General features: G+C 69.6%; 60 protein-coding genes, 1 tRNA gene and 1 riboswitch (2 of these 62 cut by a window edge). Of the genes, 43 read left to right on the top strand and 18 right to left on the bottom strand.

From position 1 onward, the window contains the following. From AC27IY_RS28765 to AC27IY_RS28755, 3 genes are all read left to right on the top strand, one after another. Positions 1 to 287: the 3' portion of a GNAT family N-acetyltransferase gene (locus AC27IY_RS28765; RefSeq protein ID WP_449946663.1), read on the top strand. It extends 127 nt beyond the left edge of the window; the window shows 287 of its 414 coding nt (coding positions 128–414); its start codon lies off the left edge, out of view; the stop codon is at positions 285 to 287. A gap of 312 nt (positions 288 to 599) precedes the next feature. After that, positions 600 to 1,115 (top strand): hypothetical protein, encoded by a 516-nt coding sequence (locus tag AC27IY_RS28760; RefSeq protein ID WP_487179803.1) that lies wholly within the window; start codon positions 600 to 602, stop codon positions 1,113 to 1,115. A gap of 497 nt (positions 1,116 to 1,612) precedes the next feature. Continuing rightward, positions 1,613 to 2,386 (top strand): transposase family protein, encoded by a 774-nt coding sequence (locus tag AC27IY_RS28755; RefSeq protein WP_487179802.1) that lies wholly within the window; start codon positions 1,613 to 1,615, stop codon positions 2,384 to 2,386. A 12-nt stretch (positions 2,387 to 2,398) separates the two neighbouring features. On the opposite strand, the gene AC27IY_RS28750 is transcribed toward AC27IY_RS28755, so the two are convergent. Continuing rightward, positions 2,399 to 2,764, bottom strand: a complete 366-nt coding sequence (locus tag AC27IY_RS28750) for a hypothetical protein (RefSeq protein ID WP_344217414.1) — start codon at positions 2,762 to 2,764, stop codon at positions 2,399 to 2,401. 462 nt (positions 2,765 to 3,226) lie between these two features. Here AC27IY_RS28750 and AC27IY_RS28745 point away from each other — a divergent pair, with 462 nt between their 5' ends. Next, the gene (locus tag AC27IY_RS28745; protein WP_487179801.1) at positions 3,227 to 3,571 is read left to right on the top strand and encodes a hypothetical protein; all 345 of its coding nucleotides are present in this window, start codon (positions 3,227 to 3,229) and stop codon (positions 3,569 to 3,571) included. Between the two features lie 1,217 nt (positions 3,572 to 4,788). On the opposite strand, the gene AC27IY_RS28740 is transcribed toward AC27IY_RS28745, so the two are convergent. From AC27IY_RS28740 to AC27IY_RS28730, 3 genes are all read right to left on the bottom strand, one after another. Further along, positions 4,789 to 5,793, bottom strand: a complete 1,005-nt coding sequence (locus AC27IY_RS28740; protein WP_487179800.1) for a DUF4365 domain-containing protein — start codon at positions 5,791 to 5,793, stop codon at positions 4,789 to 4,791. 97 nt (positions 5,794 to 5,890) lie between these two features. Continuing rightward, on the bottom strand, positions 5,891 to 6,700 hold the full coding sequence (locus AC27IY_RS28735) for an inositol monophosphatase family protein (protein ID WP_487179799.1): 810 nt from the start codon (positions 6,698 to 6,700) through the stop codon (positions 5,891 to 5,893). After that, on the bottom strand, positions 6,697 to 7,569 hold the full coding sequence (locus AC27IY_RS28730; RefSeq protein WP_487179798.1) for a DUF5919 domain-containing protein: 873 nt from the start codon (positions 7,567 to 7,569) through the stop codon (positions 6,697 to 6,699). The genes AC27IY_RS28735 and AC27IY_RS28730 overlap by 4 nt, the downstream gene beginning before the upstream one ends. A 423-nt stretch (positions 7,570 to 7,992) precedes the next feature. Between AC27IY_RS28730 and AC27IY_RS28725 the strand changes: the two genes are divergently transcribed. From AC27IY_RS28725 to AC27IY_RS28680, 10 genes are all read left to right on the top strand, one after another. Then, positions 7,993 to 8,178, top strand: coding sequence for a hypothetical protein (locus tag AC27IY_RS28725; protein WP_091080276.1), 186 nt, complete (start codon positions 7,993 to 7,995; stop codon positions 8,176 to 8,178). A gap of 185 nt (positions 8,179 to 8,363) precedes the next feature. After that, positions 8,364 to 9,095, top strand: a complete 732-nt coding sequence (locus tag AC27IY_RS28720) for a GntR family transcriptional regulator (protein WP_329586020.1) — start codon at positions 8,364 to 8,366, stop codon at positions 9,093 to 9,095. Between the two features lie 512 nt (positions 9,096 to 9,607). Then, entirely contained in the window at positions 9,608 to 10,021 is a 414-nt protein-coding gene (locus AC27IY_RS28715; protein ID WP_350773189.1) for a plasmid replication, integration and excision activator, read from the top strand. After that, on the top strand, positions 10,021 to 10,296 hold the full coding sequence (locus tag AC27IY_RS28710; protein WP_329586014.1) for a hypothetical protein: 276 nt from the start codon (positions 10,021 to 10,023) through the stop codon (positions 10,294 to 10,296). The genes AC27IY_RS28715 and AC27IY_RS28710 overlap by 1 nt, the downstream gene beginning before the upstream one ends. Beyond that, entirely contained in the window at positions 10,293 to 10,595 is a 303-nt protein-coding gene (locus tag AC27IY_RS28705; RefSeq protein WP_487179797.1) for a hypothetical protein, read from the top strand. The genes AC27IY_RS28710 and AC27IY_RS28705 overlap by 4 nt, the downstream gene beginning before the upstream one ends. A gap of 88 nt (positions 10,596 to 10,683) precedes the next feature. Next, positions 10,684 to 12,093 (top strand): FtsK/SpoIIIE domain-containing protein, encoded by a 1,410-nt coding sequence (locus tag AC27IY_RS28700; RefSeq protein WP_487179796.1) that lies wholly within the window; start codon positions 10,684 to 10,686, stop codon positions 12,091 to 12,093. Continuing rightward, the gene (locus AC27IY_RS28695) at positions 12,090 to 12,242 is read left to right on the top strand and encodes a hypothetical protein (RefSeq protein WP_177240617.1); all 153 of its coding nucleotides are present in this window, start codon (positions 12,090 to 12,092) and stop codon (positions 12,240 to 12,242) included. Before AC27IY_RS28700 ends, AC27IY_RS28695 begins: the two co-directional genes overlap by 4 nt. Positions 12,243 to 12,271: 29 nt before the next feature. Beyond that, complete coding sequence (locus tag AC27IY_RS28690; protein ID WP_487180064.1) at positions 12,272 to 13,801, top strand: replication initiator; 1,530 nt, start codon at positions 12,272 to 12,274, stop codon at positions 13,799 to 13,801. Between the two features lie 12 nt (positions 13,802 to 13,813). Beyond that, positions 13,814 to 14,020: a helix-turn-helix domain-containing protein gene (locus AC27IY_RS28685; RefSeq protein ID WP_225271124.1), complete on the top strand. Its 207-nt coding sequence runs from the start codon at positions 13,814 to 13,816 to the stop codon at positions 14,018 to 14,020. Then, a complete protein-coding gene (locus AC27IY_RS28680) occupies positions 14,020 to 15,363 on the top strand; it encodes a tyrosine-type recombinase/integrase (RefSeq protein ID WP_487179795.1) in 1,344 nt (447 codons plus the stop codon). The genes AC27IY_RS28685 and AC27IY_RS28680 overlap by 1 nt, the downstream gene beginning before the upstream one ends. 106 nt (positions 15,364 to 15,469) lie before the next feature. On the opposite strand, the gene AC27IY_RS28675 is transcribed toward AC27IY_RS28680, so the two are convergent. Beyond that, positions 15,470 to 15,540 (bottom strand) — tRNA-Gly (locus AC27IY_RS28675). Between the two features lie 141 nt (positions 15,541 to 15,681). Here AC27IY_RS28675 and dcd point away from each other — a divergent pair. The 3 genes from dcd (at position 15,682) to AC27IY_RS28660 (ending at position 18,140) form a co-directional block, all read left to right on the top strand. Beyond that, positions 15,682 to 16,257 (top strand): dCTP deaminase, encoded by a 576-nt coding sequence (gene dcd, locus AC27IY_RS28670; protein ID WP_026214653.1) that lies wholly within the window; start codon positions 15,682 to 15,684, stop codon positions 16,255 to 16,257. 251 nt (positions 16,258 to 16,508) lie between these two features. Beyond that, on the top strand, positions 16,509 to 17,126 hold the full coding sequence (locus AC27IY_RS28665) for a DUF47 domain-containing protein (protein ID WP_020544729.1): 618 nt from the start codon (positions 16,509 to 16,511) through the stop codon (positions 17,124 to 17,126). Positions 17,127 to 17,135: 9 nt separating this feature from the next. Beyond that, entirely contained in the window at positions 17,136 to 18,140 is a 1,005-nt protein-coding gene (locus AC27IY_RS28660; protein ID WP_487179794.1) for an inorganic phosphate transporter, read from the top strand. A gap of 17 nt (positions 18,141 to 18,157) precedes the next feature. Here AC27IY_RS28660 and mshD read toward each other — a convergent pair whose 3' ends face one another. Next, on the bottom strand, positions 18,158 to 19,072 hold the full coding sequence (gene mshD, locus AC27IY_RS28655) for a mycothiol synthase (protein ID WP_423451096.1): 915 nt from the start codon (positions 19,070 to 19,072) through the stop codon (positions 18,158 to 18,160). 107 nt (positions 19,073 to 19,179) lie between these two features. On the opposite strand from mshD, the gene AC27IY_RS28650 reads away from it, so the two are divergent. Both AC27IY_RS28650 and AC27IY_RS28645 read left to right on the top strand, forming a co-directional pair. Further along, positions 19,180 to 20,979 (top strand): bifunctional metallophosphatase/5'-nucleotidase, encoded by a 1,800-nt coding sequence (locus AC27IY_RS28650; protein WP_487179793.1) that lies wholly within the window; start codon positions 19,180 to 19,182, stop codon positions 20,977 to 20,979. A gap of 97 nt (positions 20,980 to 21,076) precedes the next feature. After that, a complete protein-coding gene (locus AC27IY_RS28645) occupies positions 21,077 to 21,613 on the top strand; it encodes a GNAT family N-acetyltransferase (protein ID WP_487179792.1) in 537 nt (178 codons plus the stop codon). On the opposite strand, the gene AC27IY_RS28640 is transcribed toward AC27IY_RS28645, so the two are convergent. Together AC27IY_RS28640 and AC27IY_RS28635 are read right to left on the bottom strand one after the other, a co-directional pair. Further along, positions 21,606 to 22,133: a GNAT family N-acetyltransferase gene (locus AC27IY_RS28640; protein WP_449946651.1), complete on the bottom strand. Its 528-nt coding sequence runs from the start codon at positions 22,131 to 22,133 to the stop codon at positions 21,606 to 21,608. The genes AC27IY_RS28645 and AC27IY_RS28640 overlap by 8 nt on opposite strands. A 52-nt stretch (positions 22,134 to 22,185) precedes the next feature. Then, positions 22,186 to 22,398 (bottom strand): hypothetical protein, encoded by a 213-nt coding sequence (locus tag AC27IY_RS28635; protein ID WP_487179791.1) that lies wholly within the window; start codon positions 22,396 to 22,398, stop codon positions 22,186 to 22,188. A 219-nt stretch (positions 22,399 to 22,617) separates the two neighbouring features. Here AC27IY_RS28635 and AC27IY_RS28630 point away from each other — a divergent pair, with 219 nt between their 5' ends. Then, on the top strand, positions 22,618 to 22,956 hold the full coding sequence (locus AC27IY_RS28630) for a hypothetical protein (protein WP_487179790.1): 339 nt from the start codon (positions 22,618 to 22,620) through the stop codon (positions 22,954 to 22,956). Positions 22,957 to 22,959: 3 nt separating this feature from the next. Further along, on the top strand, positions 22,960 to 25,086 hold the full coding sequence (locus AC27IY_RS28625) for a carbon starvation CstA family protein (RefSeq protein WP_487179789.1): 2,127 nt from the start codon (positions 22,960 to 22,962) through the stop codon (positions 25,084 to 25,086). On the opposite strand, the gene AC27IY_RS28620 is transcribed toward AC27IY_RS28625, so the two are convergent. Beyond that, positions 25,083 to 25,754, bottom strand: coding sequence for a TenA family protein (locus tag AC27IY_RS28620; protein WP_487179788.1), 672 nt, complete (start codon positions 25,752 to 25,754; stop codon positions 25,083 to 25,085). The two genes, AC27IY_RS28625 and AC27IY_RS28620, sit on opposite strands and share 4 nt — an antisense overlap. Further along, positions 25,742 to 25,837: riboswitch (TPP riboswitch) on the bottom strand. It overlaps the preceding gene by 13 nt. A gap of 22 nt (positions 25,838 to 25,859) precedes the next feature. On the opposite strand from AC27IY_RS28620, the gene AC27IY_RS28615 reads away from it, so the two are divergent. Then, positions 25,860 to 26,822: a DNA polymerase domain-containing protein gene (locus AC27IY_RS28615; RefSeq protein WP_487179787.1), complete on the top strand. Its 963-nt coding sequence runs from the start codon at positions 25,860 to 25,862 to the stop codon at positions 26,820 to 26,822. A gap of 127 nt (positions 26,823 to 26,949) precedes the next feature. Next, positions 26,950 to 28,461 (top strand): M28 family metallopeptidase, encoded by a 1,512-nt coding sequence (locus tag AC27IY_RS28610; RefSeq protein ID WP_487179786.1) that lies wholly within the window; start codon positions 26,950 to 26,952, stop codon positions 28,459 to 28,461. Between the two features lie 44 nt (positions 28,462 to 28,505). On the opposite strand, the gene AC27IY_RS28605 is transcribed toward AC27IY_RS28610, so the two are convergent. Then, a complete protein-coding gene (locus AC27IY_RS28605) occupies positions 28,506 to 29,369 on the bottom strand; it encodes a LysR family transcriptional regulator (RefSeq protein ID WP_487179785.1) in 864 nt (287 codons plus the stop codon). 82 nt (positions 29,370 to 29,451) lie between these two features. Between AC27IY_RS28605 and AC27IY_RS28600 the strand changes: the two genes are divergently transcribed. From AC27IY_RS28600 to AC27IY_RS28575, 6 genes are all read left to right on the top strand, one after another. Beyond that, a complete protein-coding gene (locus AC27IY_RS28600; RefSeq protein WP_487179784.1) occupies positions 29,452 to 30,663 on the top strand; it encodes an MFS transporter in 1,212 nt (403 codons plus the stop codon). 110 nt (positions 30,664 to 30,773) lie between these two features. Continuing rightward, positions 30,774 to 31,445: a hypothetical protein gene (locus AC27IY_RS28595; RefSeq protein WP_423451087.1), complete on the top strand. Its 672-nt coding sequence runs from the start codon at positions 30,774 to 30,776 to the stop codon at positions 31,443 to 31,445. Next, positions 31,445 to 31,669 carry a hypothetical protein gene (locus AC27IY_RS28590; protein ID WP_364462779.1) on the top strand — a complete coding sequence of 75 codons (225 nt, stop codon included), beginning with the start codon at positions 31,445 to 31,447 and terminating at the stop codon, positions 31,667 to 31,669. Before AC27IY_RS28595 ends, AC27IY_RS28590 begins: the two co-directional genes overlap by 1 nt. Positions 31,670 to 31,788: 119 nt before the next feature. Beyond that, positions 31,789 to 32,286, top strand: a complete 498-nt coding sequence (locus AC27IY_RS28585; RefSeq protein WP_344218032.1) for a sigma-70 family RNA polymerase sigma factor — start codon at positions 31,789 to 31,791, stop codon at positions 32,284 to 32,286. Positions 32,287 to 32,328: 42 nt separating this feature from the next. Continuing rightward, positions 32,329 to 33,024, top strand: a complete 696-nt coding sequence (locus AC27IY_RS28580) for a zf-HC2 domain-containing protein (protein WP_364462782.1) — start codon at positions 32,329 to 32,331, stop codon at positions 33,022 to 33,024. Between the two features lie 10 nt (positions 33,025 to 33,034). Further along, positions 33,035 to 33,883, top strand: a complete 849-nt coding sequence (locus AC27IY_RS28575; protein WP_487179783.1) for a PHP domain-containing protein — start codon at positions 33,035 to 33,037, stop codon at positions 33,881 to 33,883. On the opposite strand, the gene AC27IY_RS28570 is transcribed toward AC27IY_RS28575, so the two are convergent. After that, complete coding sequence (locus tag AC27IY_RS28570; protein ID WP_423451085.1) at positions 33,880 to 34,503, bottom strand: dienelactone hydrolase family protein; 624 nt, start codon at positions 34,501 to 34,503, stop codon at positions 33,880 to 33,882. The genes AC27IY_RS28575 and AC27IY_RS28570 overlap by 4 nt on opposite strands. Before the next feature lie 82 nt (positions 34,504 to 34,585). On the opposite strand from AC27IY_RS28570, the gene AC27IY_RS28565 reads away from it, so the two are divergent. Next, positions 34,586 to 35,089 (top strand): SET domain-containing protein, encoded by a 504-nt coding sequence (locus tag AC27IY_RS28565; RefSeq protein WP_487179782.1) that lies wholly within the window; start codon positions 34,586 to 34,588, stop codon positions 35,087 to 35,089. Positions 35,090 to 35,100: 11 nt separating this feature from the next. Here the strand turns inward: AC27IY_RS28565 and AC27IY_RS28560 are convergent, their stop codons facing one another. The 3 genes from AC27IY_RS28560 to AC27IY_RS28550 form a co-directional block, all read right to left on the bottom strand. Continuing rightward, on the bottom strand, positions 35,101 to 35,475 hold the full coding sequence (locus tag AC27IY_RS28560) for a hypothetical protein (RefSeq protein WP_364462794.1): 375 nt from the start codon (positions 35,473 to 35,475) through the stop codon (positions 35,101 to 35,103). Between the two features lie 103 nt (positions 35,476 to 35,578). Continuing rightward, positions 35,579 to 39,019 carry a tetratricopeptide repeat protein gene (locus tag AC27IY_RS28555; protein ID WP_487179781.1) on the bottom strand — a complete coding sequence of 1,147 codons (3,441 nt, stop codon included), beginning with the start codon at positions 39,017 to 39,019 and terminating at the stop codon, positions 35,579 to 35,581. Positions 39,020 to 39,150: 131 nt separating this feature from the next. After that, positions 39,151 to 39,843, bottom strand: a complete 693-nt coding sequence (locus AC27IY_RS28550) for a response regulator transcription factor (RefSeq protein ID WP_344218020.1) — start codon at positions 39,841 to 39,843, stop codon at positions 39,151 to 39,153. A 175-nt stretch (positions 39,844 to 40,018) separates the two neighbouring features. On the opposite strand from AC27IY_RS28550, the gene AC27IY_RS28545 reads away from it, so the two are divergent. The 9 genes from AC27IY_RS28545 to AC27IY_RS28505 all read left to right on the top strand — a co-directional run bounded on the left by AC27IY_RS28545 (position 40,019) and on the right by AC27IY_RS28505 (position 44,334). Then, entirely contained in the window at positions 40,019 to 40,270 is a 252-nt protein-coding gene (locus AC27IY_RS28545) for a MoaD/ThiS family protein (RefSeq protein ID WP_423451081.1), read from the top strand. A 70-nt stretch (positions 40,271 to 40,340) separates the two neighbouring features. Then, complete coding sequence (locus AC27IY_RS28540) at positions 40,341 to 41,006, top strand: LmeA family phospholipid-binding protein (RefSeq protein ID WP_487179780.1); 666 nt, start codon at positions 40,341 to 40,343, stop codon at positions 41,004 to 41,006. 5 nt (positions 41,007 to 41,011) lie between these two features. Beyond that, entirely contained in the window at positions 41,012 to 41,569 is a 558-nt protein-coding gene (locus AC27IY_RS28535; protein ID WP_487179779.1) for a sigma-70 family RNA polymerase sigma factor, read from the top strand. Next, entirely contained in the window at positions 41,569 to 42,411 is an 843-nt protein-coding gene (locus AC27IY_RS28530; protein WP_487180063.1) for an anti-sigma factor family protein, read from the top strand. Before AC27IY_RS28535 ends, AC27IY_RS28530 begins: the two co-directional genes overlap by 1 nt. Before the next feature lie 54 nt (positions 42,412 to 42,465). Then, the gene (locus tag AC27IY_RS28525) at positions 42,466 to 42,798 is read left to right on the top strand and encodes a TlpA family protein disulfide reductase (protein WP_423477609.1); all 333 of its coding nucleotides are present in this window, start codon (positions 42,466 to 42,468) and stop codon (positions 42,796 to 42,798) included. 32 nt (positions 42,799 to 42,830) lie between these two features. Next, positions 42,831 to 42,914, top strand: a complete 84-nt coding sequence (locus AC27IY_RS28520) for a putative leader peptide (RefSeq protein WP_350773254.1) — start codon at positions 42,831 to 42,833, stop codon at positions 42,912 to 42,914. 60 nt (positions 42,915 to 42,974) lie between these two features. Next, positions 42,975 to 43,199 (top strand): hypothetical protein, encoded by a 225-nt coding sequence (locus AC27IY_RS28515; protein ID WP_423477608.1) that lies wholly within the window; start codon positions 42,975 to 42,977, stop codon positions 43,197 to 43,199. Further along, on the top strand, positions 43,196 to 44,035 hold the full coding sequence (locus AC27IY_RS28510; RefSeq protein ID WP_329585917.1) for a sulfurtransferase: 840 nt from the start codon (positions 43,196 to 43,198) through the stop codon (positions 44,033 to 44,035). The genes AC27IY_RS28515 and AC27IY_RS28510 overlap by 4 nt, the downstream gene beginning before the upstream one ends. After that, positions 44,035 to 44,334: a DUF1416 domain-containing protein gene (locus AC27IY_RS28505; RefSeq protein WP_344218009.1), complete on the top strand. Its 300-nt coding sequence runs from the start codon at positions 44,035 to 44,037 to the stop codon at positions 44,332 to 44,334. The genes AC27IY_RS28510 and AC27IY_RS28505 overlap by 1 nt, the downstream gene beginning before the upstream one ends. 51 nt (positions 44,335 to 44,385) lie before the next feature. On the opposite strand, the gene AC27IY_RS28500 is transcribed toward AC27IY_RS28505, so the two are convergent. Further along, positions 44,386 to 44,934, bottom strand: a complete 549-nt coding sequence (locus tag AC27IY_RS28500) for a helix-turn-helix domain-containing protein (RefSeq protein WP_487179778.1) — start codon at positions 44,932 to 44,934, stop codon at positions 44,386 to 44,388. A gap of 118 nt (positions 44,935 to 45,052) precedes the next feature. Between AC27IY_RS28500 and AC27IY_RS28495 the strand changes: the two genes are divergently transcribed. After that, a complete protein-coding gene (locus AC27IY_RS28495) occupies positions 45,053 to 46,345 on the top strand; it encodes a hypothetical protein (protein WP_487179777.1) in 1,293 nt (430 codons plus the stop codon). Here AC27IY_RS28495 and AC27IY_RS28490 read toward each other — a convergent pair. Genes AC27IY_RS28490 through AC27IY_RS28480 form a run of 3 tightly spaced genes read right to left on the bottom strand, consistent with a single transcriptional unit; the run spans position 46,332 to position 48,551 of the window. Then, the gene (locus AC27IY_RS28490; RefSeq protein WP_449946623.1) at positions 46,332 to 47,237 is read right to left on the bottom strand and encodes a hypothetical protein; all 906 of its coding nucleotides are present in this window, start codon (positions 47,235 to 47,237) and stop codon (positions 46,332 to 46,334) included. The two genes, AC27IY_RS28495 and AC27IY_RS28490, sit on opposite strands and share 14 nt — an antisense overlap. A gap of 7 nt (positions 47,238 to 47,244) precedes the next feature. Further along, the gene (locus AC27IY_RS28485) at positions 47,245 to 47,892 is read right to left on the bottom strand and encodes a hypothetical protein (protein WP_487179776.1); all 648 of its coding nucleotides are present in this window, start codon (positions 47,890 to 47,892) and stop codon (positions 47,245 to 47,247) included. After that, complete coding sequence (locus AC27IY_RS28480; RefSeq protein ID WP_487179775.1) at positions 47,889 to 48,551, bottom strand: hypothetical protein; 663 nt, start codon at positions 48,549 to 48,551, stop codon at positions 47,889 to 47,891. Before AC27IY_RS28480 ends, AC27IY_RS28485 begins: the two co-directional genes overlap by 4 nt. A gap of 168 nt (positions 48,552 to 48,719) precedes the next feature. Here AC27IY_RS28480 and AC27IY_RS28475 point away from each other — a divergent pair, with 168 nt between their 5' ends. From AC27IY_RS28475 to AC27IY_RS28465, 3 genes are all read left to right on the top strand, one after another. After that, positions 48,720 to 50,666 carry a hypothetical protein gene (locus AC27IY_RS28475; RefSeq protein ID WP_423451075.1) on the top strand — a complete coding sequence of 649 codons (1,947 nt, stop codon included), beginning with the start codon at positions 48,720 to 48,722 and terminating at the stop codon, positions 50,664 to 50,666. An 80-nt stretch (positions 50,667 to 50,746) separates the two neighbouring features. Further along, on the top strand, positions 50,747 to 53,725 hold the full coding sequence (locus tag AC27IY_RS28470; RefSeq protein ID WP_423477603.1) for an ATP-binding protein: 2,979 nt from the start codon (positions 50,747 to 50,749) through the stop codon (positions 53,723 to 53,725). 71 nt (positions 53,726 to 53,796) lie between these two features. Next, a protein-coding gene (locus AC27IY_RS28465; protein ID WP_364462830.1) for a Mur ligase family protein crosses the window boundary here: on the top strand, positions 53,797 to 54,504 show its 5' portion. The gene runs 522 nt beyond the window's last position; the window shows 708 of its 1,230 coding nt (coding positions 1–708); it begins with the start codon at positions 53,797 to 53,799; its stop codon lies off the right edge, out of view.

The following is a 54,504-nucleotide window of genomic DNA, read 5'->3' as shown; positions in this document are numbered from 1 at the left end:
GGATGCTGGCCCGCAGTCTCTGCTGGGTGGCCGCATACCGTGAGGGTGCGCTGGTGGGCTTCGTCAACGTGGCCACAGATGGTGGTATTCATGCCTTCATTCTCGATACCACCGTGCACCCCCGAGTTCGTCGACAGGGGGTGGGCGTGCGCTTGGTGCAGCGTGCCGCTCAGGAGGCACGCTCACGTGGTGCCAGGTGGTTGCACGTCGACTATGAGCCGCATCTCGAAGAGTTCTATGCGCGATGTGGGTTCCGGCCAACTGCTGCCGGGCTCATGCGGCTTTGATCGTGAGCGTCGTGGGCAGGGGCGCGGCGCAGGCAAGGCCTCCACATGCTGGGAGCGGGTGACGGGAATCGAACCCGCGCTGCCAGCTTGGGGATCATCTACTGACCTTGCTGCCCTGAGCTGGGAAAACAGGAGTGCAGGTCAGGGTGGGTCGAGTCCCCGTGATTCCCCCGTGAATGACCGTGGGTCCCCGCCTGTTCTGGCACGCATCTGGCACGGGAAACTCGCTCGTCGTCCATTCCTTGACGGCAGTCGGGTTGCGCTGCCGCTGATAGCTGATCTTGTCGGTGGCGGAATTTATGCTTCCCGTCCATGACCAGAGACGAAACTCCTGTCGTGCAGATCAAGCAGCTGGAGGTGGAGGTGGATTACAGCCAGGCTTATCTCGTGGACGAGGGGTGTGATACGGCCGGCCAGTTTGACGACGTGCCGGGCCACCCTGTGGGAATCATCCGAGTGGAGACAGGCAAGGCCATCTTGATCGTGGGCCCTCAGTGGGGACTTGTGGAGTTCACGGTGGCTGTCGCCGATCGGGATCCGGGTGCCGACCTCGATGGCTACGAAGACATCGTCGAGATCAGCTACGAGTCCCCATCGGGCCGGCTTTCGCTGCAGGAGTGGGGAGGAGGGAGGACGCATTCTCTTCCTCCGCTGCCCGCCGGTCCCGGATCATATCGTTTGCGATACCACATCAGAGGAATGGACGAAGAGAACTGGGTCGACCCAGGTGATCATTACTTTCTGCAGATCTGGCCTGAGCCGCCATGTTATCCTACCGTGCTCAAATCAACGAGTTCATCCTTTCAATGTTGGCTGAACCCTGAATGATCCAGGAAAACTGGCATGGAATAGAGCGACCTGCATTATTAGCTTGGGAACTCTTTCAAGATCATGCCCTCCGACCAGGTGAAACGCTGACCTGGGCATCCGTCCGTCGAGTGACCGTGAGTCCCTGTGACTCCCCGCTGATCGCTCTCCGAACGGGCATGCGATGGGCACGCACTTGCCAGTGCCCGCGTGAGCCGCCGATACTCGTGGTGATCCGCTGGCAAGCCCGCCCTCGTACCTGCTTGGTGAGCCGTATGGCGGCGCGTCGGGGCACTGGCGCGGCGAAGGTGTCTTGGAAGTCAGCGGATCTCCAATATGCGGATCAAAAGATCCAGTTCAGGCCGTTCCAGATCGTTCAATGAGGCTTTTGCATCCCCTTGGCGGCGGGGCGCTGGTCACAGCGTGATCGCGAGCCTGGCGTTCGCCTGACGGCGTAAGAAACCCCTGGTAGATGGATTGATCACCACAACCAGATCCGTCACAATCAGGGGCCTCGGATGCTTTTCTATCGTGCTGCCGTCGATTTGTCGCATCAGACCCTGAACTACGTCGCCGGAGTGATCCGCCGGCACCGCAAGGCGATCAGGTCGGCCTGGCGGCGGCTCAACCCGGGGCGCCAAGCGCTGCTGGTCCTGGTCTATCTGCGCAAGGGCGAGACCTATACCGAGCTCGCGGCCGGTTTCGGGGTGTCAACGGCAACCGCGTGGCGGTACGTGGAGGAGACGGTGGCACTGTTGTCGGCGCGTTCGCCCAAGCTGGGCCAGGCGCTGCGCAAGGCGAAGCGGGACGGGATGCACTACCTGGTGCTGGACGGCACGCTGATCCGCACCGACCGGATCGCCGCCGATCGGCCGTACTTCTCCGGCAAGCACCGGGTGCACGGGATGAACGTCCAGGTCATCGCCTCCCCGGACGGCACTTCCTGTGGACGTCTGGAGCCCTGCCCCGGCAAGGCCCATGATCTGAGCGCTGCTCGCATCTGGGGCATCCTGCGTGCACTGGAGCAGGCGGGCATCGTCACCTTGGCGGATAAGGCGTATCAAGGGGCCGAAGGTCCGGTTCTCACCCCGTACAAGGGCAAGGACAAGCCTGAATCTCAGAAGCAGGCCAACCGCGCCCACGCCAAAATCCGCGGACCTGGCGAACGCGCGAACGCCCAGCCGAAGAGCTGGAAGATCCTCCGAAAGCTACGCTGCAGCCCGTCCAAGGCCGGCCCCCTGTGCAAGGCCATCGCCGTCCTTCCAAACCCCCGCGTCGCCCAGGCCGCCTGAGGGCGGAGCAGCTCACTGGTGCGCGTCGTCCCGGAACTCGTACCAAGGCCCCTTCACGTGCCGGACATCGCCCGGTCGGCTCACGGGGCTCCAGACATAGCCGTAGCCGTCCCCTCCCCACCCCTTGCCTCGGTAGAAGTAGACCTGTTCGTCCTCCCGGCGGACGAACTCGAACGAGAGGCTTCCGATGCTTTGATCCCTGAGTTCGACGCCCTCCTCCAAGGTGCGGGCGACCGCCTCCATATCCCCTGACGAGTGCATGAAGCGCAGGTCCTCAGCCCAGATCAGGGCCACGACAAGGATGCCAGCCAGGAGCGTCGCACCCACGTACGCGGCTCTGCGTACCGCAGGCTTTTCCCCGCGGCTCGTCTCGATCATGCGGTCATCTTCACATGCGCTCGGGCAGGACTACGAGGTCGCACGAGGATGAAAAAGATTCAAATGCAGGTCAGAGGGCCTGTGAGGTCCACACCGAACAGCTGTGAACGGCATCGTATTGCAACCCGAACTGCAACCCTGGTGGCTCGCGAGCCCATCCGGAAACCTTCCACACGCGTGCTGCCGCTGAGCGCCCACTGTGGAAAATGGCCATGAAGGGAAAGGCAGACTCCACCCAGGACCGGCGGTTCCGCGCGATGGTGCTGCTGGCCACGTTCGCGAGCCTGCGTTGGGGTGAGGTCAGCGCACTACGCCGGATGGATGTCGATCTCAAGGCGCGTACGGTCCGCGTCCGGGTCGCCTTCGTCGAGCGCTCCACGGGCGGGCTGGTGCTGGGGCCTCCCAAGTCTAAGGCCGGACGCCGGACGGCCGGCAATCCGCCAGGAGCACATCAGTACGTACGTGCAGGACGACCTTGCCGCCCTCATGTTCCCAGGGGCCAAGGGCGGCCCGATCCGCCGCAGCGGCTTCAACACCGCGCCCGGTGGGTGGACGTCGTCGCGGAGATGGGCCTGCCGGGGCTCCACTTACGACCTGCGCCACACCGGGAACATGCTCGGCGCGGGTCTCAAGGACCTCATGGCGCGCATGGGACACGACGACGTACGGGCGGCCATGATCCACCAGCACGCGGTCAGAGGAGCCGACGAGGCGATCACCAACGCCATTGATCGGCAACTCGGAGGTCGCGACGATGACGAGGGGCACTGCGGGCGTACTGGTCCCGGCAGGCTGATCAGGAGCTAATGGCCCGTCAATGGCCCACGAAGATCGAACCAGGCAGGAAACAACTAAGGCCCGGGTCGGGATCAACGTCCCCACCTGGGCCTTCATAGTGAGAGCGGGTGACGGGAATCGAACCCGCGCTGTCAGCTTGGGAATTGCAGGGATCTTGCCTCGTACGGGCGTTGACCTGCGGCTGAGACCGGTCATGAGTGACCGTGGTTGACCCCTCGTCACCGCCCTTAATGGCACGCTAATGGCACGACGATCAGCCCGCGGCCTGGTATTTCTCACGCGACGCGCACACGCCGGCCGCCTGATCATCCCGTCTGCCGTCGACCCGCCCGAAGGGGAAGCGGGCCAGGGCCACGGGGACAAGGTGGAGCCCCCAACTGGAGGAACGACCTTGGCCCCGTGGCCCTGGTCTGCTCGGCTTGTCCCGGGTCGATGGTGGGCGGGATGATCAGGCTTCCACCTCAGCCACCTCTGTCCCTAACGCGAGGCTCGACGGTCATCCCGGAGCCAGAGAGCCCTGCCGGAGGCGGCTTTTTGGATTTGGCTACATTGCGGGATGAGCTCCCTATATCTTGGCCTTGGCTCACGCAGGGAGTACACCACTTCCCTTGCCTGTCACCTCCGACGTGACTGAGTTCGATCGGCCGAACTCAAGGCAGGAGATGTCTTTGCGTGGCCGAACGCTGTCGGTTGTGCGAAGCGCTGTAAGAACCTACGCAGGGGATGTCGGAGATCACCTGAGCGTGGTTTTCTTGCAGCGCTTTTTTGATGTGAGAGAGGAGGGGAGATGGGAGCATCCGAGGAGATCGGACGGACGGCCCGGTTCGCGGCCACGAACTGGGGCCGTACCGTCCGAATGTGCCTGCTGCTGATAGCACTTGCTGCAGCGGTGGGCACCTTTGTCGCGGTGAAGAAGCTGCCGCTAATCACCTGGTAAACGAAGTTCCACCCGCGACGTTCCATGCATGGACGGATTCCGTCCATGCATGGAACACTGCTGTGAAGGCTAGCGGAACTTTGCAAGTTGGTCGTGCTCTTCACGAACTTCGCGATGCAAGACGGTACAACGTGGAACACGACGATACCTCTGCGGGCCGAGTGGCGGGCGCGCGCGAGAACGGCCCCCAGGCCGCACGCGCAGCGCGCGGCCCGCAAGCTCGGGCCGCGCGGCGGCGCGTGCGCCGCCGCCTTGATATCTATAAGAACAACTCGGCAACTGAGCCCGCTCAAGGCTTGTCCTCAGATGCTTTCGCTTTCTGCCGCCTCCTATCCAAAGCGTCCCGGACATAGGAGAAGATCATCAGCTTGTATCCGAATGTTGGCATAAATACCCCTACGAAAATCCATATGTTTCCCCACCAGGAGTCCTCTTTCCCGTCGCCAACAAAGAACGGGTTCACATAAAAATTAGTCAAAATTAGCGTGAGGAAGTATCCTGCAAATCGAGGTATGCGACCTGCCTTGAATTCGAAGAATACAGTCAATGCCAGCAAGTATGTGAAAAAGTAAACATTGAGTATCCATACGGTTGGATTCAGATCCGAATAGATCTCAACGAACCTTACCTGATATGGCCACTCTATGACCATTAAACTACTCAAAGCGGCGAGCGGAGAGTATCGCAGAATCTTCTTCAGAAGCTTCTCGTGTTTAAGGGCCGTATCGACGAAATGCTCGAAAAGAGGATTAGATTCGTTGACCTCATACCCGACCCGTCCACTTTTGCGAGCGCGGATTGCTTTCTCCAGCATGAGGGCAACGGATTCACGCTGCACCCTCATGCCTTCGTCGTCGATATAGGATTCCAAATGGGCAATAAACCCCCTAATGCTGCTATCCGTGAGCTCATTTTCTAGGGGAACCGGGACCCATGAGAGTGCAGTCGTGTATTCGTTGAGTATTTTTGTCAGGTTGACCCAAAATAGTTCTCTACTCTCCGGGTCGTAGACGACGCCCAGTACTGGGATCTTGCTCCGGCGCCAGTCTTCTGCGTGATCACCGACGGGAATAGCGTATCCGTTAGATCGCTTATACTTCTTGCCGCTCTTGACCTGAATGGCGACCACGTAGCCGGTTCTGCGGCGGTTCCTCGTGAAAATAACAAAGACATCCTCGCCGTGATCTGCTCCACCATCTATCTCCTGCACAAGGTGATCATGGTTTTCTAGCAGAGTTCGCAGTGCATTAACCCCTGCGCGTTCTATGCGGCGAGATGACCGAACTTTAGCCACAAGGCCTCCAAGATCAGCGATGCGCTCCTAGCGCACCTGGCGTCCACTGTTGAGCGCCCACCCGATCGGCTCATACCCCGGCTCCGAGAGTCCGGGGCTAGCGCGGCTTGTCGTCCTTAACTACCTCAGCGATTAGTTCGACAAGGTCGGCCACGAGTTTAGGTGCGGCTGCGATTGTCGCTGCGGATGTGGGAGAGTGCGGCGAGCCGTCCAAGTCCACGACAACGGCCCCAGCCCCACGCGCAATCGCAACGCCTGCAGTGGTGTCCCATGGATTGTTCGATAGCATGATGCACGCGTCTGACTTTCCATCAGCTACCCATGCCAGGTCAACAGCAGCGGAGCCGTACATCCGCACTCTCTGCACACGCGTGGCGAGTTGATAGTTGAGTGGCAGCCGTATTCGATTCTTCTCCGCGGCCATGCTGCCGACTGCGTAGTCGCCAACCGACACGATGGCCGCGTCCAACACTTCAGTGCAACTGGCGCCGATGGTCTCGCCGTTCACGGTTGCCCCGAATCCCTCGGCGGAGACATAACGCAGGCCGAGAAACGGCAGATCGATCACTCCCAAGGTTGCACGGTCCTTATCAATCAGGCCCAGCGAAGTCCCGCACAGAGGGATGCCATGAGTGAAGTTCGCGGTCCCATCGAGTGGGTCGAGCACCCACGTGAGGTCGTTATCGTTGCGGCTGGCACCCTCCTCCTCTCCCAGGAACCCAAACTCTGGTGTCTCGCGGGATAGGAACTCCCGTACGGCCTGCTCTGCGGCGAAGTCCACCTCCGTCGCCATGTCCCGGTCGCCCTTTGCCGTGATAACGCCGGGATCCTTGGTTCGAATGATTTCGCTGGCGATCGACACGGCGCGCTCGGCGATGGGAAGAAGTGTTCGGGCATCGATGGTCATACAGGTTCGCTCCGCTCCCACATATCCCTAAACACCTGGTCGAAGATGGGGAACAGCCCCTCTGCGGCGGTGTTGTCTTTGATCACGAAGGTCGGTGAATCGACTCCCCGTGCCTGCGGCAGGTACGGCTGGACCACGCACAACGCCCGGTCCACGAAGAGCAGGTTGAATCGGATTGTCTCGTCGTAGACGTGGAGTTCGAGGCGCTGGGCCGACTTCGTGTTGAGCCGATCGCGCAGCCTGGTCAGCATGCTGATGTTGAGCGCTGTGAGGGTCGTCAGGGTGTTGTCGGTGTAGCCCTCTTCCGCTTCGCGGGCGCGGATCGCCTGGCCCTTCGGGTCGAGGAAGAGACAGCGGATGCGCGTACCGGAGTCCAGCAGACGCCTGAGCTGATGGTCCGGATAGCTCTGGCAGAGGATGTTGAGCGACAAACCTGCTGCATTGATCTCCTTCGCGTCATCGAACATCGACGAGGCCGGGTAAGCGGAGGAGAAGGCTGAGCGGCTGCTGAAGACCGCGATTACATCGGCCATCTGCGGCATGAGGCAGGCTGCGGTGTCGGGGCCGGCGCTTCTGTCTGGCTCCGGTGCTGTTCTCTGCGCGGGGATCTCGGCGGCCGTCGGCGAGAACAGCTCATGTGCCGACTTGTCCGGGAACATAGCCTCCAAGACGCGGCAGTGGCCTGAGTACGGCAAGCCCTTGAGTTCCCCGTTCAGCCATCGGTGGAGCTGCGCGCGGCTCGGCCAGCCACCCTGCAATGACGGGTCCACCTTCTTGGCGGCTTTGTCGTACTCCTTACAGAACGTGCTGTAGGTCTGCCAATGGCGTTGCGTCAGGAGGGTCTTCAACAGGATCGGCTGGTCAGTCATGATCCGCGCCTTGGGCTGGGGTGCCATACAGGCCCAGGTTAGCGACAGAGACGGTCTCGGACGAGACAAAGAGGAGACGAACAGAGACTAGTCGGTTACAGACGGTGCTCGGGGGCGATCGAGACGTGACAGGTCCTCGGGCAATCCTCGTTCCATGACTGCGCCGTGTAACTCCTGCTCAGGCCGGGGCTGGAAATACGTCAGCCTCCGCCGGACCGTGGTAGTGGCCGAGAACAGCTCAGACGATGCCGCTGGGGACGGCCGGCACCGCGATAACTGCTGGCGATGCAACGGGACCGGGCGGGCGGGTGCGTCGCTGTGAAGATCTATGTCGGCTGTTTCGCGCCTCACGTCGGTCCGCCTCGTCCGAACCAGATGCGCTTGGTTTGGCGTGAGGTTGCTCGCGAGCAAGATCCTCCGCGCGTGGTCGAGTACACCTGTGGTTGCGAGGACACGTTTTACGAGCTGTGCCGCGAGGCCGGCCTTGCCTACATCCGCCGGATCACCCGTCTCGACGGGGCGGTGCAGGCGATCCACGAGACGTATCGCTGGCGGTGCAAGGAGACGCACGAGGTCTGGATCGCCCTTCTCAACGGCGAGGCCCAGTAAGCGGGCGCGGCGGCCGGCGAGTACAGGGGTGCCAGGCCGTCGCGTCTTGGTGCTGGTGGAGGGACTGTCTGTTGCGCAGTCAGATGGTTCCTCCACCAGTCCGTACGCTTCCTGAAACAGAGAGGAAGACAGGGCGTCCATCTCCAATTACGCTTGACGACAAGTCGAGTTGTTGGATGGTCGTCATGTCGTCTGAAGAGTTCGCGCCACCGAAGTACGCCCAGATCGTGCAGGCGATCAGGCAGAAGATCGCGGACGGGACCTATCCGCCCGGCTCCCTGCTGCCCTCCGAGACGCAGCTTGTCCGCGAGTTCAAGGTGAGCCGGCCGACCGTCGTCCGCGCTCTCCAAGTGCTCCAGCTCCGTGGAGTCATCGAGCGTGAGCACGGCAAGGGGTCCTTCGTGAAGGCCGCCCCACCGGGCGCGTCCAACCAGAACTCACGTCCGGGTCGGGCTGTTCTGGATCGGGTGGAAGCGGATGAGAACTGCACGGTCATCGAGGCTGGATCGCTAGCGGCTACCGGCGCGGTCGCCAAACTGCTGGACGTGCCGGAGGGGTCCACGGTAATGCGGCGCCGTGTTCTCTTTCGCGATGGCGAGCGGCCGACTGACCTCTTGACCGTGTGGTGTCCGGCGCATCAGGCAGAGGGAACGGACCTCGGCGAGACAGGGCCGCTCACCGCCGGCATCAGGGAGCATCTACGGGCGAGCAAAGGCGTCAAACTCCAGCACGTTGTCGAGCGGCTGAGTGCTCGGCATCCGTCAGCCGACGAAGCCAAGCTCATGGAGGTCCGCAGGACGACGCCCGTTCTCGGTGTGCTGGCGAGTGTGTTCAATGGAGGAGGGCGGCCCGTGCTCGTCGTGGACTTGGTGCTCCCCGGTGACCTCCACGAGCTGGAAGACTCTTACTCCCTATAGTTCAGAGCCCGTTTCTGCGGCGCTCCTGTTCCTGCTCCCAAGCCCGTTTTAGTGCCATGCGCCGCAACAGGGCTTTTTCTTCGGCCGCGGTCAGCCTATGTCTGGCTAGCTGCCGATTACGGGCTTTGGCGACTTCGATCCACCGCGTCCCTCGCACGCGTGGTGGCGGCCCCATGGGCTCGTCGTCGGGCTCGCTCCTGATCGACATGTCGCGAGCGTGGTTCAGGTCGTACCGTAATTTCGAGATCTCGCACACTCCTTGCACGGTCCCATATCGGCGCGACTGCCACATGGTCCCCGCATGAGTCGTGGAGATCACGTGGAGTTGGTGGTCATTCAAACCGATCCAACTGTTATGTCGCAATGGCTTATGGATGGATTTGTCGCGAGCCCGGAAAAGATCTTGAAAGAATCCCGCTAACTCGTGTTGTCAAGTCGCTGAGCTGCGGATACCTTCATGACAACTCGACAAGACGAGTTGGCGACAAGACGACTAGTTAGGAGCAAGCCTCATGGCACTGCAAGGTCCCATCCCCGTCACGTTCGACATGGTCTTCCCGCACGGCTGCTACATCGTGGGCGAGGTCGAGCCCGTCAAGGACTTCGACGCCTCGACCAACGGGCGCTTCGTCCAGACCCGCGACAAGCAGAGCGGAGAGCTCGTCTGGCAGGTCAGCGTCATGGACGCGGACCCGACGCTCAAGGCGGCCCAGAAGACCGTGTCCGTCAAGATCCTCAGCCCGGTGCAGCCGGTTCCTCCCGCTCCGATGGCGGGGATGCCGTTTACGCCGGTCGAGTTCGACCAGATGACCGCCACGCCGTACGTCAACCAGGCCGGACGGCTGGCGTACTCGATCAAGGTCCGTGAGATGCGGGCTCCTCGTCCGGCCGGTAAGGCGAACGCCGCTGCCAAGGACGCGGCGTGATGGGGCGGCGGAGGGTCCGTCCGGTCAGCACGATCGCCCTCAAGGCCGGCCAGGGCGCTGACGTGCGGAACCATCCGTATCCGCAGCGCTCGCCGGTCCTGGGGCTCGTCTTCGGCGGCACACAGGTGCTCGTCACCACCTCGGCCAATGATCACGTCACCCTGGACGACGTCGAGTTCGCCCGGAGTCTGGCGCGCGAGGCCGCCATGTTCGCCGGTGCGGTGGAGCGCATGTTCCACGGCCTGCCGAACGGGCCGGGGGTGGCGGGTCGATGACGCTCAGCCCGTACACCTACGTCACCGTCTCCATGCGTCCCGGTCAGCCGTCGCGGTTCAGCGTCTCCTTCTGCTCGGCGGAACTGCGGGTGCATGCCTGGCTCGGGGACACCGGCAAGCCCTGCCTCGACCTGAACACCTCGGACACGTCGGTGACCGTCTCGACCTCGGGGCCGGTGACCGACCACGACGTGACCGTTGCTCGCGAGATCTTCAACGCCGCTGCTCGGTACCTGGCCGACTGCGAGCGGCTGCACTCCGGTCAGACGGACAAGGCCACCAGCAGCGAGGCGGCCTGATGCTCAGCGGGGCCGCAGGAAGCGGCAACTTCCGGCGGCCCCTCGGTCTTCCGCACACACGCGACATGCTTGGAAGGACTTCACCCTAATGTTCAAGAGGATGCCCGGCGACGAGCCGCACCGCATCGTCTCCACCACCCCAGACACGGCGGTGGTCTTCAAGCCGGCCGTGGTCCAGACCCCGGCCATCATCACTCTGGTCATCTTCATCGCCCGGTTCGTGGCCGGCCTCTTCCGGCTGGCCTGGCGGCATCCCATCGCGCTGGCGGCCGTCGCCGTTCCTGCCGGGCTCTGCCTCACGTACGGCTGGCGCGTCGCGCTGCTGCCCGTCGTTGCGGCTCTCGTGGCCATGGGCGCCTGGGCGGTCCTCGACAGGCCCACGTTCCTGCGGTGGGTCGGCTGGCGGCTGCTCGCCTTCGCACGCTGGTTCTGGATCTACCGGCGGCACTGGCAGCCAGTCATGACCGTCGCCGGTCTCGCTCGGCACATACGCGGACGGGAGTACGTTCCGCGGCTGGTCAAGGTCACCTCCGACTCCTGGGCCGACAGGCTCACCGTTCGCATGCTCGACGGCCAGGCGGCCAAGGACTGGTCCGACAGGATCGAGAACCTGTCCCATGGCTTCGGGTCGGAGTCATGCCGTGTGGCGGTGGCCAAGGCTGGTCGGCTCGTGCTGACGTTCCCGCGTCACGATCCGCTGGCCGCGCCGATAGCAGCGCTTCCGATTCCGGACACGCCGACCGTCGGGCCGGTCGAGATCGGCAGGCAAGAGGACGGCTCGCCGTGGCTCCTACGACTGCACGGGACTCATGTCCTCGTCGCCGGTGCGACCGGGGCGGGCAAGGGCTCGATCATCTGGTCAGTGATTCGCGGGCTCATGCCTGCGATGCGTGCGGGCCTGGTCGAGATATGGGCGCTCGACCCCAAGCTCATGGAGCTGTCTTACGGCAAGGCTCTCTTCGGCGGTCGGTACGCGGCCGACCCTGCCGACTGCGCTGATCTGCTCGACGAGGCCGTGAGCGTCATGCACAAGCGGGCGGCTCGGTTCGCCGGGATCCAGCGATCACACACGCCCACCCTCGACGATCCCTTCGTCCTGGTCGTGGTCGACGAGGTGGCGTTCCTGACTGCCTACCAGTCCGACAGGCAGCTCAGGCAACGCATCTCCGCTGCCCTGGCCACGCTGACCACCCAAGGGCGTGCGGTCGGCGTCGGCGTCCTGGCGGCTCTTCAGGACCCACGCAAGGAGGTCATGAACATCCGCAACCTGTTCCCCGACAAGATCGCCCTACGACTCGACGAGTCGGAGCAGGTGGACATGGTGCTCGGCGACGGGGCGAGGGATCGCGGCGCGCTGGCCGACCGCATCTCTCCTCGTCCGGAGCGGGGCGCAGGCGTCGGATATGTGCGGCTGGAGACCAGTCCCGATCCGATTCGCGTCCGCGCCGCCTACGTCTCGGACTACGACATCCGGGCGATGGCTGGTGAGGCCCGATGACACTGGCTCACTTCCTCGACGGCCTTCGCTGCGCCCTGTGCGGCGCGCTGAATGCCCTCTGGCTCGACTCGCTGCGTGGCCTGGTCGAGTGCTCCGAGTGCGGACAGACCGCGCTCACGTCCCCCGAGATCGGAGAGGAGGCCCGTTGACCGACCGCAAGACTCCGCGAGCCATCCGCATGGCTCAACCGCTCGCCCGCGACGTCGCCGAGGAGATCGCCAAGCTTCACGGCGTCTGCATCCGGCCCGTGGCGCTCAGGCGGCTCGACATGACGACCGGCAAGTCAGAGGTCGTCGATGTCCCGTGCGGCTCCCCGCTGGAGAGCAAGTGTCCTCCATGTGCCAAGCGCAACCGGCAGCTCCGGATGGCGCAGTGCCGCGAGGGCTGGCACCTCGACGAGGAGCCGATCATCACGCCCGATGAGCCGACCGACGGGCAGCGCTGGCTTGTCGAGTTCCGGGCCGACATGCAGGCCAAGCGTGATGAGGAGGCAAAGGCCGGCGGAGACACCTCCGACCTGGACGCCGTGCTCACCGGGCTCGACATCGAGATCAACGAGGCCGGGATGCGCGGGAACGTGCTGGGTCGGATGGGGTCCAAGCGGGTCCGCTCGACCAAGCGCCGCCAGGACGCGCCCGACCTGCCCAAGCGGAAGATGGCCAGCACGACTCTGGGGCGGACCTTCGAGGCGGCCGACGGCAGGACTTACCGGCCTTCGCTGTTCGTCACGCTCACCCTGCCGAGCTACGGCAAGGTCCTCAACGGCGCGCCCATCGATCCGGACGCGTACGACTACGCTCGGGCCGCTCGTGACGCGCTGCACTTCTCCAAGCTCGTGGACCGGTTTGTGCAGAACCTGCGCCGGGTCGCTGGCTACGACGTGCAGTACTTCGCCACGGTGGAGCCTCAGAAGCGGCTCGCTCCGCACCTGCACATGGCCGTCCGGGGCACCCTTCCGCGCGCCGAGATGAAGCAGATCGCGGCGGCCACCTATCACCAGGTCTGGTGGCCTCAGGCGGATGAAGCGCGCTTCGAGGGTGACCGACTGCCCATCTGGAACGACGGCTACGCGGACCCCGACACCGGTGAGGTCCTGCCCACCTGGGACGAAGCTCTCGACCAGCTCGGCGACGAGCCCATGCACGTGATCCGCTTCGGCGATCAGGTGGACGTGAAGGGGGTGCTCGCCGGGTCGCCGGACGCCGATCAGTGCATTCGGTACCTGTCCAAGTACCTGACGAAGAGCCTCGGCGAGACCTTGGACGGCCAAGCTCAGCGGGAGCACGCCGCCCGCTTCGTCGATGCGCTCCGCTACGAGCCGTGCTCGCCGACCTGCCCGAACTGGCTCCGGTACGGCGTGCAGCCCAAGAACGCCAAGCCGGGGATGGTCCCCGGTTGCTGCCGGTCCAAGGCCCACAAGCCTGAACACCTCGGCTACGCCGGTCGCCGGGTCCTCGTCTCCCGCAAGTGGAGCAACAAGACCCTCGCCGAACACAAGCAGGACCGCCGTACGTGGGTCCTGGAAGCGCTCGGCCAGGCCGACGAGCCCACCGACCCGCACCGCTACGTCTGGCAGCCGGTACGGCCGGGTGATCCCGATGTAGCTCCGATCGGCGTCCGGCTCCTCAGGTCCATCGCCGAACGCCAGCGATGGCGCGCTCACCTGAGACGGCTCGAAGAACTTTCGGCAAATCCGCAGGCAGCCTGAGAGGAGGAGATCTTGGACCAACTGTTCACCGTCCCGGAAGCGGCCGAACTGCTCAGCACCTCGGTTCGCTTCGTCCGCCGGCTGATCGCTGAACGCCGGATCGAGTTCGTGAAGGTCGGGCGGCACGTCCGCATCCGAGAGTCCGCACTGATCGCCTTCGTCGTCGCCGGGACCGTCGCGCCCATGACGACCTTCGACGCAACCGGGAGGGCCGCCTGATGGCGAACAAGGACAACCACCGCCGTTTCGGCAACATCCGCAAGCTGCCCTCGGGGCGGTTCCAGATCCGCTACCCCGGACCGGACGGGCGCATCAGGACCGGTGAGGAGACGTACGAGCGTAAGGGTGACGCGGATCGGGCGCTGACTCTGATCGAGAGTCGAATCCTCGCCGGGACGTGGACCGACCCCGAGCGCGCCAAGGTCAAGCTCGCAGAGTATTCGGCAACCTGGATCGACCAGCGCCCCGGACTGCGGCCGAGGACGATCGATCTCTATCGCTGGCTGCTCAAGAAGCACATCACGCCGTATCTCGGCAACGTCTCGCTCGGCAAGCTCTCCACGGCGATGATTCGGCAGTGGCGGGCGGACCTGCTCAGTAAGGGCGTCTCCGTGAGCATGGCGGCCAAGGCGTACCGCCTCCTCCGCGCCGTGCTCATGACGGCGGCCGAGGACGACCGGATCATCTCCCGCAACCCATGCCGCATCCGCGGGGCCGGCGACGAGCACGCCGAAGAGCGACCCGTTCTCTCCGTGGGGCAGGTCTTCGAGCTGGCGGACAAGATCGGGCGCCGCCCGGTGGGCAGCATTCGAGCGCTCAAGAGAGGAGAGGGGTATCGCATCCGGTTCCAGAGGTACGGGGAGATGCGGACCCACCCAGAGGTCTTCTCGACCCGAGCAGAAGCCGGGCGGGCGCTGTGGAGGATGATCGACACCGGGCAGGCCGACTGCACGCACGATCGGCGGTACAGGGCCTTCGTGCTCCTGGCCACGTTCGCGAGCCTGCGATGGGGTGAGACCACCGCACTGACCCGATCCGATCTCGACCTCGACGCAGGTACGGTCCGCGTGCGTCTGGCCTACGTGGAACGCTCCACTGGTGAGCTGGTTCTCGGCCCGCCCAAGTCCAAGGCCGGCAAGCGCATCGTCGGCGTTCCGCAGGCGATCATCCCAGCGCTGAAGGAACACCTGCGGCTCTACGTGAAGCCTGACCCGGGAGCACTGGTCTTCACCGGGATCAAGGGTGGACCGATGCGCCGGAGCGGGTTCAACAAGCTGTCCGGCTGGATGGAGGCAGTGCGGGCGATCGGCGTTCCGGGTCTGCACTTCCATGATCTCCGTCACACGGGGAACATGATCGCGGCGGACTCGGGCGCGGGGCTCAAGGACCTCATGGCGCGGATGGGACACGACAACGTCCGGGCCGCGATGATCTACCAGCACGCCGTCCGGGGAGCAGACAAACTGATCACCGAAGCCATCGACAAGCACCTGATCGGGCACGAACGGGCACGCGACGATGACGAGGACGACCCTCCTGGCCTGCTGGTTCCTGCCGGGTGACCACAAGCCCTAATGGCACGCTAATGGCACGCAGAGATCAACATCCCTAGGAAACACCAAAGCCCAGGCGCCGAATCCATCGGTCCACCTGGGCTTTCTCTATGAGAGCGGGTGACGGGAATCGAACCCGCGCTGTCAGCTTGGGAAGCTGATGTTCTGCCATTGAACTACACCCGCGCGCACCCCCCGAAGCCCACAGCCGACAACCTCACAGCCCGCAGCCTTCGGGAAACTCGCGTCCCCCACTGTAGCGGAACTTTGGCCCGCAACAGCACTCCCGAGCGCCGAACTTCGAGCTCGACCGGTAAGTTGCTCTGCGTGCTGCTATCTGATCGTGACATCCTCGCCGAGATCGACTCCGGCCGGCTGGTGCTGGAGCCCTTCGACCAGGAGATGATCCAGCCGTCCAGCATCGACGTGCGGCTCGACCGGTTCTTCCGGGTGTTCGAGAACCATCGTTACCCGCACATCGATCCGTCCGTGGAGCAGCCGGATCTGACGCGTATGGTGGAGCCGGACGGCGAGGAGCCGTTCATCCTGCATCCGGGGGAGTTCGTGCTGGCCTCGACGTACGAGGTCATCACGCTGCCCGACGATCTGGCGTCCCGGCTGGAGGGGAAGAGCTCGCTCGGGCGGCTCGGGCTGCTGACGCATTCGACGGCGGGGTTCATCGATCCGGGGTTCAGCGGGCACGTGACGCTGGAGCTGTCGAACGTGGCGACGTTGCCGATCAAGTTGTGGCCGGGGATGAAGATCGGGCAGCTGTGCGTGTTCCGGTTGAGCTCGCCGGCGGAGCACCCGTACGGCTCCGCCAAGTACGGCTCCCGCTACCAGGGCCAGCGCGGCCCGACCCCGTCGCGCTCCTACCGGAACTTCCACCGTACGAAGATCTGAATCAGATGAACATCAGGTGAACGGCCGGGGAACAGTCGGGTGAACGGGCGGGCGTCCCGCCTGATCAGAAGGGCGGGCGCAGGCTCGCCGAACCCGGCTGGAGCTGCAAAAAGGCCCGAAAACTAGCGGCTTTCTCGGTGTCGCACTACCTACGACGGGTAGCCAGTAGGCGAAGGGGACATGAAGTTCGCATTTCGCCTGGTAGGCCATACCCTCTTCCACGGACCATCCCCGCACATCTGGAGAACGACGTGCGCCTGCGTCTCACGCCACGTGAGGACAGCTACTACGACCTGTTCGCCGACTCGGCGAACAACCTGGTCACGGCATCGCGCCTGCTGGTGGAGATCATCAGTGACGGCTCGGACAGGGAGACCCTGGCCGAGAAGATGCGCGCCTGCGAGCACGCCGGTGACGAACGCACCCACGCGATCATGAACCGGCTCAACGAGAGCTTCATCACTCCGTTCGACCGCGAGGACATCTACCGTCTCGCCTCCAACCTCGACGACGTCATGGACGCGATGGAGGCCGCCTCCGACCTCATCGTCCTGTACCAGCTCGACCACCTCCCCAAGGACGTCGTGCGCCAGGTCGAGGTGCTGGAGCGGGCGGCCGAGCTGACCGCTGAGGCCATGCCGCGCCTGCGCTCGATGAAGAACCTCAACGAGTACTGGATCGAGGTCAACCGCCTGGAGAACCAGGGTGACCAGGTCTACCGCCGGCTGCTGGCCAAGCTGTTCAGCGGCGAGTACGACGCCCTCACCGTCATGAAGATGAAGGAGGTCGTCGACGCTCTCGAGGAGGCCGCCGACGCCTTCGAGCACGTGGCCAACACCGTCGAGTCGATCGCGGTCAAGGAAAGCTAGGCCCGCCCAGTGGACCTCACGCTCGCCCTCGTCATCGGCGTGGTCGTCGTCGCTCTGATCTTCGACTACACCAACGGGTTCCACGACGCGGCGAACGCCATCGCGACCTCCGTCTCGACCCGGGCCCTGACCCCCAGGGCCGCCCTGTTCATGGCGGCGGCCATGAACTTCATCGGCGCCCACCTGGGCACCCAAGTCGCCCAGACGGTCGGCAAAGGCATCATCGACGCACCGGACGGCTCACATGGTCTGGTGATCGTCGCCTCGGGGCTCATCGGCGCGATCGCCTGGAACCTCATCACCTGGTACTTCGGTCTCCCGTCCTCCTCCAGCCATGCGCTGATCGGCGGTCTCGTCGGCGCGGCGCTCGCCTCGGCCAGCGTCGTGCACTGGGACGGCGTGGTCGAGAAGGTCGTCATCCCCATGGTGCTGTCGCCGCTGGTCGGCTTCACTCTGGCGGCGGCCATCATGATCGCCATCTACTGGATCTTCCGGCACGCCCAGCCGGGCAAGACCAACCGCGGCTTCCGCTACGCCCAGACCGTCTCGGCCGCCGCCATGGCGCTCGGGCACGGTCTCCAGGACGCGCAGAAGACCATGGGTGTGATCTTCCTGGCCCTCGTCGTCGGCGGGTTCGCCTCTCCTGGCGACGACATCCCGCAGTGGGTCATCCTGGCCGCCGCGGGCGCGATCTCGCTCGGCACGTACGCGGGCGGCTGGCGGATCATGCGCACCCTGGGCCGGCGCATCATCGCGCTCGACCCGCCCCAGGGCTTCGCCGCGGAGTCGGCGGCGGCGACGGTGCTGTACGTGGCCGCCATCGGGTTCGGGGCGCCCATCTCCACCACGCACACGATCACCTCGGCGATCATGGGTGTCGGCGCGACCAAGCGGCTCAGCGCCGTGCGGTGGGGCGTAGCCGGCAACATCGTGACCGCCTGGATCCTGACCATCCCCGCGGCGGCCGCGGTGGCCGCCGTGTCCTACTTCATCCTCCACGCGATCATCGAGTGAGCATCGAATAGGCAGGATCACGCGATCGCGTACATCACGTCCACGTCCCAGCGGGCGAACCCCAGCCCCTCGTACAGCCGGATCGCGGCCGTGTTGGCCTCGTCCACGTAGAGCATGGCCTGGGCGAGGCCGCGCGCCCGCAGGTGGTCGAGTCCGGCCAGGGTGAGGGCCTTGCCCAGGCCGGTGCCCTGCTGGGAGGGGTCGACGCCGACGACGTAGACCTCGCCCAGCGGCTCGTGGCCGTGCTCGGTGGACTCGGTGGAGCCGTGGATCTTCGTCCAGTGGAAGCCCACCAGCCGGTCGCCGCGGACGGCGAGGAAGAAGCCCTCCGGGTCGAACCAGGGCTCCCGCTCGCGCCGCAGCAGGTCGTCCAGGGTCCACGCCCCCTGCTCGGGGTGGTGGGCGAAGGCGGCGGCGTTGACCTTGAGCCAGGACTCCTCGTCCTGGCCGGGCACGAACGTCCGCATCCGCACCCCCTCCGGCAGCGTGTACGCCGCCAGCGGCGCGAACAGCGAGCGGCGCATCTGCCAGAGCGACCGGACCCGCTCCAGGCCGAACGAGGCCGCGAGCGCCCCGGCGGCCGCGTGGTCGCCGTGGGCCCAGAGGCGCAGCCGGCCGCCGGCCAGGTCGAGCACGGCCCGCAGCAGGCGAGCGCCGTTGCCGGACCGCCGGCGCTCGGGGTGGATGACCAGCTCGGCGCTCGGCCCCTCGACCTCGTCGGTCGGATCGACGTGGGCGTAACCTGCCAGAACATCGTCCTGGAAGAGCAGGAGCGAACGGGCTCGCGCGTCGCCGCCGTAGCGGAGGTGGAGCATCACGTGCTCGTTGAGCGGGCGGACGCCGTCGGCCCGCGTCGCGGCCTCCACCAGCCCCAGCACCTCGGCGATCTCGGTGTCGTCCAGTCGTTGCCTGATTTCCACGTGCGCGCTCACACCAGAACTCTAGGCGTACGACTGGCAAATAACGCCATGCGGCAGCCGGGCAAATCGTTACCTTTGCGACATTGGCCGCTTGGATTCCGGCTCTAACGTGGATGGCCATGACGTCTCGTTCATTCCTCCGGCTGGTCCTCGCCGGAGCCGTCGCCTCGGGCGCGGTCGCGCTGGCCGCCGTCCCCGCGGGCGCGGCGAGCCCGGGCAAGGCGAAGGCGCCGCTCACGGTCCCCGTGCGGCTGCTCGCGCTCAACGACTTCCACGGCAACCTCGAACCCCCGACCGGCTCCTCGGGCCGCATGGTGGACGAGAACGGCAAGACCGTCGACGCCGGCGGCGCGGCGTACATCGCCACGCACATGAAGGCACTGACCGACAAGAACACGATCGCCGTGGCCCAGGGCGACCTCATCGGCGCCTCGCCGCTGCTGTCGGCGGCCTACCACGACGAGCCGTCCGTCGAGTTCCTGGGCAAGCTCGGGCTCAAGGTGGCCGCGGTCGGCAACCACGAGTTCGACGAGGGCTACACCGAGCTGCGCCGCATCATGAAGGGCGGCTGCCACCCGGTCGACGGCTGTTCGCCGGCCGGGAAGTGGAAGGGCGCCTCGTTCGACTACGTGGGCGCGAACGTGCTGTTCAAGAACCCGAACGAGCGCACCGACGCGCTCGCCGCGCTCGGCGCCCAGCAGGCGCAGGCGAAGAAGCTCATGGCCGACTGGGGCGTGCCCGCCCTGCCGCCGGTCAGCATCAAGTGGGTCAACGGCGTGCCGATCGGCTTCATCGGCCTGGTCACCCAGACCACCCCGAACATCGTCACCGCCGAGGGCATCAAGAACCTCAAGTTCATCGACGAGGTCAAGGCCGCGAACGTGGCCTCGAAGATCCTCAAGCTCGTCGGCGTCAGGGCGCAGGTCGTGCTGGTGCACGAGGGCGACCAGGTCAACGCGGGGCAGTCGCCGGACGCCTGCTCGGCCGTCGCGGGCGCGGGCGCGCGCATCGCCACGCAGGTGGACCCGGAGATCGACGTCGTGCTCACCGGCCACTCGCACCAGGCGTACCTCTGCAAGATCAAGGACCCGGCGGGCAACGACCGGCTCTACTCCCAGGGCGGCTCGTTCGGGCGGGTCATCACGCAGGTGGACCTCAAGGTCAACCTGAAGAACCTGGACATCGACCGCTCCTCGGTCGTCGCTGACAACCACGTCGTGACCCGGACGGTCGATCCCGATCCGGAGATCTCCACCTTCGTCCAGACGTGGAAGGACCGGGTGGCCCCGGTCGCGAACAAGGCGATCGGCTCCATCACGGCCGAGCTCAGCAACACCGCCGCCCCCTCCGGTGAGTCCCCGCTCGGCGACGTCATCGCTGACGCCCAGCTCGCCGCCACCAGGACCGGCGGCAACGCGCAGATCGCCCTCATGAACCCGGGCGGCGTGCGGACCTCGCTCAACTACCCCTCCTCCCCGGCCGGCGAGGGCGACGGCGTCGTCACCTACGGCGAGGCGTTCACCGTGCAGCCGTTCAACAACCTCATGCAGGTCGTGACGCTGACCGGCGCCCAGCTCAAGACGGTGCTGGAGCAGCAGTTCACCGGCGGGCCCAACAACCAGGCGTTCACCAAGATCCTCCAGCCCTCCGCGAACTTCACCTACACCTACAGCACCAGCGCCCCCTGGGGCTCCAAGGTGTCGGACATGAAGATCGACGGCGTGCCGGTGACGGACACCCAGGCCATCCGGGTCGCCGCGAACAACTTCCTGGTCGGCGGCGGCGACGCCTTCGCCGCCTTCACCGAGGGCACCGACCTGTGGAGCGGGCCGCTGGACATCGACGCCTTCGTCGACTACCTCGGCGCGAACAGCCCGATCACCCCGCCGGCCACGAACCGCATCACCGTGACCAGCTGAGCTCGGCGGACGGGCCCGCCGCACGGCGGGCCCGTCCCGCGTGCGACAGGGGAAAACCGGTTGACCGGAGGTCGGCCCGGTGGCCATCGTCGGGCGGATGCGCATCGAGTTCACGAGGTTCGCGGCGGCCGACGCCGCCGCCCTGGCCGACTTCCTGACCGGCGAGGAGTGGCCCTATCACGCCGGCGTCCAGGAGCGGGAGGCCGTTCTGCGGCGGGCCGCCGAGGGCGGCTACGACGACGACGGCAACCGTACGTTCTGGATCGTGACCGGCGGCGAGCGCGTGGGGCTGGTCAGGCTCCAGGACCTCGACGACGACACGCCGATGTTCGACCTGCGCGTACGGGCCGCCTGGCGCGGCAAGGGCCTCGGCACGGCGGCCGTCGCCTGGCTGACCCGCTACCTGTTCACCGAGTTCCCCGGGATCGAGCGGATCGAGGGCAACACCCGCCAGGACAACCGCGCCATGCGCGCGGCCTTCCGCCGCAACGGCTACGCCAAGGAGGCGCACTACCGGCGGGCCTGGCCCGCCCCCGACGGGACGCGCCACGACACGATCGGCTACGGCATCCTGCGCGCCGACTGGGAGTCGGGCGAGATCACCCCGCCCGACTGGGACGACGAGCTCACCTGAGCTCGGAGCTCAGCAGCCCCATCATGAGGAAGTCGTGCCGCTTGCCCCGGGTGCGGAAAGCCTCCCGCCTGCGGCCCTCCTCCACGAACCCGACCTTCGTGTACGCCCGCACCGCCGCCGCGTTGTCGGCCACCACCCACAACGTGATGCGGTGCAGGCCCATCTCCTCGAAGGCGTAGCGGCAGATGACCCGCAGGGCGTCGGTGGCGTAGCCGCCGCCCCAGCGGTCGCGGTCGCCGATGGCGATGCTCTGCAGCTCGGCCTCGCCGTGCCGGAAGTCGGTGTCGCCGAGGGCGACGTAGCCGATGAGCTTGCCGTCGTCGAGCGCCTCGATGCCGAGGACCATCTGCTCGAAGGTGTTGCGCGGGCGGTTCTGGCCCTTCTCGATGTTCTGGGCGAGGGAGATGGGCGGGGTGCCGTCCATCCACCGGCCCACCTCGGGGTCGTGGTACCAGCGCCACAGCGGCTCGCTGTCGGCGGGTTCGAGGGCTCTCAGGCGTACGCGTCGTCCGGTCAGCACGCCGGCCAGATCTACCAGGCCGGCGCTCGCGCCCGCAAAGGGATTTCCGGGGTCAGGCGTACAGGAAGTAGTAGTTGTACTGGAACTCGCAGTGCCAGAAGCCCCACCAGCCCTGGCTGTAGCCGTACTGGCCTACCCGCTGGCACTCGGAGTAGTCGTAGTAGACGCCTCGCAGGCTCTCGGCGTGCGCCGGGGCGGCGGTGAACGTCGTCAGCGCGCCCCCCACCAGCAGAGCCGAGACGAGCAGAGCACGTGCTTTGCGCATCGATACCTCCCGCGGAACGGTTCCTGCCGGGATTGTCAGGGAAAAAGGCGCTCAACCCTCGCTCGGACAGCGGGTAAAGCGCAATGGAAGGGCCTGATCAGGAGAAACAGGGCATAAGGCCACTGAAAGTTTCACCCGCGCTCATGGCGGTTTCAAGCGCGACCACGCCGGGTAAGGCCGTCGGTAATTTCTGCGCTACCTGTTGTTCAGGAGCCACAAATGTCCGCTGTCACGCTCACTCCCGCGGCTCGTGAAGCTCTGCGTGACGACGAAGTGGTGTTCTTCGACTGGCACGTCACCGGCCTCTGCTGCGCGGACGCCGGCGAGTTCTCCGTCCGGCCGCTGCGCCGCTCCCGCCTGCCGAAGCGGGCGCGCGGCCTGCTGCCCGGCGTCGTGTACGCGCACCCCACCGCCTGGGTGCACCTGGCCGGGGACCCGGTCGCGATCGACTGCCGCCCGCTGTGGCGCTGGCGGCGCTTCACCACCGATCTGCCGCCGGACGCCGGCCTCCGCTGCTGCCTGGGGCGTCCGCTGTATGGCTCTTCCCATGGGAGGTAACCGGTGAAGCTGCGTTCCGTCATCATCTGGACGGCGGTCGCCGTCGTGGGCGCCACCGGCTGGGCGGTGCTCGCCCTGTCCCGGGGCGAGAACGTCAACGCGGTGTGGCTGCTGTGCGCCGCGCTCGGCTCGTACGCCATCGCCTACCGGTTCTACGCCCGCTTCATCGTGCGCAGGGTGCTGCGGGCCGACGACCGCCGGGCCACCCCGGCCGAGCGGCTCGACAACGGCATCGACTACCAGCCGACGGACCGGCGCATCCTGTTCGGCCACCACTTCGCGGCCATCGCCGGCGCCGGGCCGCTGGTCGGGCCGGTGCTGGCCGCCCAGATGGGCTACCTGCCCGGCACCATCTGGATCATCGCGGGCGTCATCTTCGCCGGGGCCGTCCAGGACATGGTGGTGCTGTTCTTCTCCATGCGCCGCAACGGCCGCAGCCTCGGCCAGATGGCCCGCGAGGAGATCGGCCCGATCGGCGGGGCGGCCGCGCTCGTGGCCGTGTTCGCCATCATGATCATCCTGCTCGCGGTGCTGGCGCTGGTCGTGGTCAACGCGCTCGCGCGCTCGCCGTGGGGCGTCTTCTCGATCGCGATGACCATCCCGATCGCCCTGTTCATGGGCTTCTACCTGCGGGTGCTGCGGCCGGGCCGGGTCGTCGAGACGACCGTGATCGGGGTCGCGCTGCTGGTCCTCGCCATCGTGGCGGGCGGCTGGGTGCAGGGGTCGAGCTGGGCGCCGTTCTTCACGCTGAGCCCGTCGGCGCTCGCGCTCTGGCTCATCGCGTACGGGTTCGTCGCCGCGGTGCTGCCGGTGTGGATGCTGCTCGCGCCGCGCGACTACCTCTCGACGTTCATGAAGATCGGCACCATCGTGCTGATCGCGATCGGCATCGCGGTCACCATGCCGCCGCTGCGCACCACCGCCTTCACCGACTTCGCCTTCAACGGCAAGGGGCCGGTCTTCGCGGGCTCGCTGTTCCCGTTCGTGTTCATCATCATCGCCTGCGGGGCGCTGTCCGGGTTCCACGCGCTGATCTCCTCCGGCACCACGCCGAAGCTGATCCAGAAGGAGAGCCAGGTCCGGATGATCGGCTACGGCTCCATGCTCATGGAGTCGTTCGTGGCCGTCATGGCCATCACGGCGGCCTGCGTGCTGTCGCCCGGCCTCTACTTCGCGATGAACGCCCCGGCCGGGGTGCTCGGCGCCACCGTGCAGTCGGCCTCCGAGGCCGTCGCGAACATGGGCTTCACGATCACCCCCGAGCAGCTCCAGGCCGCGGCGGCGGCCGTGCAGGAGGAGACGCTGATCGCCCGCACCGGCGGTGCGCCGACGCTGGCCGTCGGCATCTCGCAGATCTTCTCCGGCTTCCTCGGCGGGGCCGCGCTCCAGGCGTTCTGGTACCACTTCGCGATCATGTTCGAGGCGCTGTTCATCCTCACGACCGTGGACGCCGGCACCCGGGTGGGCCGGTTCATGCTCCAGGACACCCTCGGCAACCTGTGGAAGCCGATGGCGCGGGTGAGCTGGTGGCCGGGCCTCGTGGGATCGAGCGCGGTGGTCGTGGCGGCCTGGGGCTATTTCCTCTACCAGGGCGTCAACGACCCGCTCGGCGGCATCAACCAGCTCTTCCCGCTGTTCGGCATCGCCAACCAGCTCCTCGCGGCGGTGGCGCTCACCGTCGCCACCACGCTGCTGATCAAGAGCGGGCGGCTCAAGTGGGCCTGGGTGACGGGCGTGCCGCTGGCCTGGGACGCCGCGGTCACCCTGACCGCGAGCTACCAGAAGGTCTTCTCCGCCGACCCGACCCTCGGCTTCTTCGCCCAGCGCGACCGCTACCAGAGCGCGATCGACCAGGGGCAGGTGCTCGCGCCCGCCAAGTCGATGGACGCGATGCGGCAGATCGTCATCAACTCCACCGTGGACGGCGTGCTGGCCGCGCTGTTCGCCGTCATGATCATCATCGTGATCCTCGACGCGGTCCGCGTGTGGGTGACGGCGATCCGGGCGCGCGAGCCGCTGCCGACCACGGAGGAGCCGTTCGAGGAGTCGAAGCTGCTCGCGCCGTCCGGCCTCATCGCCACCCGCGAGGAGAAGGAGGCGATGGCCGCCCGCGGCCCCGCCGGCCCCTAGCGGAGCCAGCGGTCCGTGGGCCAGCCCTCGCGCCGCCAGGCGCTGTCCCAGAACATCCACTCGTACGCCGCCGCCGTCAGATAAGCCTCCTCCATCGCCGCCCGCGTGCCGGCGTCCGCGCCTTCGGCGAGCCGGTCGGCGATCGCCTTGGCCCGGGTCACCGACGCCGCGAACTCCGGGTCGGAGTAGGTGGAGATCCACTTGCCGTACGGGTGGCCGCCGAGGTCGCCCGCCCGCCCCAGCAGCGCCGTGCCGACGTCCTGGTAGATCCAGAAGCACGGCAGCACCGCCGCCACCAGCACCGGGTACGGCGCCGCCAGCGCCGTCGCCTGGAGGTAGGACGCGTACGCCAGGCACGTCGGCGACGTGGCGATCCCGGCCGCGTCCGCGCCCAGCTCGGCCACGTAACCGGCGTGCAGCAGGCGCTCGGCGGCCAGCGCCGTGTGCGCGCTGCTCGCGAAGAACGCCGCCTCGTCCAGGTCGGTGGCCCGCGCCGAGGCGGTGGCGAGCGCCTTGGAGAACGCCTCCAGGTAGCGGGCGTCCTGCACGATGTAGAACGCGAACCGGTCGGCGTCGAGGGTGCCGTCGCCGAGCGCGACGTTGAACGGGTGGCCGTGGATCGCGGTCATCAGGTCGGCCGTGCGCAGCCACATGTCATCGCAGAACATGACGTCCCTTCGCTAGTGCGAGCTAGATCAGGTTCGACGGGTGTGATCTCAGCCCGGATCGCCGGGCACCCCGCGTCAGTCGATCACTGTAACAGGTGTTCGGATATGGTGGACGGGGTGACCGGCGAGGAGACCCGCGAGGGCGTGACGCTGACCAATCTCGACCAGCCGTTGTTCGACGGGGCCGAGGCCACCAAACGCGACCTGGTCGACTATCTCGACGCGGTCGCGGACCGCCTGGTGCCGGTGCTGCGCGACCGGGCGCTCTCGGTCGTCCGGGTACGCCCCGGGCAGGAGCCCTTCATGCAGAAGAACCTGCCGAAGTACGCCCCTCCGTGGATCGAGCGCGTCTCGGTGTGGGCGGACTCCTCGCGGCGGCAGGTGACGTACGCGCTGGGCAACGACCGGCGGACGCTGATCTGGTTCGGCAACCAGCGGGCGGTGGAGTACCACCCGGCGCTCATCGCCGGCGACCACTTCACCCACCTGGTGCTGGACCTCGATCCGCCGGAGGGCGCGGAGGCGTTCGGGCTGGCCGTGCGGGCGGCGTTCCTGGTGCGGCAGGCGCTGGCGGACGCGGGGCTGGCGGGCGCGGTGAAGACCAGCGGGGCCAAGGGCGTGCACGTGTTCGTGCCGGTCGAGCCGGGTGTCCCGATGGAGGACCTGGCCGCCGCCACCCGCGCGATCGGGGCCCGCGCCGAGCGGCTGGACCCGGGGCTCGCGACGACGGCGTTCATCAGGGAGGACCGCGCGGGCAAGGTCTTCATCGACTCCACGCGGGCGGGCGGCGCGACGGTCGTGGCCGCCTACAGCCCGCGGATCCGGCCCGGCGTGCCGGTGTCGTTCCCCGTGCCGTGGCCGGACCTGGACCGGGTGACGCCGCGCGACTTCACCATCAGGACGGCGGCGGCGCTGGTCGACAAGAGCGATCCGTGGGCGGGGGAGATGCCCGGGCCGCAGCGACTGCCCGCCGACCTGGTGGAAGAGGGGCACACGATCCCGGTGGCGCGGGTGCAGGCGATGCACGAGGGGAAGCGGCGTGCCCGTGCCCGCCGCGAGGCGACCTGAGACGGCGTGAATCCGCGGCGACAGTGGGCCTTCTCAGCGGCCCGGTGCCGGGTTACGTTCGCGTTCGGCGCGGCTCGGGGGGACTGCGCGCGCCCGTAACCGATCCCGGCACAGGGAGATCCGTCGCATGCGTATGCGTAGAATCGCCGTCGCGCTCGGCCTGCTCCTCACCACGGTCCCCGCCGCGGTCCTCGCCGCGCCACCCGCGCAGGCGCGGACCGGCGGCCTCGACGACGTCTTCGCCAAACTGCTCGTCCAGCAGGTCAAGGGCACGAACGTGGCCAAGCACCTCAAGGCGTTCCAGGCCATCGCCGACGCGGGCGGCGGCACCCGCGCCGTCGGCACCCCCGGCTACCGGGCCTCCCGCGACTACGTGGCCGGCAAGCTGCGCAGGGCCGGCTACAAGGTCACCCTGCAGCCGGTCACGTTCGTGAAGAGCTGGAGCGAGAACGCCCCGCCGACGCTCGCCGTGCAGGGCGGCGCGACGTACGCGCCGAACGAGGACTTCTTCACCTTCGCGCCGTCACCGTCCGGCGACGTGACCGCGCAGGTCCAGGGCGTGGACCTGACCCTGCCGCCCGCGCCGTCGCCCTCCTCGACCAGCGGCTGCGAGGTGGCCGACTTCGCCGGGTTCGTCGCCGGCCGGATCGCGCTCGTCCAGCGCGGCACCTGCCCGTTCGTCACCAAGGTCGAGAACGCCCTCGCCGCCGGCGCGAGCGCGATCATCATCTTCAACGAGGGCCAGCCGGGACGGACCGACGCCTACCCGCTGGACATCGGCGGCCTGCAGGGCCTGCCGATGGTGTTCGCCGACTTCGCGGTCGGCCAGGCGCTGGCCGCCACGCCCGGCGCGACCGTGCACCTCAAGGTCGACGCCAACATGGTGCTCGGCACCGAGGACAACGTCATCGCCGAGTCCCGGCTCGGCGACCCGCGCCAGGTCGTCATGGTCGGCGCGCACCTCGACAGCGTGACCGAGGGCCCCGGCATCAACGACAACGGCTCGGGCAGCGCCGCCATCTTGGAGGTCGCCGAGCAGATGGCGCTCTACCCGGTCAAGCACAAGGTCCGTTTCGCGTTCTGGGCCGCCGAGGAGATCGGGCTGCTCGGCTCCACGCAGTACGTCGCCTCCCTGTCGCAGCAGCAGCGCGACCGCGTCCGGCTCTACCTGAACTTCGACATGATCGCCTCCCCGAACTACGCGTACAAGCTGTACGACGGTGACGACTCCGACGCCACGGGCTCCCCGGCAGGACCGCCCGGATCGGCCCAGATCGAGCAGCGGCTCGCCACGTTCTTCGGCTCGCGCGGCCTGGCCACGGTCGGCACCGACTTCGACGGCCGCTCCGACTACGGGCCGTTCATCGCGGTCGGCATCCCGTCCGGCGGCATCTTCACCGGTGCCGAGGGCGTCAAGACCCCCGAGGAGGCCGCGCTGTTCGGCGGCACGGCCGGGGCCGCGTACGACGGCTGCTACCACCAGGCGTGCGACACGCTCGCCAACGTGAACGCGACGGCGCTGGACGTCGACTCCGACGCCATCGCGGACTCCGTCGCCCGCTACGCCTTCGACCTGCGCTCCATCCCGCCGAGAACGGCCACCGCCGCCCGCGCCGCCCTCAGCGCCGCGGCCGGCTGAGTCCACCCGCCGGGCGGCGACGCCGGCCGCCGCCCGGCAGGGGATCAGAGGTCGCCCATCAGGTCGAGGAAGGCGGTGGCGGCGGGGGAGGGGCGCTCGGCCCAGATCAGGTGCTCGACGCGGGCCGGGGCGTCGCGGAGGCGGATGACGCGCAGGTCGCGGAGCCGGGGCGCGTACGCGGCGGGGAGCAGGCCCACGCCGAGCCCGTGACGGACGAGGTCGGCCATGAACTCGGCGGACGACACCTCGAAGGCGACGTCCCGGCGGACGCCCGCGGCGGCGAACGCCTCGTCGGACTGGGCGCGGCCGGCGTGCCCGGCGCGGAAGTCGACGAACGGCTCGTCGGCGAGGCCCGCCAGGTCCGTCTCCTCGTCCGTCAGATGGTGGTCGGGCGCGACCACGGCGACCAGCTCGTCCCTGGCCAGCGCGCGGCCGCGGACGCCCCTCGGCTCGGCGCGCGTGGTCAGGCCGAGGAAGGCCACGTCCACGTCGGCCCGCCGGACCCGCTCGATCAGGTCCTCGCTGCCGGCCGCGGCCAGCGTGACGCGCACCCGCGGGTGCCGGCGGCGGAACTCCTTGAGCAGGGCCGGCAGGTCCACCGCCGCGACCGTGGTGATGGCGCCGATGGCCAACCGCCCGCGCAGCTCGCCGCTCGCCGCGGCCACCTCGGCCCTGGCCCGGTCGGCGGCCTCCAGGCACTCGCGGGCCGCGGGCAGGAACGCCTCCCCGGCCGGCGTCAGGCGGACGCGCCGGCTGGTGCGCTCGAACAGGCGGGCGCCGAGCTCGCGTTCCAGGGCGGCGATCTGGTGGCTGAGCGCCGACTGCACGACCCGGCAGTGTTCGGCGGCCCGGGTGAAGTTGCTGGTCTCGGCGACCGCGACGACGTACCGCAGTTGTTGCAGCTCCATGACATCAATCGTGCAGCACGATCGATCTCGATGAAAACTATGTGTTGGACTCATTGATCGATGGGGGCCCACTCTTGGATGTATGACTGTGCATGGAGATCGCCCGCTGTCAGCCACGCGGGCCTGGCTGGGGGTCGCCGCGATCACGGCGAGCCTGTTCGTCTTTCTCACCACCGAGCTGATGCCGGTCGGCCTGCTCACCCCCTTGAGCGAGAGCCTGGGGGTGTCGGTGGGCGCCGCCGGGCTCATGGTCACGCTCCAGGGCGTCTCCGCCGGGCTGGGGGTGCCGTTCATCGTGGCCTGGACCAGGCAGGTCAACCGGCGGGTACTGCTGTCCGCGCTGCTCGCCGTGCTGGCCCTCGGCAACCTGGTGACCGCCCTGTCGCCGAGCTACGCGCTGATCCTGACCACGCGGCTGTTCATGGGGTTCGCCAGCGGGGTGTTCTGGGCCATCGGCGTGGGCATGGCGATGCGCCTGGTGCCCGAGCGGCAGGCGAACAGGGCGTCGGCGACGGTGATGTCCGGCATCTCGATCGCCACGGTGGCGGGCATACCGCTGGGGACGTTCCTGGAGAGCCGTACGGACTGGCGGACCACGTTCCTCATCTGGGCCGGGCTCAGCGTGCTGGTGTTCGTCGCGGTCACGGCGCTGATCCCGTCGCTGCCGTCGCGCAACGCCGTGCCGGTCAGGGAGGTCTTCGGGCTGCCGGTCAGCAACGTGCCGCTGCGGCTGGTGCTGGTCACCGTCGTGCTGTTCGTGCTCGGGCACTTCGGGGCGTACACGTTCGTCCGGCCGATCCTGGAGGGCCACACGGGCGCGACGCCCGCCTTCGTCACCGTCGTGCTCATGGTCTTCGGCGCCGCGGGGGCCGTCGGGAACTTCGTCGCCGGGCACACCGTGAGCAGGAGCCTGCGGGGGACGTTCGCCGTCGGCTGCGCGGGGCTCGTGGTGTCGTTGCTGGCGCTGCTCGCGATCGGCGGCGGGGAGGCGGGCGCGGTGGCCGCGCTGGTGGTGTGGGGGCTCTCCTTCGGGGCCGTGCAGCTGTGCCAGGTCAACCTGACGCTGGCCGCCGCGCCCGACACCTTCGAGGCCGCGATGTCGCTCAACACGATGGCGTACAACACCTCCATCGCGCTCGGGGCGCTCTTCGGCGGACTGTTCGCCGACCACCTCGGGGTGACCAGCGTGATCTGGTTCGGGGTGGCGCTGACCGCCGGCTCGCTGGTGGTCAACCTCGCCACCGGACGGAGGGCGGCGCGCGGGCGGGAGACCGTGGCGACGACCGCGTCCTGAGCCGGAACAAGTCGGCATGGCATTGAACCGGGGGTCGCCGCAGGGCGTACCACGTGGCGGACGACGGCGTCTGACCTGCGCTGATCACCTGTGACGGGGATGCGATGGCGATGGACTTCCACGGATGGAGCGGCGGCCTCGCGCTGCAGCCGCGTGACTACCTCGCGAGCGGCCGGCCGCTCCTCGACGTCGTACGGGCCGCCGGCCCCTTCCGGGGCGAGACACTCCACGAGCTCGCGCTCGGCACCGCCGCCACCATGGCCAGGCTGCACCTGGCCGGCATCGCGGGGCTGCGGCTCGGCCCGGACAACGTGCTGATCGGCCGGTACGGGCAGGCGCTCTTCGCCCCCGGGCCGCGCGACAGCGAGTTCCCTTCGAGCGACGTGCGGGCGTGGGCCGAAGTGATGATCTTCGCGGCCACCGGGGCGGAGGCGGGGCAGGGCGGGGAGGCCGGCCTCGACCGGCTGCCGCCGGCGCTGCGCACCCTGATCGACGAGTGCCGCGGGTCCGACCCGGACTCCCGGCCCACGGCGGCCGAACTGGTCGCCGTGCTGCTCGGCCGGCCCGTCCCCGGTGGCCGCGCCCAGGTCGAGCGGCTGCTGCGCGAGGCGGAGAGCAGGACCGTCCCGTACCGGCCGCCCGCGTACGAGGAGACGCTGATCAGCACGCCGCTCTGGCGGCGGCCCGCCTTCCTCGCGGGCGTCGCGCTCGGCCTGGCCGTCGTCGCGCTGCTCGCGGGCGCGGTCGTGCTGGTCTCCTCGCTGGCCACGGGAGGCGTGTGATGAGGGATCTCGGGCTCGGCGTGCTCGTCGGCATCCTGATCGGCACGGTGGTGGCGTCGCTGGCGCTCGCGCTGTCCGACCTGCCGTCGGCTCGCGCGGCGGGGACGACCCGGCCGGCGGGGAGCGTGGGCTTCACGGCCGCGATCTCGGCTCCGGAGGCCGGCCAGCTTAACCTGATTTATCAATTAAATCTGGCTTTCGGGCGAATAGGGCGAAGCGCCTGACCGGGCTCTCGCCCCTGGCTAAAGTGATAAATCCCATATCAGCGCGGTATGCATTGATATCGCGTAGTGCGCGAGGAGCCCGCCCCCCAGTGAGGAATCGCCGCGTAACCGAAGACGCCATGGTCCGAGCCCTTTACCGCGAATACGGCACCCCCCTGTTGGCCTTCGCGGTCCGGCTGACGGGCGGCGACCGGCGCTGGGCCGAGGACGTCGTCCAGGAGACCCTGGTCCGCGCCTGGCGCAACCTCCCCGACCTGCGTACCGACTCCGGCTCGCTCATGCCGTGGCTCGCCACCGTCGCCCGCCGCGTCGTCATCGACGACCGCCGCCGCTCCGGCACCCGCCCTCTGGACACCGTCGAGCAGATCCCCGAACGCGCCCAGCCCACCCCCGCCGACGACGACCGGCTGCTGCGCGAGATCGTCGTGACGGACGCCATGCTCTCGCTCTCCCCCGCGCACCGCCAGGTGCTCACCGAGACCTTCCTGCTCGACCGCTCGCTGGCCGAGGCGGCCGAGACGATCGGCGTGCCGATCGGAACGATCAAGTCCCGCGTGTACTACGCCATGCGGGCCTTGCGCGTCGCATTGGAAGAAAGGGGGGTGATGCTGCCATGAAAGCGCCGGCGCGTCACAGTATGGAGTGGGGGTGGTGACACCATGACCGAGGTTCAACACGAGGACGTGGCGGCGTACGCGCTGGGCCTGCTCGACGAGGGGGAGCGGGCGGCGTTCGAACGCCACCTGGCGGGCTGCCCGAGCTGCGCCGCCGAGGTCGGCATGTTCGCCGAGATGGGCGAGCTGATCAAGGGCGTGCATCCCGACGACCTGCTGCCCAGCCCGCCCGACCCGCAGGTCGAGTCGCTGCTGGTGCGGCGGGCCGCGGCCGAGCGCCGCCGCCGGGGGCTGCACCGTACGCTGACGGCCGCCGCCGCGTGCGTGCTGATCGCGACCGGCGTGCTGCTGGCCGTCCGGTCGTTCGCCGCGGGGCCCAACCCGGACAGCGTCCACAGCCCGGCCGCGGCGCTGCTGATGACCGGGAAGACCTACAGCGAGACCGACCCGGCCAGCGGCGTCACCGCCGTCGTCGGCCTGGAGGACAAGGGCTGGGGCACCCACGTCGCGCTGCAGCTCAAGGGCGTGAAGGGGCCGCTCCAGTGCCGGCTGCTCGCGGTGGGCGACGACGGCCGCTCCGAGGTCGTGGCGAGCTGGGGCGTCCCCGACAAGGGCTACGGCGTGCCGGGCGCTCCCGACGCGCTGCTGCTGCACGGCGGCACGAGCCTCACCCAGGACCAGCTCAACCACTTCACGGTCGAGACCTTCGACGGCCGGACGCTCGCCTCGATCGCGGTATGATCCGGCCCTCATGCGCATCGACCTGCACAGTCACAGCAACGCCTCCGACGGCACGCAGCCGCCGGCCGACGTCGTGCGCCGGGCCCGCGAACGCGGCCTCGACGTGCTGGCGCTGACCGACCACGACACCGTCGCCGGGCACGGGGAGGCGGCCGCCGCGCTGCCCGGCGGGCTGACGCTGGTGCCCGGCATGGAGCTGTCCTGCCGCCGCGGCGAGCAGGGCATCCACCTGCTCGCCTACCTCTTCGACCCGGCCGAGCCCGAGCTGCGCGCCGAGTGCGTACGCCTCAGGGAGGCCCGCGAGACCCGCGCCCGGCTCACCGTCGAGCGGCTGGCCGAGCTGGGCGTGCCGGTGACCTGGGCCCAGGTGACCGAGCTGGCGGCGGGCGGTCCGGTCGGCCGGCCGCACATCGCCCGCGCCATGGTCGCCGCCGGGGCGATCGCCGCGCCCGACCTGGCGTTCACGCCGGAGTGGATCGGCACGGGCGGACGCGCGAACGTCAACCGCTACGCGCTCGACCCCGGGCAGGCGGTCCGGCTCGTCCGCGCCGCGGGCGGCGTCCCGGTGCTCGCCCATCCCAAGGCTGCCAGGCGCGGCCCTGCCGTGCCCGACGAGTGGATCGCCGAGCTGGCCGCGGACGGGCTGTTCGGGGTGGAGGCCGACCATCTGGACCACGACGGGCCCGCCCGCGCCCGGCTGCGCGGCCTGGCCGGAGAGCTGGGCCTGGCCGTGACCGGCTCCAGCGACGACCACGGCGAGCTGACCGGCCACCGGCTCGGCTGCGAGACCACCGACCCCGAGGTCTACGAACGCCTCCTCGCCGAGGCCACCGGCGCCGCCCCGATCAGCGCACGCTAGATGGGTGCCCGGCCCGTGCGCGGGGCCGCGAAGTGCGTGACGAACCAGCCGCGGGCCAGGTCCGCGACCGCGTCCAGGGCGCCGGGCTCCTCGAACAGGTGCGTGGCGCCGGGCACGATCGTGAGCCGGCACTCGCACGGCAGCCGCTGCTGGGCCTCCTGGTTCAGCTCGATCACGACCGGGTCCCTGCCGCCGACGACGAGCAGCGTGGGCGCGCGGACCGCCGCCAGGCGCGGCCCGGCCAGGTCGGGCCGGCCGCCCCGCGAGACGACGGCCGCGATGTCGTTGCCCGGCTGGGCCGCCGCCCAGAGCGCGGCCGCCGCGCCGGTGCTGGCCCCGAAGTAGCCGATCGGCAGGCCGGCCGAGTCCGGGTGCTCCCGCGCCTCGCGGGTGCGCTCCAGCAGGCGTTCGGCCAGCAGGCCGATGTCGAACACGTTCGCCCGGTCGGCCTCCTCCTCGGGCGTCAGCAGGTCGAACAGCAGCGTCGCCAGCCCGGCCTCGTTGAGCGCGCCGGCCACGTACCGGTTGCGCGGGCTGTGCCGGCTGCTGCCGCTGCCGTGCGCGAACAGCACCAGCCCCTGAGCGGCGTCAGGGACGACCAGATCACCCTCCCCGGACACGCGCAACACCTCCCCCTGCCAGGGCCGCTACCCCGGCAGGCTCCCTCTATCCACCGGCCCTCGCCTGCTCCACGCTGGTGCCATGCCTGAGACTCCCGCCCCGCACTGCCTGCTGCATCCCGCCGTCGAGGTCCGGCCCTCGCCGATCGCCGGCGAGGGCCTGTTCGCCGTGGCCCCGCTGCCCGCGGGGACCGTCGTCTCCCGTCTCGGCGGCCGGCTGGTGACCTGGGACGCGCTGCGGGAGCTGCTCGCCGACCCCGCCGTCCCGTACGTCGACACCCTGGCCGTCGGCGATGACCTGCACCTGGTCCTGCCGCCGGGCAGCCCGAACGGCAAGGGCAACCACGGCTGTGACCCCAACCTGTGGTGGAGCGGCCCCTACGCCCTCGTCGCCCGCCGCGACGTGCGACGAGGGGAGGAGCTGACGCTGGACTACGCGACCTGCACGAAGGCGCCCGGATTCGTGCTGGAGTGCCGGTGCGGCGCCCCGCTGTGCCGGGGACGGGTGACCGGGGAGGACTGGAGACGGGCCGACCTGCGCGAGCGCTACGGCGACCACTGGTCGTTCCCGCTGCCCGTGGGGTGACCCGCCCCCGGTCAGCGCAGCAGCAGCAGCGCCGTCACGAACTGGAGGAGATGCCAGGCCCCGTACGCCCCCGCCGCCCAGAACGCCCACTCCTTGCCCCGCCGGATCCGGGACACCCAGCGCAGCTCCTCCACCGGGTCCCTGCGGGCGCGCAGGGTCCTGGTCACCAGGCAGGCGGCGTTCAGCCAGGCGAACCCGGAGACCAGGAGCAGCGCGACCGAGAGCCCGAGCAGCGGCTCGGCCCCGCCGGGCACCTCCCACGGCAGCTGTCTCACCCAGGCGGCGGCCACGCCCGCGAGCAGCGCGAGGGTGATCCGCCGGTCTGTACGGGCCTGCCGTTTCAGCCACTTCAGGTCGCCACGCCGGGTCCGGTTCTGCCGGAGCATCAGGATCACCTCCGCTGGTTCGGTCGAAGCCACCAGCGAACACGAGGCCCCCGCCGAAGATCTGCGACCTCAGCCCCCGGATTTCCCTACTTTCATCGGCGATTCACGGCAGATACCGGAGTTCTTCCGCCACCCGGCCGGCCTCCTGCACGTCCCCGACCTCCTCCAGCGTGCGCGCCGCCTCCGTCAGGCACGCGACGGCCCCGTCCCGGTCGCCGAGCCGCGCCGAGACCAGCCCGAGCGCCCGCAGCGCGCAGCCGAGGTCCCGCCGCGTGCCGCACTCCTGGTGCACGTCCCTGGCCTGCCGGGCCAGCTCCAGCGCCTCCCCGGGCCGGTCCAGGTCGAGCAGGACCAGCGCCAGGGCGGTGAGCGCCGCCGCCCACCGGTCGCGGCTGCCGGCCGCCCGTTGCAGCTCGACCGCCTCCGTCGCCGGGCCGAGCGCCTCCGCCGCCCGGCCGGCCGCGTGCCTGGCCTGCGCGACCGACAGCAGCGCGCTGGCCCGGTTGTCGCCCAGCTCCTCCCTGATCGCCAGCGACGCCCGCGCCGCCCGCAGCGCGGAGGCGTGCCGGCCGAGCGACAGGTACGTGTACGCCAGCGTCTCCTGCACGTCCGCCTCGGCCCGCCGGTTGCCGGTGCCCTGCACGATGTCCAGGGCCTCCAGCGCGTACACGAACGCCACCTGCGGCTGCCCCTGCCGCCTGCGCACCCGGGCCAGCCGGTTGAGCGTGCGGGCCTCTCCCGGCGCGTCGTGGATCACCCGGCTGATCGCCAGCGCCTGGTTGAGATAGTCGTCGGCACGCAGGTAGTCGGCCAGCCGCCAGTACACGAGCCCGATGTCGGCCAGCGTCTCGGCCTTGCCCTGCTCGTGGTGGAGCTCCACCTGCACCGTGAGCGCCTGCTCGTAACAGGCCAGGGCCTCGTCGTAGCGGGCGCCGTTGCGGGCGACGCGGCCGAGCGCGCACAGGGCCCGGCCGCTGCCGTGGTGGTCGCCGGCGGCGGTGTAGCCGGCGAGCGCGCGTTCGGCGTCGCGCCGGGCGTCGTGCGGCAGGCGCAGCAGATCGTAGATCTCGGCCAGGCAGAGCAGGGTCTCGGCCTCGGCCTGCTCGTCGCCCAGCTCCTGGCAGATCGACAGCGCCTCCAGGCCCTCCGACAGCGCCGCCTCCGGCTCGCCGAGGTCGCGCTGGACGCGGGCCAGCAGGATCAGGCTCTGGGCGGTGCCGCGCCGGTCGCCCAGCTCCGCGCGTACGGCGAGGGCCTGGCGGGCGTACGTGAGCGCCGGCTCATAGCGCTCCTGCGACAGGTGCAGCCGGGACAGCGTGTGCAGGCAGCTCGCCACGCCGGTCCGGTCGCCGATCTCGCCGTACAGGTCCAGGGCCTCGCCGGCGCGGCGGAGCGCGTCCTCGACCTTGCCCGCGATGCCGTACACCTCGGCCAGGTCGATGAGCGCGCGGGCCCGGCCGACGTCGTCGCCGAGCGAGGTGTGGTCGGCGAGCGCCTCGCCGATGAAGCGGGCGGCCAGCGTGGACGGGCCGATGTCGCGGTGGATGGAGCCGAGGTTGCCGCGCATGAGCGCGATCGCCCGCCGGTTGCCGACCTGGAGCGCGGAGGTGAGGCCGGACTGCTGGATCTCCAGGTTGTTCTCGTAGAAGCGGAGCCGCCTGAACGGCGCGAACACCGCCTCGGCCAGCCGCCACGCCATCCCGTACGCGCCGCTCTCCTCGGCCAGCCGCACGGCCGACACCAGCGAGCGCCGCTCGGCCTCGAACCACTCGCGCGGCGTCGCCGGATCGCCGGCGACCGCCAGGTAGTGGTCGAGCAGCCGCGCCCGCGCCTCGCGCACGCCCGCCTCCGCGTGCCGGCCGAGCTCCCTGGCCAGCCGCTTGACCAGGTCGTGCACCCGGTAGCGCGGCCCCGGCAGCGGCTCCACCAGGTAGGCCCGGTGCAGCCCCTCGACCGCCGCGACGGCCTCGGCCACCGGCACGCCCAGCGCGGCGGCCAGCACCTGCGGGGTGAAGTCGCGCCCCGGCAGCAGCCCGACGTGCCGGAAGGCCCGCCGCCGCGCCGGGGTCAAAGACTCGTACGCGAGGTCCAGCGCCGACCGGAACGCCTCCTCGGGATCGCCCACCAGCACCCGGCCGGGCCGGCGCAGCTCCTGGATCCGCTCCCCGACGCTCATGCCGGGGTTCTCGGCCAGCTTGGCGGCCGAGATGCGCAGCGCGAACGGATGGTAGGAGCACACCCGGGCCAGCTCGGCCAGCGCGTCCCGGTCGGCCGCCCGCGGCGAGCCCTTCCCGAGCACCCCGACCAGCAGCGCGACCGCGTTGCCCGGGTCGAGCACGGGCAGGTCCATGAGGTCGGCGTGGCCGGTCGCGCGCAGCGGCGCCATGCGGGTGCGGCTGGTCACCAGCACCACGCAGTCCTTGCCGCCCGGAAGCAGCGGGCGCACCTGGGCGGCGTCGGCGGCGTTGTCGAGGATGAGCAGCAGCCTGCGCCCGGCCGTCCTGCTGCGGTAGAGCAGCATCAGCTCGGCCTCGTCGGCGGCGGGCTCGCCGACGCCGAGCGAGCGCAGGATCTGGCCGAGCGCCTCGACCGCGCTCATCGGCGGCTGGCTGGGCGACTGCCCGCGCAGGTCGATGACGATCTGTCCGTCGGGGAAGCGGCCGGCGTGCAGGTGCCCCCAGTGCGTCACCAGCGCGGTCTTGCCGACGCCGGGCAGGCCCTGCACGACCATGGTGCCGGTGCGGCGGGGCCGGTCCAGCCAGGCGGTGAGCAGGTCGAGGCTCTGCTGGCGGCCGGTGAAGTCGGGCACGTCGGCGGGGAGCTGGCGGGGCTTCGGCAGCTCGCCGACCGGCAGCGGCTCCGCCGGCGCGCCGGGCCGGGTCAGGAACGGGGTCACGCGGCCGGTGAAGGGCGCCGACAGGTGCTCCCAGTCGCCGGCGGCGGCCCGCAGCGCGGGCGGGTCCGCCACGCGCAGCCGCCGGTAGCCGGGGCGGACCAGCCAGCCGCGCCGCGTCCACTGCTGGAGCTGGCGCTGCACCACGTCGGGGGAGCTGCCGACCAGGTCGGCCAGGGTCTCCATGGACAGCGGCGGCGCCGACTCGGAGGCGAGCCCGTAGCGCTCGTCGAGGTGCAGCAGCCACACCGCGAGCCGGGCGGCGACCGGGGCGCGGGACAGGGCCTCGTGCCTGCGGGCGGCGACGTTCCTGGCGAACAGCTCCTGCACCAGCGCCGTGGCCACGCCGGGGCCGGCGGCGGCGTGCTCGCGCAGCCGCCGCAGGTCGATCGGCCAGGCCCGCAGCTCGGTCAGCGCGTCCACCCTGACCCGCTCGGCGGGGCTCCAGAAGGCCAGCTCGCCGATCAGGTCGCCGTCGCCGCGGAGGTCGTGGAGGCATTCGCGGTCGCCGCCGGGGGTGTATTCGCGGGCGTAGCCGTAGTCGATGACGTAAACGTGATGAGGGGCGCGTAACGGGGAGCAGATGGTCTCGTTACGCCGGAACACGCGCGGCCGGGCGCCCTCGTCCACCAGTGACCTGAACGACTGCACCCCGACACCACCCATCGTCGGACGGCGGTGTCCTCGGCCTGACACTTGCTGAACGGATTGACCACCAATGTGTCACATCGGGCGGGCCCATTGTCAATGCCGGGCTGTCGATGCCGGGCTGTCGATGCCGTTCAGACGGTCGCGGTGTCGGCCCGGTCGGGGACGAAACGGTAGCCGACGTTGCGGACCGTGCCGATCAGGGATTCGTACTCGGTGCCGAGCTTGGCGCGCAGCCGCCGGACGTGCACGTCCACCGTGCGGGTGCCGCCGAAGTAGTCGTAGCCCCAGACCTCCTGGAGGAGCTGGGCGCGGGTGAAGACCCTGCCCGGGTGCTGCGCGAGGTATTTCAGCAGCTCGAACTCCTTGAAGGTGAGGTCGAGCACCCGGCCGCGCAGCCGGGCGGTGTAGGTGGCCTCGTCGATGGACAGGTCGCCGCTGCGGATCTCGTCGGGCACGTCCTCGGCGGCGGCCTGGCTGATGCGGCCGGTCGCCATGCGCAGCCGCGCCTCGACCTCGGCCGGGCCCGCGCTGTCGAGGAGGACGTCGTCGACGCCCCATTCCGCGGTCATGGCGGCGAGGCCGCCCTCGGTGACGATCACCAGCAGCGGGCAGTCGATGCCCGTGGTGCGGATGAGCCGGCACAGGCTCTTGGCCTGGACGAGCTCCCTGCGCGCGTCGACGATGACGGCGTCGGCGGGCGGTGTGTCGATGAGCGCGGACGCCTCGGCGGGCGCCACGCGGACCGAGTGGAGCAGCAACCCCAGCGCCGGGAGCACCTCGGATGACGGCTCGAGGGCGTTGGTCAGCAGGAGCAGATTGCTCATTACGGCCTCCTCAAACACGCAAGGACCCGGGGGCTACGTCGCCCAGGTCCTGTGAGTGAGGATATCCCACGAGTAAGACCCGTCCATTGCGGGTCCACCAGGTGAACAGCGCGTCTCGTGAAACAACCTTGTTAAGGAAGACGCACAATGGTTCGGCAAGGATTGTGAGGATCAAATGGCCACAGGCAAAATACGGTATTGGGCGGCGGCCAAGGAAGCGGCTGGTGTCGCCGAGGAGTCGTTCGACGCGGTCACGCTGAGTGAGTTGATGACGAAAATCACAGCGGACCGGGCCGAGCTGGCGCGCGTCGTGCGGCGCTGCTCGTTCCTGGTCGACGGCGCGCCCGTGGGGAAGCGCCCGCACGACGAGGTCATGCTCGGCGACGGCGTCACCGTCGAGGTGCTGCCGCCTTTCGCCGGTGGGTGATCAACGGCTTCGCGGGGGAATGAGAGGTCTCGATCGATAGGCTCGTACCCCCGCCTGCACAGGGAGCCCCATGCGCAAGCTGATCGTTTTTCTGATCGTGCTGGTCATTCTCCTTGTCGCCGTCGACCGCGTCGCGGCCGCCGGGGTCGAACGCGACCTCGCCAACCGCATCGCGGCCGCCGCCGACCTCTCCGGCACGCCCACGGTCACCATTGAGGGCATCCCCTTTCTCACCCAGGCCGTCAGCGGGCATTATCCGGAGGTCCGGTTCGACCTCGGCACCCTCACCTACGGCGGCGTGCCGGTGAAGAACCTGCGGGGCGCCGCCTACGACGTGACCGCGCCGCTCGCCGACATCCTGCAGAACAGAGCCGACATCCGGGCCGACCGCATGACCGTCAGCGGCACCCTCACCAGGGCCACGATCGACAAGTACGCCCCCCGCGGCGTCAAGATCGGCGGCAACGGGTCGCGGCTCACCGCGTCGGGCGAGCTGACGGTGGGGGCGAACAAGGTGAAGTTCGACGCCGAGCTGCGGGTCTCGGTGGTCGACGGGCAGATCAGGCTGCAGGCCGAGAAGATCGAGGGCGTGCCCGCGGCGCTCGCGCAGTTCGTCTCGATCCCGATCCCGTTCAAGGCCGACCTGCCCTTCGACGTGAAGGTCACCCGGGTCAGGAGCGTGGCCGACGGACTGGAGTTCACCGCCGAGGCGACCGACGTGCCGCTCCGTGGATAAACCTCGTGGATGAGCCTGAACCGATCGGCGCCGCCGTACGTGATGAGGGCGTGAGCGCAGCCGGGACCGCCGACGAGGAACTCGTGAAGACCCTCTTCGACGAGCACGCGGGGCCGCTCTACGGCTACGTGCTGCGACTGACCGGCGACTCGGGAAGGGCGGAGGACGTGGTGCAGGAGACGCTGCTGCGGGCCTGGCGGCATCCCGACGCGCTCACCGACCGGCCGATCAGGGCGTGGCTGTTCACGGTGGCCCGTAACCTCGTGGTGGACCAGCACCGCGCCAGGAAGGCCAGGCCGCCCGAGATCAGCGACGAGGCGCTCACCGTCGTGCCGGCCGAGGACGAGCTGGAGCGCGCCGTCGAATCGTGGGCGGTGGCCGAGGCGCTGGCCGCGTTGCGGCCCGAGCACCGCGAGGTGCTGATGGAGGTCTACTACCGGGGGCGATCGGTGAAGGAGGCGTCGGACACGCTGGGCATTCCACCGGGGACGGTCAAGTCGCGCACCTACTACGCGTTGCGCGCGCTCAAGCTCGCGCTGGAGGAGCGGGGGCTGGCGCCGTGATGACCTGCGAGGAGGTCCGGATGTCCCTGGGGGTGCGGGCGCTCGGCGCGCTCGACCCCGAGGAGGCGCAGGAGGTCGACCGCCACCTGGCCGGCTGCGAGGCGTGCGCCGCCGAGCTGCTGGAGCTGGAGGACGTCACCTCGTTCCTGGGCAAGGTGTCGGAGCGGGACGTCGAGCTGGTCGCCAGCCCGCCGCGCCAGGTGCTGGACCGGCTGCTCGACGACCGCGCCCGGCGCACCAGGCGCGGCCGGATGCTGCTGCTGTCGGCCGCGTCCGTAGCGGCGCTGGTGGTCGGCGGCGCGGTCTGGACGGCCGTGACCGGCGACGGGCAGACCATGACCGCGGCGAGCGCGCCGGAGCGGGCGGCCTCCTCCGCCGCGTCCTCGTCGGGTGCGGCCGACTCGGCCGCCACCGCCGCCGAGCAGCCCGTGCCGCTCGCCGACCAGAACAGCGAGCTGCGCGCGACCGGCGACCCGCTCCCCAGCCCGTCCGCCATGCCCACGAAGCAGAAGAAGCAGGCGGTGGCGGGCCCCGAGTTCACCGGCGAGAACGCCGCCGACGGCTACCACGCCACGATCCTGGCCTGGCCCGCGGACGACGGTTCCGAGCTGGCCGTACGGCTGCGCGGCGTGCCGGCCGGCACCCCCTGCAAGGTCCGCGTCGTCGGCGAGGGCGGACGGCGGGACGTCACCGACGGCTGGATCGCCGGAGGCGCCGGCTTCGAGGAGCGCGACGCGTTCAAGACCACGACCGGGCTGCCGCTCGCCGACATCGTCCGCTTCGACGTGATCGACGAGCGCACGGGCAAGGTGCTGGTCCGGGTCAAGGTGCCGGGCAGGTAGGCCGGGGGCGGGAAGCAATCGCCGGTCGCGCCGGTTGCATCCGACGTGACTTCGTTGTCCGAGGGGGACCTCGGCGCCGCCCTCGGTGAGCGGGCGACGCTGGTGCAGTTCTCCACCGCGTTCTGCCAGCCGTGCCGGGCGACCAGGCGGGTGCTCGCCGACGTGAGCGCGCTCGTGCCGGGCGTGCGGCACGTCGAGGTGGACGCGGAGTCCCGGCTCGACCTGGTGCGCAGGCTGGAGGTCACCGGCACGCCGACGGTGTTCGTGCTCGACGGCGCGGGACGGATCGTCAAGCGGGCCGCCGGGCAGCCGCGCAAGGCCGACGTCCTGGTGGCGCTCGCAGGGGCGTTGAATCAGGAATCGTCTCATCAACCGGACGAGATGTGACAGATGGCGAGACGCCGAGTAGTGTCTTGGCTATGACCCCTTCGACAGAGCTGCTCACGAAGCGGCGCGCGGTTGATTTCTGCCGCGTGGCCACCGCGCTCTGTCGCGCTGCCTGAGGACGATCTAGCGCGGATCTAGCGGATCCGCCCCAATCGACCCTTCAGGAGCATCCCGCGATGCGTGCCGACCTTGCATTGTCGCGCCTCCGCGCGCCGATCACGACCCTGACCACCGCCCTCGTCACTTCGACGGGGCGCTTCCGGGCGCCTGCGGCCGCGCGCATCCCGCCGGAGCTCCTCACGAAGATCCTCACCGCAGCCTCGGGATCCATCCTCGGCTGCGCCACGTACCCGCATATTCGCCGTCTACTGCCCGCCGCCAACATGGAGGTTTCCCAATGAGCCGCTCCGCCGCACTGGTGGACGCCGACTGGGTCGAGGCCAACCTCGACACGCCCGGAGTCGTCATCGTCGAGGTCGACGAGGACGTCAGCGCCTACGACAGCGGCCACATCCGTGGCGCTGTGAAGATCGACTGGCGGACGGACCTGCAGGACCCGGTCCGCCGCGACTTCGTGGACAAGACCGGCTTCGAGGCCCTGCTGTCCGACCGAGGCATCTCCAACGACGACACCGTGGTGCTGTACGGCGGCAACAACAACTGGTTCGCCGCCTACGCCTACTGGTACTTCAAGCTCTACGGCCACGACAACGTCAAGCTGCTCGACGGCGGGCGCAAGAAGTGGGAGCTCGACTCGCGCGAGCTGGTCAAGGACGTCACCGAGCGGCCCAAGACCCAGTACACCGCGCAGGAGCAGGACACCGCGATCCGCGCCTTCCGCGACGACGTGGTCAACGCCATCGGCAAGCTCAACCTGGTCGACGTGCGCTCGCCCGACGAGTTCACCGGCAAGCTGCTGGCCCCGGCCCACCTTCCGCAGGAGGCGGCGCAGCGCGGCGGCCACGTGCCGACCGCCCGCAACATCCCGTGGTCCAAGGCGGCCAACGACGACGGCACCTTCAAGTCCGACGACGAGCTGCGCACCCTCTACCAGGACGCGGGCGTCGACTTCGGCAAGGACACCATCGCCTACTGCCGCATCGGCGAGCGGTCGGCGCACAGCTGGTTCGTGCTGCACGAGATCCTCGGGCAGGCGAACGTGAAGAACTACGACGGTTCGTGGACCGAGTACGGCTCGCTCGTGGGCGTGCCGATCGAGCTGGGGGAGGCCCGCTGATGACGGCACAGGGTTGCGGAGCGCCGGAGCAGACCGTGGCGCTGCCCGCAGGGATCGATCTGTCCAACCAGGCCGTGATCCAGGGTGTGGTGACCGGCACGGGCACCGCCTACGCCCGCCTGCTCGACCGCACCGGTGAGTTCACCGGCGAGGTCGTGGTGTCCGACGACGGCGTCTTCCGCTTCTTCGCCGCCCCCGGCGACTGGACCGTCCGCATCATCGCGGGCGGCGGCGTCACCAGGGACGTGCAGGTGGAGGCCAAGCTGGGCGAGGTCGCCCAGCTCGCGGTCGCCGTCTGACCTCTTCGTGGCAGGGCCCGCGCCGGTCTCCGGCGCGGGCCTTTTCGTGTGTCAGGGCTTGACCGGGTAGCGCATGAGCAGCGTGGCCCGGACGAGGTCGGGGCCGTGCGCGCGGTAGCCGTGGAGCACGTCGGAGCGCCAGGAGATGTGGTCGCCGGGGCCGGCGGTCAGCGGCTCCTTGATGGGCCCGGCGCTGAGCATGCCGGTGAAGACCGTCATGTGCTCGGTGACGCCTTCGTGGTGGGCGGGGCTGGTCTGGGTGAGTCCGGGCGGGACGCGCACCCGGTAGAGCTCGTAGATGACGCGGTCGTCCTCGAAGACCTCCAGCAGTTCGGCCTCCATGGCCGTGCCGCGCATGATCCGCGGCTCGGGCGGCGGGTCGAGTATGGCCCCGATGGGCACGCCGAGCTGGGCGGTGATGGCCCAGAGCGTCGCGAGCGTCGGGCTGTGGGCGCCGGTCTCGACGCCCGCGAGCGCGTCCTTGCCGATGCCGGCCCGGCCGGCCAGCTCGGAGAGCGAGACGCCGCGCTCCTGACGCAGCCGCCGCAGTCGATCCCCCACCGCGCGAGGGTCGGTGTCGAACGCGGGGAGCGGTTCCATGCGCTCATGCTCCCCCCGTGCCGCCGGGGTTCCTACGGGGGACTAGCGACTTGTCACCCCGGCCGCGTTTCCGAGGTTGCTGCTGCGACACCAGGGACAGGCCGCTACGATTCCACAGATGTCCGGTTCGACAGGCGTGATGGCACCACCCGCGTCCGGGCCTGCACCGGCTCGGCGGATGCCCTCGCCGTACTCACTGCCCCTGCACGCGCTGCGGCTGGCGGGGAAGTGCGCGCTGCCCCTGATCCTCTGGTTCGCCGCCGGCGAGGCGGCCCGCTACGCGCTCCTCTACGGGGCCAGCGAGGTCGCCTACGGCGAATGGCGCCAGGTCCGCCTGGTGCTGGTCATGACGCTGCTCACGTTCATCGTCCTGGCCGCGATGGTCGTCACGACCGGGATGCTGCACGCGCTGCGCGGCGCGCTCTGGGAGATGCGCGCGAGGGCCGGGGAGGGCGTGGCGGACGAGCCGTTCTTCCGCACCCTCGACCGGGTCGCGCCGGCCTTCGCCGTCCTCTACCTCGCCTGGGGCTTCCAGACCGAGGACGCCAGGGACGTCTACCAGATGGACATGTTCCATCATCTCGACGAGCAGATGACGGCCTCGTTCTTCGGCGAGAGCAGCGACGTCGGCCGCGGCCTGACCGACCTCGACTGGCGGGTCTCGCTCGGCGCGATGGTCGTCACCTTCGCGCTGAAGACGCTCTTCGCCAAGGCGCTGGAGAAGGGCAAAGGCGGCTTCTTCGGGTTCCTGGCCGCCTTCTCCGAGTTCGCGTTCGTCTTCTACGGGCTGAACGCCACCGTGGCCTTCGCCGACGCCCGCTCCGAGTGGGTGGAGCACCGCAGCGTCGTCGCGGGCACCGAGGAGGTCGTGACCGCGGCCAAGGAGAACCTCCCGGTGTGGGACGCGATCGCCGGCGACTACTGGCCGCTGTTCATCGACGCCGTCGCCGTGCCGCTGGCCTGGCTCACCGTGGCGATGCTGGTCTTCGGCGCCTACTCCGACGAGACCCGCGTCCTGGTCAAGGGGACCAGGCTGGAGAAGGGCGTGGACCGGCTGGAGAGCAGCCACGACCTCACCCAGAAGTCGTTCGACCGGCTCACCGGCGGCTTCAGGGACCGCTGGCTGCCGCTCGCGAACTCGCTGCGGCTGGTGTTCAGGAGCGGCTTCCCGCTGTTCGGCATGATGTGCCTGTGCTACGTGGCCCTCTCGGTGGGCGGCGCCTACGCGCAGCGCGCCGTGGTGGCGCTCGTCGGCTCCCGCGAGGAATGGGTGTGGGTCTACCAGGGCGTGCCGCTGGTCTACCTGCGCGAGATGGTCGTGACCGTGCTGACCATGGCGCTGCTGGCGGCGACGTACGATCTGGCGGCCACCCGGGCGCGGCTGCGCGGCCGGCCGCTCAACGACGTCTGAACCGCAGCACGTACACGTCCAGGCCCAGCGCCTTCACCTTCTCGTGGTCGAACAGGTCCTCCGTCGGGGTGTCCGAGCGGTAGTTGCTCGGCTCGAACGACAGCTCGACCTCCTCCGCCACGGGTGTCGGGACGATCGCCATGCCCTGGATCCGGTAGTCCTTGCCCACCTCCATGCGTTCCAGCGGGCGGTCGCCGACGACCTCGAAGGGGACCGTCCACTCGCGGCCGGCCCGGTCGCGGAGCTTCATGTCGCCGGGATCGCCGATCATGGTGGCGGAGGCCGCGTCCACGACCCTCCTCGTGATGTCGATCTTCAGCCAGGTCACCTCGGGGCCGTGCTTGTTGCCCTCCGGGGGCTTCATCGGGGCGACGGCGACCCGCCACTCGGTGTTGTAGACCTTGCCGGGCTGCCCGGCGGGGACGACGGTCTCGATGTGGTTCAGGCCGCGGGTGACCTGCTGCTCGTAGAAGTCGTGGTGGTCGTAGAGGTTCACCGCGACGGTGAGCAGCGAGACCGCGACGGCGGCGACGGCGACGAGCAGGCGGCGGCGGGGCTTTCCCGTCCGCGCGGCGGCCTGCCCGGCGTCCGCGGGCCGTGGCGGGAGGCCCTGGGGCGGCCACGGCCGGGAGGGCGGGGCTCCGGGGACGGCCGGGATGGGCTGCGTCGAGCTGCCCTGCTGCCGGCGGCCGACGGGCGGCCACACCTGCTGGTCCGGATGCGGGACCCTGGGCCGCCGGGCGTCGTACGGCTGCGGCCTGGCGGGGCGGCGCGGCGGCGCGGCGGGCCCCGGACGGGCGGGCTGCCCGGTGTAGCCCTCGGGGACCGGCGTCCAGCCCTGCTGGGGTTGCCGCTGCTCCGGAGAGAACCAGTCACGCTCGTTCGTGCTCATGTGCCGATCACTTCTTGACGGTCGGGTAGACGTCCTGGGCCGAGGCCACGAGCTTGCGCGCGCCCTCGTCGTCCAGACCGAGATCGATCTCCACCTCCGGCTGGTACGGCTCCACCCACCCGACCCCCTGCGGCAGGCCGAACCGCACGCTCGCCCCCGGCAGCGCCGACGCCGGCACCTCGAAGTAGAACCGCCCGCTCACCCAGATGTCCGGCTGCACGAAGGTGTTGGACAGCGTGACGGACCTGTCCACCCGGTCGGTGGCCTCGAACCGCTTGCCGTCGGCGGTGACGAGGACGGGCGTCGCCAGGTGGTACGGCTTGAGACTCGACTTGGCGGAGGCCCCGACGACGAGGAAGACGTTGTCCGTGGCGAGGGTCTCGGACGAGCCCTGGAGGGCCTTGGCGGCGGTGATCGAGTCGAGCCGGAGGGTGAACCTGCGGGCGTCGACGTTCTCGCCCTTGGCGCCCGTGTAGACGATCGCGTCGCCGACCTCGGTCTCCCCGAGCTTGAGCGTCTGCAGTGCCATCGCGCCCGCGATCAGGAGCACTCCGGCCGCCACGGCGAGCAGCCGCGCGCCGAGACCGGGCCTGCGGCCGGCCGGCGGCCCGCCGGGCGCGGGGAGCGCGGCGGCGCGGGGCGCGGTGGCGGTCATGCGCCGGCCTCCTGCTTGACGGGCAGCGTCACCCGCGCCTTGATCTCGGGGACGAACTTCTCGCCCACCTGCTCGGACACCATCTGCCACTGGGACGCGGCGTTGAGGAAGCTGGTCCCCTCCTCGAAGGAGCCGACGTCGATGGTGATCTGGTCCGGTGGCCGCTCGCCCTCCTTGAGCCGGTAGCGGACGATGACCTGCGTCGGGACGTCCGGCTGGAGCTGCTGCGACTCATCGCCCTTGATCAGCGCGAAGGTGAACGGCCCCGACTCCTTGGAGAAGGCGGGGCTGATCTTCAGGAGCGAGCCCGCGAAGCTGGTCAGCGTGAACGCCTGCGAGGGCTGCTCGGGCGGCATGCCGACCCTGGCGGTCTCGTCGGTCTTGTTGGTGACGTCGAAGACGAGCTCGACGAAGCGCTTGTCCTCGTCGAAGGAGAGCTCGCCCTTCTCCACCTTGACCCGTGACTCCACGAACTTGGTGGAGTACATGCCCTGGTCCAGCACCGCGCCCTGGCCGAGCGGCTTCGGGACGTCGGGAGCCTCGTCGAGCCCGCCCAGCAGAGCGGTGATGCCGAGGCCGGTGAGCGCCACCAGGGCGATGGCGGGCACCACCACCGGGCGTCTCGGCCTCTCGTCGCTGCCGCCGGCGGGTTCCGTCATGGCTATGGATGGTAATAGGTATCGCTTGTACCATCTGCCGCATTGCTCCCAACGCTTCGGCCGAATTGCCGAGAAACTCTGCCGTTCCGGGGGTTGAAGCTCTTACGCTGTCACGAGGCGGGAAAGGGCGACCCGACATTGGGAGAACGATCGCGGCCGGAGGGTCACGTGGCAGACGTGCATCCCGAGCATGCCCAGCTTCAGGCTGACCGCATCTACCTGGGCTGGCAGTACCTCCTGCTGCACCCCGACCCCGGCCCCCCGCCCAAACGGCCCTCACCGGCCTCGTCGGGCGAGGAGCCCGCGGCCGGGCCCGATCCGGTCCAGGCCGAGGCGGGCCGCCGCGAGCAGATGCAGGAGGACATGCTCAACCGGCCGGTCCGGCTGTTCCGCGTGTTCGCGCTCGTGCTGAGCGTGCTGATCCTGGCCGTCGCCGTCGCGGGCTACCTCGACTGGTCGTTCGCGATCGTCGGGCTGGTGGCGGCCGGCGGCGTGGCGGCCATCTGCACCTTCGCCCTCATGCAGGGCGACAAGGCGGTCCGCTACCGCGCGCTGGAGCAGCAGGCGCGGGACCAGCGCCGACGTCAGGAACGTGACAAGGAGCTCTTCCAGGCCCAGGAGGAGCACGCCAGGCGCTACCGCGAGTGGCAGGAGTCCAAGGACCGCCACGACCGCCAGCTCAGCTGGTACGCCGTCGCCGTCCCCGACGAGATCGACCGCATCGACGTGGCGGGCGGCACCCTGCCCGGCTGGTCCGCGCTCATCACGCTGCTCGGCGCGACCCGCCTCTACAGCGGCGGCCACCTCACCGTGCTCGACCTGTCCGAGGGCGCCATCGCCAAGGACCTCATCGAGCTGGCCCGCAAGGGCGGCGACGACCCCCTCGTGTGGGTGCTGCCGGTCGACCTGCCCAAGCTCGACCTCGGCGCGACGCTCAAGCCGGAGGCGTTCGCGGACGTCCTCGCCCACGTGGTCAGCGTGAGCGAGGAGCACCGCACCACCCGCGACCTCAGCTTCGACAACGCCATCCTGGAGCGGGTGCTGGAGGTCCTCGGCGAGAACGCCACCATCAGCCAGGTCACGGCCGCCCTGCGGGCGCTCGCGCAGGTCGGCGACCCGCGCGACGACCTGCGCTTCGGGCTGCTCACCGCCACCCAGCTCGAACGCATCGGCACGCTCTTCGGCCGCGGCGTCAGCGACCGCGTGGTGATCGAGCGGGCCTGGGCCCTCGAATCGCAGCTCCGCAAGCTGGAGACGCTCGGCACCGAGGCCGTACGGCTGCCGCCGGCCCGGCTGCGGGTGGTGAGCATGGACCGGCAGGCGGGGGTGTTCGGCAACCGGGTGCTCGGCACGTACGTGGCCACCGCCCTCACCCACATCCTGCGCCAGTCGCCCGCCTCCGACCGCCCCTGGTACCACACGATCATCGTGGCGGGCGCGGACAAGCTCAGGGGCGACGTGCTCGACCGGCTCATGGACGCCTGCGAGACCTCCCGTACCGGGCTCGTCCTGACCTACCGCTCGCTCACCCCCACCGTGCGCGAACGGCTCGGCAGGGGGCACGCGGCGGTGGCGTTCATGCGGCTCGGCAACGCCGAGGACGCCCGCGTCGCGAGCGAGCACGTCGGCACCGAGCACCGCCTGGAGCTGGCCCAGCTCACCGAGACCATCAGCGCGTCGCTGCCGGGGCTCAACGGCGGCTACACCTCCACGGTCTCCCAGGTGGACGACGAGCGCGAGCTGCGCGACGAGGGCGAGGCCGACCTCGCCGAGGACATCACCGAGTCCACCGAGTGGGGCCGCACCGCCGACAAGATCTCCGAGAAGGAGCGCGTGCTCCAGCGCTCACGCGAGTTCCTGGTCGAGCCGCACGAGCTCCAGCAGCTCCCCACGACCTCCGTCATCGTCACCGACGCCACGGCCACCGGCCGGCGGGTCCGCCTCGCCGACGCCAACCCCGCCATCCTCACCTTCCCCAAGACCACGCTCGGCCAGCTGGAGGACGTGCGCGAGGCCGTGCTGGCGCTCGACCCCCAGGCCGCCGACGGGGAGGAGCCGCCGCCCAACCTCGGACCGCCCCCGCCACGGCTCGACTGGCGAAAGGGCCGGGCATGACCGGGTAATGACATGGTCAATGTCAAGGTGACGAGCTGGCGGTTGCTGGAATTTGGCGAAGAACCGTCTCTGGGGGATTGATGATGCAGCCGAGCGTCTCGCTGAGCGGGCCCTGGTATCGAATCCAGTCGATCGCCGCGCCCTCGCGAAGCTCGTCGGCGGAATGGGACTTCGTCACCGTGCTGCCCGCCGTGTTGTCGGCGGCGCAGCGCGACCGGCCGTTCGTCATCGGCTGGCTGTCACGGGGATCCGGCGCGCCGCTCGAACTCATCACCAACGCGGGCCCGCTGTCGCCGCCGCGTCAGCCGCGCCGCGCCACCGACGTGCCCGACCGGCCGAGGGGGCCGCAGCCGCTGCTGTTCCCCGGCGGGGCGCGCGGCGTCCAGCTCTCTGACGAGTACCTCGCCGACCTGGCCGACCTCGTGTGGGCGCCCTGCCCCGGGCGGCAGGCGCCGCCGCTGGGCGGCCGCGAACGCCACGCCGACCACGACGAGCTGACCCGGCCCACGCTGTTCGAGGCGACCCTGGTCACGCTGATGTCGCGGCCGTTCGCCTGGCTCGTCGTGGCCGAGCCGACCGACCTGCTGGACGCCGAGGTGGCCCACCTGCGCACCCAGCTCAACGTGCTGCGCCAGTACGGCGACGCCTCCGAGCGCTCCCGGTTCGACGCCGAACGGGCCGAGCGGCGCATGCAGGAGCTCGACGCCTTCCGCGAGGCGGGGCTCTGGAACGTGCGGGTGCTGGCCGGCGCGGCCACCGCCGACGAGCTGCGGCAGCTCGCGCCCGTGCTGGTCGGGTCGGTCGAGATGAGCCATCACCCGTACCGGCTGCGGAGCTCGCACGGGGCCGCGTACTCGCTGGCGGAGTCGCTGGCCGTCACCGTGCAGGACCCGGCCGACGGGGCCGCCGCGCCGTTCGCCGCGACCGCGGGAGCGCTCGCCGCGCTGGCCGGGCTGCCCCGGCGCGAGGTGCCCGGCGTCCGCGTGCTCGACTCGGGCTTCTTCGACGTGACGTCCGAGGCCGACGGGGGCGAGCTGGAGCTCGGCGAGATCCTCGACGGGCAGGACCGCGCCGTCGGCACGTTCCGGGTGCCGCTCGCCACGCTCAACCGGCACGCCTTCGTCACCGGGGCGACCGGCTCGGGCAAGTCGCAGACCGTACGGCACCTGCTGGAGCAGCTCAGCCGGGCCCGCATCCCGTGGCTGGCGATCGAGCCGGCCAAGTCCGAGTACGCCGCCATGGCCGGCCGCGTGGACGAGCCGATCACCGTGATCAACCCGTCCGCGCCCGAGGGTGTGCCGTTCAGCGTCAACCCGCTCGAACCCGAGCCCGGCTACCCCGTACAGGCCCACATCGACATGATCAGGGCGCTGTTCATGGCCGCGTTCGACGCCGAGGAGCCGTTCCCGCAGATCATGTCGCTGGCGCTGCAGCGCGTCTACGAGGCCACCGGCTGGGACGTCGTCACCGGCGGCGCGGTCCCCGGCTCCAGCGTCCCACCGAGCGTCCCCACGCTCGAACAGCTCCAGCAGCACGCCATGGACGTCATCAAGGAGATCGGCTACGGCCGCGAGGTCCAGGCCGACGTCGAGGGCTTCATCTCGCTGCGGCTGCGCTCACTGCGCGTCGGCTCGGCCGGGCGCTTCTTCGAGGGCGGCCACCCCGCCGACGTCGGCGGCCTGCTGGAGCGCAACGTCGTGCTCGCCATCGAGGACGTCGCCAACGACGAGGACAAGGCGTTCCTCATGGGCACGCTGATCATCCGGATCGTCGAGCACCTGCGGATGCGGGCGCGCAAGGAGAAGTCCCACGACCTGCGGCACGTCATCGTCATCGAGGAGGCGCACCGGCTGCTGCGCGACCGCGGGCACGGGCGGGCCTCCACGCACGCGGTCGAGCTGCTGGCGGGGCTGCTGGCCGAGATCAGGGCGTACGGCGAGGGCATCGTCGTCGCCGAGCAGATCCCGTCCAAGCTCGTCTCCGACGTGGTCAAGAACACCGCGCTCAAGGTCGTGCACCGGCTGCCCGCCGAGGACGACAGGAAGCTCGTCGGCGCGGCCATGAACCTCAGCGAGGAGCAGTCCAGGCACGTCGTGTCGCTGCAGCCCGGCTCGGCCGCCGTCTTCGCCGACGGCATGGACCGGCCGCTGCGGGTCCGCGTGCCGCTCGGCGAGTCGAGGGAGAAGCTGCTGCCGGGGCCGCCGCCGCCCATCCGCGGCCGCCGCTCGGCCGCCTGCGGCGCCCAGTGCCGCGGCGGGCAGGCGTGCACGCTGGTCGAGCTGCGCGAGGCGGACGTGCTCGCCGACGCGCCGGAGTGGGCGTGGCTGCGCATCTGGTGCGACACGGTCGTGCTCGCCTTCGTCAGCAACCGGCCGCTGCCGGGCGTGCCGCGCGTCCTCGCCGCGGCATGGGGCGAGCTGCCCGCGCGGCGGCGCGAATGCCTGCTCGCCACCCTCGTCGAACGGTCGGTGCAGCGGCGGGCCTGGTCGCTGCGGAGCTGGTTCGACCCCACGCTGCTGACCGAGAAGGCGGCCGAGAAGGCCACGCGGCTGCTCGCGGGGCTGGAGGGCGGCGGCGAGCGGCCGGGGGCGTCGTGGGTGATCCCGCAGGTGCGGTGGCTGCACGAGGTGGACCGGCTCTTCCCGCACGGGCAGTCCGCCCCCAACCTGCGCAGCCCGGCCCCGCCGATGGAGTACGCCCTGTTCCGCCCGCCCCACGCGGGCCCCGCCGTCAACGGGTCGCCCGACCGGGTGCACACGGAGCTGCTCGGCCACCGCGCCAAGGCGCTGCGCCACCACCCGCTGTCCATGGAGGTGGACCGCAACCGGGCGCTGGCCTGGCGGGTCATCCTGGGCGACGACGAGAACGAGTCCGTGCAGCGCGACATCACGACCGTCGCCATCGGCATCGAGGCCTCGGCCAGGATCCGGCACGTGGGGCAGACGATGGGGGCGGGCTGGCTGGAAGGCGTGCTGTCCTGGCCCCGGCGCTTCGTCCTGCCCTTCGACCACGGCGGCACGCCCGAGCTCAGCTTCTCCGCCCCGGCACCGGCGCTCTGACCGAGGGTGGATCGGCACGTTTTCGTGTGCGTAACGAGAGTAGGGCCCAATCCCGACTAGGATTCATGCACATGACCCAGCTTCCTCTGCGGGCCCAGCTCGCCAGCGCCCTGGGCCGCAGTGCCGCCACGCTGTCCAGGATGACCGGGCGCGGCGACGGCTCTGTGATCGGGGGCCGGGTCGGCCTGATGCTGGAGCCCGATCTCCTGCGCAAGCTGGCCCGCGACCGAAAGCTGGCCCTGGTCAGCGCCACGAACGGCAAGACCACCACCACGCGCCTGATCGTCAACGCCCTGCTCGACCTCGGCGAGGTCGCGACCAACGCCTTCGGCGCCAACATGCCGGCCGGTCACGTCTCGGCGCTGTCGCAGCACAAGCACGCCCCCTACGGCGTGCTGGAGGTGGACGAGAAATACCTGCCGGAGGTGCTCGACACCACCGGCGCGAGCGTGGTCTGCCTGATGAACCTCAGCCGCGACCAGATGGACCGCGCGGCCGAGATCTGGCTGCTGGCGCAGAAGTGGCGGCGCGCGCTGGCGGGCAAGCCCACGCACGTCATCGCCAACTGCGACGACCCGCTGGTCACCTGGGGCGCCTCGACGGCCGCCTCGGTCACCTGGGTCGCCGGCGGCCAGCGCTGGAAGGAGGACTCCTGGTGCTGCCCCGAGTGCGGCGGCCCGCTCGACCGCAAGGACTCCTTCTGGGCCTGCCGTGAGTGCACCTTCCACCGTCCCGAGCCGCACTGGGTGCTCGACGACGACATGGCGATCGACCCGCGC

It is taken from the genome of Nonomuraea sp. B208, from assembly GCF_057536035.1.
This window is presented reverse-complemented; position numbering and strand designations above follow the sequence as displayed.

Bases quoted from the DNA above. Each gene is read 5' to 3' on its own strand.
- AC27IY_RS28720 (WP_329586020.1), top strand. From the start codon at position 8,364: ATGTCGTCTGAAGAGTTCGCGCCACCGAAGTACGCCCAGATCGTGCAG.
- AC27IY_RS28715 (WP_350773189.1), top strand. From the start codon at position 9,608: ATGGCACTGCAAGGTCCCATCCCCGTCACGTTCGACATGGTCTTCCCG.
- AC27IY_RS28635 (WP_487179791.1), bottom strand. From the start codon at position 22,398: ATGCGCAAAGCACGTGCTCTGCTCGTCTCGGCTCTGCTGGTGGGGGGC.
- AC27IY_RS28490 (WP_449946623.1), bottom strand. From the start codon at position 47,237: ATGAGCACGAACGAGCGTGACTGGTTCTCTCCGGAGCAGCGGCAACCC.
- AC27IY_RS28690 (WP_487180064.1), top strand. From the start codon at position 12,272: ATGGCTCAACCGCTCGCCCGCGACGTCGCCGAGGAGATCGCCAAGCTT.
- AC27IY_RS28470 (WP_423477603.1), top strand. From the start codon at position 50,747: ATGATGCAGCCGAGCGTCTCGCTGAGCGGGCCCTGGTATCGAATCCAG.
- AC27IY_RS28595 (WP_423451087.1), top strand. From the start codon at position 30,774: ATGGACTTCCACGGATGGAGCGGCGGCCTCGCGCTGCAGCCGCGTGAC.
- AC27IY_RS28695 (WP_177240617.1), top strand. From the start codon at position 12,090: ATGACACTGGCTCACTTCCTCGACGGCCTTCGCTGCGCCCTGTGCGGC.
- AC27IY_RS28510 (WP_329585917.1), top strand. From the start codon at position 43,196: ATGAGCCGCTCCGCCGCACTGGTGGACGCCGACTGGGTCGAGGCCAAC.
- AC27IY_RS28630 (WP_487179790.1), top strand. From the start codon at position 22,618: ATGTCCGCTGTCACGCTCACTCCCGCGGCTCGTGAAGCTCTGCGTGAC.
- AC27IY_RS28590 (WP_364462779.1), top strand. From the start codon at position 31,445: ATGAGGGATCTCGGGCTCGGCGTGCTCGTCGGCATCCTGATCGGCACG.
- AC27IY_RS28645 (WP_487179792.1), top strand. From the start codon at position 21,077: ATGCGCATCGAGTTCACGAGGTTCGCGGCGGCCGACGCCGCCGCCCTG.
- AC27IY_RS28575 (WP_487179783.1), top strand. From the start codon at position 33,035: ATGCGCATCGACCTGCACAGTCACAGCAACGCCTCCGACGGCACGCAG.
- AC27IY_RS28730 (WP_487179798.1), bottom strand. From the start codon at position 7,569: ATGACTGACCAGCCGATCCTGTTGAAGACCCTCCTGACGCAACGCCAT.
- AC27IY_RS28560 (WP_364462794.1), bottom strand. From the start codon at position 35,475: ATGCTCCGGCAGAACCGGACCCGGCGTGGCGACCTGAAGTGGCTGAAA.
- AC27IY_RS28480 (WP_487179775.1), bottom strand. From the start codon at position 48,551: ATGACGGAACCCGCCGGCGGCAGCGACGAGAGGCCGAGACGCCCGGTG.
- AC27IY_RS28550 (WP_344218020.1), bottom strand. From the start codon at position 39,843: ATGAGCAATCTGCTCCTGCTGACCAACGCCCTCGAGCCGTCATCCGAG.
- AC27IY_RS28750 (WP_344217414.1), bottom strand. From the start codon at position 2,764: ATGATCGAGACGAGCCGCGGGGAAAAGCCTGCGGTACGCAGAGCCGCG.
- AC27IY_RS28710 (WP_329586014.1), top strand. From the start codon at position 10,021: ATGGGGCGGCGGAGGGTCCGTCCGGTCAGCACGATCGCCCTCAAGGCC.
- AC27IY_RS28600 (WP_487179784.1), top strand. From the start codon at position 29,452: ATGACTGTGCATGGAGATCGCCCGCTGTCAGCCACGCGGGCCTGGCTG.
- AC27IY_RS28485 (WP_487179776.1), bottom strand. From the start codon at position 47,892: ATGACCGCCACCGCGCCCCGCGCCGCCGCGCTCCCCGCGCCCGGCGGG.
- AC27IY_RS28500 (WP_487179778.1), bottom strand. From the start codon at position 44,934: ATGGAACCGCTCCCCGCGTTCGACACCGACCCTCGCGCGGTGGGGGAT.
- AC27IY_RS28615 (WP_487179787.1), top strand. From the start codon at position 25,860: ATGGTGGACGGGGTGACCGGCGAGGAGACCCGCGAGGGCGTGACGCTG.
- AC27IY_RS28680 (WP_487179795.1), top strand. From the start codon at position 14,020: ATGGCGAACAAGGACAACCACCGCCGTTTCGGCAACATCCGCAAGCTG.
- AC27IY_RS28610 (WP_487179786.1), top strand. From the start codon at position 26,950: ATGCGTATGCGTAGAATCGCCGTCGCGCTCGGCCTGCTCCTCACCACG.
- AC27IY_RS28530 (WP_487180063.1), top strand. From the start codon at position 41,569: ATGACCTGCGAGGAGGTCCGGATGTCCCTGGGGGTGCGGGCGCTCGGC.
- AC27IY_RS28545 (WP_423451081.1), top strand. From the start codon at position 40,019: ATGGCCACAGGCAAAATACGGTATTGGGCGGCGGCCAAGGAAGCGGCT.
- AC27IY_RS28515 (WP_423477608.1), top strand. From the start codon at position 42,975: ATGCGTGCCGACCTTGCATTGTCGCGCCTCCGCGCGCCGATCACGACC.
- AC27IY_RS28565 (WP_487179782.1), top strand. From the start codon at position 34,586: ATGCCTGAGACTCCCGCCCCGCACTGCCTGCTGCATCCCGCCGTCGAG.
- AC27IY_RS28605 (WP_487179785.1), bottom strand. From the start codon at position 29,369: ATGGAGCTGCAACAACTGCGGTACGTCGTCGCGGTCGCCGAGACCAGC.
- AC27IY_RS28650 (WP_487179793.1), top strand. From the start codon at position 19,180: ATGACGTCTCGTTCATTCCTCCGGCTGGTCCTCGCCGGAGCCGTCGCC.
- AC27IY_RS28755 (WP_487179802.1), top strand. From the start codon at position 1,613: ATGCTTTTCTATCGTGCTGCCGTCGATTTGTCGCATCAGACCCTGAAC.
- AC27IY_RS28580 (WP_364462782.1), top strand. From the start codon at position 32,329: ATGACCGAGGTTCAACACGAGGACGTGGCGGCGTACGCGCTGGGCCTG.
- AC27IY_RS28505 (WP_344218009.1), top strand. From the start codon at position 44,035: ATGACGGCACAGGGTTGCGGAGCGCCGGAGCAGACCGTGGCGCTGCCC.
- AC27IY_RS28700 (WP_487179796.1), top strand. From the start codon at position 10,684: ATGTTCAAGAGGATGCCCGGCGACGAGCCGCACCGCATCGTCTCCACC.
- AC27IY_RS28760 (WP_487179803.1), top strand. From the start codon at position 600: ATGACCAGAGACGAAACTCCTGTCGTGCAGATCAAGCAGCTGGAGGTG.
- AC27IY_RS28520 (WP_350773254.1), top strand. From the start codon at position 42,831: ATGACCCCTTCGACAGAGCTGCTCACGAAGCGGCGCGCGGTTGATTTC.
- AC27IY_RS28585 (WP_344218032.1), top strand. From the start codon at position 31,789: ATGGTCCGAGCCCTTTACCGCGAATACGGCACCCCCCTGTTGGCCTTC.
- AC27IY_RS28540 (WP_487179780.1), top strand. From the start codon at position 40,341: ATGCGCAAGCTGATCGTTTTTCTGATCGTGCTGGTCATTCTCCTTGTC.
- AC27IY_RS28495 (WP_487179777.1), top strand. From the start codon at position 45,053: ATGTCCGGTTCGACAGGCGTGATGGCACCACCCGCGTCCGGGCCTGCA.
- AC27IY_RS28735 (WP_487179799.1), bottom strand. From the start codon at position 6,700: ATGACCATCGATGCCCGAACACTTCTTCCCATCGCCGAGCGCGCCGTG.
- AC27IY_RS28620 (WP_487179788.1), bottom strand. From the start codon at position 25,754: ATGTTCTGCGATGACATGTGGCTGCGCACGGCCGACCTGATGACCGCG.
- AC27IY_RS28705 (WP_487179797.1), top strand. From the start codon at position 10,293: ATGACGCTCAGCCCGTACACCTACGTCACCGTCTCCATGCGTCCCGGT.